Source organism: Gorillibacterium massiliense (genome assembly GCF_000455485.1).
Lineage (GTDB): Bacteria > Bacillota > Bacilli > Paenibacillales > NBRC-103111 > Gorillibacterium > Gorillibacterium massiliense.
The window spans coordinates 230685-288355 of sequence record NZ_CBQR020000102.1; the positions used below are offsets into that span (position 1 = coordinate 230685).

Annotated in this window: 57 protein-coding genes (2 of these 57 cut by a window edge); 20 read left to right on the top strand and 37 right to left on the bottom strand. The window is 46.9% G+C overall.

All coding sequences use genetic code 11. From position 1 onward, the window contains the following. The 4 genes from TJ79_RS14130 to TJ79_RS14145 all read right to left on the bottom strand — a co-directional run. Positions 1-240, bottom strand: the 5' portion of a protein-coding gene (locus tag TJ79_RS14130) for a helix-turn-helix transcriptional regulator (RefSeq protein ID WP_040950946.1). It extends 708 nt beyond the left edge of the window; 240 of the gene's 948 nt are visible here — the first part of the coding sequence; it begins with the start codon at positions 238-240; the stop codon falls past the left edge of the window. 140 nt (positions 241-380) lie between these two features. Continuing rightward, positions 381-1121 (bottom strand): WYL domain-containing protein, encoded by a 741-nt coding sequence (locus TJ79_RS14135; RefSeq protein ID WP_081756907.1) that lies wholly within the window; start codon positions 1119-1121, stop codon positions 381-383. A gap of 217 nt (positions 1122-1338) precedes the next feature. After that, complete coding sequence (locus tag TJ79_RS14140; protein WP_040950947.1) at positions 1339-1743, bottom strand: VOC family protein; 405 nt, start codon at positions 1741-1743, stop codon at positions 1339-1341. Positions 1744-1874: 131 nt separating this feature from the next. Beyond that, complete coding sequence (locus TJ79_RS14145; RefSeq protein WP_040950948.1) at positions 1875-2822, bottom strand: helix-turn-helix transcriptional regulator; 948 nt, start codon at positions 2820-2822, stop codon at positions 1875-1877. A 534-nt stretch (positions 2823-3356) separates the two neighbouring features. Between TJ79_RS14145 and TJ79_RS27755 the strand changes: the two genes are divergently transcribed. Then, positions 3357-4421, top strand: a complete 1065-nt coding sequence (locus TJ79_RS27755) for an S-layer homology domain-containing protein (RefSeq protein ID WP_202903328.1) — start codon at positions 3357-3359, stop codon at positions 4419-4421. Positions 4422-4695: 274 nt separating this feature from the next. Here the strand turns inward: TJ79_RS27755 and TJ79_RS26020 are convergent, their stop codons facing one another. Continuing rightward, on the bottom strand, positions 4696-6504 hold the full coding sequence (locus TJ79_RS26020) for a serine hydrolase domain-containing protein (RefSeq protein WP_052339594.1): 1809 nt from the start codon (positions 6502-6504) through the stop codon (positions 4696-4698). Positions 6505-6672: 168 nt separating this feature from the next. Between TJ79_RS26020 and TJ79_RS14160 the strand changes: the two genes are divergently transcribed. Beyond that, positions 6673-7392 carry a response regulator transcription factor gene (locus tag TJ79_RS14160; RefSeq protein ID WP_040950949.1) on the top strand — a complete coding sequence of 240 codons (720 nt, stop codon included), beginning with the start codon at positions 6673-6675 and terminating at the stop codon, positions 7390-7392. Then, on the top strand, positions 7382-8731 hold the full coding sequence (locus TJ79_RS14165; RefSeq protein ID WP_040950950.1) for a HAMP domain-containing sensor histidine kinase: 1350 nt from the start codon (positions 7382-7384) through the stop codon (positions 8729-8731). Before TJ79_RS14160 ends, TJ79_RS14165 begins: the two co-directional genes overlap by 11 nt. A 129-nt stretch (positions 8732-8860) precedes the next feature. Here TJ79_RS14165 and TJ79_RS14170 read toward each other — a convergent pair whose 3' ends face one another. After that, positions 8861-10420: an ADP-ribosylglycohydrolase family protein gene (locus TJ79_RS14170; RefSeq protein WP_040950951.1), complete on the bottom strand. Its 1560-nt coding sequence runs from the start codon at positions 10418-10420 to the stop codon at positions 8861-8863. Positions 10421-10545: 125 nt separating this feature from the next. On the opposite strand from TJ79_RS14170, the gene TJ79_RS14175 reads away from it, so the two are divergent. Further along, positions 10546-11430 carry a helix-turn-helix transcriptional regulator gene (locus TJ79_RS14175; RefSeq protein WP_040950952.1) on the top strand — a complete coding sequence of 295 codons (885 nt, stop codon included), beginning with the start codon at positions 10546-10548 and terminating at the stop codon, positions 11428-11430. A gap of 26 nt (positions 11431-11456) precedes the next feature. Here TJ79_RS14175 and TJ79_RS14180 read toward each other — a convergent pair whose 3' ends face one another. Together TJ79_RS14180 and TJ79_RS14185 are read right to left on the bottom strand one after the other, a co-directional pair. Beyond that, positions 11457-12797, bottom strand: coding sequence for an MFS transporter (locus TJ79_RS14180; protein ID WP_040950953.1), 1341 nt, complete (start codon positions 12795-12797; stop codon positions 11457-11459). A 49-nt stretch (positions 12798-12846) separates the two neighbouring features. Further along, positions 12847-13281, bottom strand: a complete 435-nt coding sequence (locus TJ79_RS14185) for a MarR family winged helix-turn-helix transcriptional regulator (RefSeq protein WP_052339595.1) — start codon at positions 13279-13281, stop codon at positions 12847-12849. Between the two features lie 437 nt (positions 13282-13718). Here TJ79_RS14185 and TJ79_RS14190 point away from each other — a divergent pair, with 437 nt between their 5' ends. Then, complete coding sequence (locus TJ79_RS14190; protein ID WP_040950954.1) at positions 13719-13958, top strand: hypothetical protein; 240 nt, start codon at positions 13719-13721, stop codon at positions 13956-13958. Between the two features lie 159 nt (positions 13959-14117). Here TJ79_RS14190 and TJ79_RS26740 read toward each other — a convergent pair whose 3' ends face one another. Both TJ79_RS26740 and TJ79_RS14200 read right to left on the bottom strand, forming a co-directional pair. Then, positions 14118-14420: a hypothetical protein gene (locus TJ79_RS26740; protein WP_155987885.1), complete on the bottom strand. Its 303-nt coding sequence runs from the start codon at positions 14418-14420 to the stop codon at positions 14118-14120. 117 nt (positions 14421-14537) lie between these two features. Further along, positions 14538-15545, bottom strand: coding sequence for a phosphotransferase (locus TJ79_RS14200; protein WP_040950956.1), 1008 nt, complete (start codon positions 15543-15545; stop codon positions 14538-14540). A 239-nt stretch (positions 15546-15784) separates the two neighbouring features. Between TJ79_RS14200 and TJ79_RS14205 the strand changes: the two genes are divergently transcribed. Continuing rightward, positions 15785-16207, top strand: a complete 423-nt coding sequence (locus tag TJ79_RS14205; protein ID WP_040950957.1) for a nucleoside 2-deoxyribosyltransferase — start codon at positions 15785-15787, stop codon at positions 16205-16207. Positions 16208-16354: 147 nt separating this feature from the next. Here the strand turns inward: TJ79_RS14205 and TJ79_RS27240 are convergent, their stop codons facing one another. Both TJ79_RS27240 and TJ79_RS14210 read right to left on the bottom strand, forming a co-directional pair. Next, positions 16355-16492 carry a MerR family transcriptional regulator gene (locus TJ79_RS27240; protein WP_155987886.1) on the bottom strand — a complete coding sequence of 46 codons (138 nt, stop codon included), beginning with the start codon at positions 16490-16492 and terminating at the stop codon, positions 16355-16357. 139 nt (positions 16493-16631) lie between these two features. Continuing rightward, the gene (locus tag TJ79_RS14210) at positions 16632-17801 is read right to left on the bottom strand and encodes an epoxide hydrolase family protein (protein WP_238323015.1); all 1170 of its coding nucleotides are present in this window, start codon (positions 17799-17801) and stop codon (positions 16632-16634) included. Between the two features lie 269 nt (positions 17802-18070). Here TJ79_RS14210 and TJ79_RS14215 point away from each other — a divergent pair, with 269 nt between their 5' ends. Beyond that, positions 18071-18958: a LysR family transcriptional regulator gene (locus tag TJ79_RS14215; protein ID WP_040950958.1), complete on the top strand. Its 888-nt coding sequence runs from the start codon at positions 18071-18073 to the stop codon at positions 18956-18958. A gap of 163 nt (positions 18959-19121) precedes the next feature. On the opposite strand, the gene TJ79_RS14220 is transcribed toward TJ79_RS14215, so the two are convergent. From TJ79_RS14220 to TJ79_RS14255, 8 genes are all read right to left on the bottom strand, one after another. Then, positions 19122-19946 (bottom strand): TIGR02452 family protein, encoded by an 825-nt coding sequence (locus TJ79_RS14220; protein WP_040950959.1) that lies wholly within the window; start codon positions 19944-19946, stop codon positions 19122-19124. Between the two features lie 40 nt (positions 19947-19986). Next, entirely contained in the window at positions 19987-20538 is a 552-nt protein-coding gene (locus TJ79_RS14225) for an NADAR family protein (protein ID WP_040950960.1), read from the bottom strand. Beyond that, a complete protein-coding gene (locus tag TJ79_RS14230) occupies positions 20538-21428 on the bottom strand; it encodes an NUDIX hydrolase (protein ID WP_040950961.1) in 891 nt (296 codons plus the stop codon). Before TJ79_RS14230 ends, TJ79_RS14225 begins: the two co-directional genes overlap by 1 nt. A gap of 26 nt (positions 21429-21454) precedes the next feature. Next, a complete protein-coding gene (locus tag TJ79_RS14235; RefSeq protein WP_040950962.1) occupies positions 21455-22465 on the bottom strand; it encodes an AAA family ATPase in 1011 nt (336 codons plus the stop codon). Continuing rightward, positions 22462-23139, bottom strand: coding sequence for a nicotinamide riboside transporter PnuC (gene pnuC, locus TJ79_RS14240; RefSeq protein WP_040950963.1), 678 nt, complete (start codon positions 23137-23139; stop codon positions 22462-22464). The genes TJ79_RS14235 and pnuC overlap by 4 nt, the downstream gene beginning before the upstream one ends. Positions 23140-23381: 242 nt before the next feature. Next, the gene (locus TJ79_RS14245) at positions 23382-24398 is read right to left on the bottom strand and encodes an aminoglycoside phosphotransferase family protein (RefSeq protein WP_040950964.1); all 1017 of its coding nucleotides are present in this window, start codon (positions 24396-24398) and stop codon (positions 23382-23384) included. Beyond that, the gene (rsgA, locus tag TJ79_RS14250) at positions 24395-25468 is read right to left on the bottom strand and encodes a ribosome small subunit-dependent GTPase A (protein WP_081756909.1); all 1074 of its coding nucleotides are present in this window, start codon (positions 25466-25468) and stop codon (positions 24395-24397) included. The genes TJ79_RS14245 and rsgA overlap by 4 nt, the downstream gene beginning before the upstream one ends. A gap of 561 nt (positions 25469-26029) precedes the next feature. Continuing rightward, the gene (locus tag TJ79_RS14255) at positions 26030-28582 is read right to left on the bottom strand and encodes a DUF2339 domain-containing protein (protein WP_040950965.1); all 2553 of its coding nucleotides are present in this window, start codon (positions 28580-28582) and stop codon (positions 26030-26032) included. A gap of 247 nt (positions 28583-28829) precedes the next feature. On the opposite strand from TJ79_RS14255, the gene TJ79_RS14260 reads away from it, so the two are divergent. The 5 genes from TJ79_RS14260 (at position 28830) to TJ79_RS28165 (ending at position 35356) form a co-directional block, all read left to right on the top strand. Further along, positions 28830-29492 (top strand): amino acid ABC transporter permease, encoded by a 663-nt coding sequence (locus TJ79_RS14260; RefSeq protein WP_040950966.1) that lies wholly within the window; start codon positions 28830-28832, stop codon positions 29490-29492. Beyond that, positions 29473-30165 (top strand): amino acid ABC transporter permease, encoded by a 693-nt coding sequence (locus TJ79_RS14265; RefSeq protein ID WP_040950967.1) that lies wholly within the window; start codon positions 29473-29475, stop codon positions 30163-30165. Before TJ79_RS14260 ends, TJ79_RS14265 begins: the two co-directional genes overlap by 20 nt. 12 nt (positions 30166-30177) lie before the next feature. Continuing rightward, positions 30178-30951 carry an amino acid ABC transporter ATP-binding protein gene (locus tag TJ79_RS14270; RefSeq protein WP_040950968.1) on the top strand — a complete coding sequence of 258 codons (774 nt, stop codon included), beginning with the start codon at positions 30178-30180 and terminating at the stop codon, positions 30949-30951. Between the two features lie 54 nt (positions 30952-31005). Further along, on the top strand, positions 31006-31860 hold the full coding sequence (locus TJ79_RS14275; protein WP_040950969.1) for a transporter substrate-binding domain-containing protein: 855 nt from the start codon (positions 31006-31008) through the stop codon (positions 31858-31860). Positions 31861-32074: 214 nt separating this feature from the next. Continuing rightward, positions 32075-35356, top strand: a complete 3282-nt coding sequence (locus tag TJ79_RS28165) for a DUF6359 domain-containing protein (protein ID WP_052339597.1) — start codon at positions 32075-32077, stop codon at positions 35354-35356. Positions 35357-35431: 75 nt separating this feature from the next. Here TJ79_RS28165 and TJ79_RS14285 read toward each other — a convergent pair whose 3' ends face one another. The 5 genes from TJ79_RS14285 to TJ79_RS14305 form a co-directional block, all read right to left on the bottom strand. After that, a complete protein-coding gene (locus TJ79_RS14285; protein WP_155987887.1) occupies positions 35432-35764 on the bottom strand; it encodes a DUF5658 family protein in 333 nt (110 codons plus the stop codon). An 83-nt stretch (positions 35765-35847) separates the two neighbouring features. Further along, positions 35848-36522 carry a G1 family glutamic endopeptidase gene (locus tag TJ79_RS14290; RefSeq protein ID WP_081756910.1) on the bottom strand — a complete coding sequence of 225 codons (675 nt, stop codon included), beginning with the start codon at positions 36520-36522 and terminating at the stop codon, positions 35848-35850. 190 nt (positions 36523-36712) lie between these two features. Continuing rightward, positions 36713-37315: a class I SAM-dependent methyltransferase gene (locus tag TJ79_RS14295; protein WP_040950971.1), complete on the bottom strand. Its 603-nt coding sequence runs from the start codon at positions 37313-37315 to the stop codon at positions 36713-36715. 59 nt (positions 37316-37374) lie between these two features. After that, positions 37375-37833, bottom strand: a complete 459-nt coding sequence (locus TJ79_RS14300) for a VOC family protein (RefSeq protein WP_040950972.1) — start codon at positions 37831-37833, stop codon at positions 37375-37377. 75 nt (positions 37834-37908) lie between these two features. Continuing rightward, positions 37909-38898 carry an ROK family protein gene (locus tag TJ79_RS14305; protein WP_040950973.1) on the bottom strand — a complete coding sequence of 330 codons (990 nt, stop codon included), beginning with the start codon at positions 38896-38898 and terminating at the stop codon, positions 37909-37911. Between the two features lie 251 nt (positions 38899-39149). On the opposite strand from TJ79_RS14305, the gene TJ79_RS14310 reads away from it, so the two are divergent. Next, positions 39150-40274 (top strand): hypothetical protein, encoded by a 1125-nt coding sequence (locus tag TJ79_RS14310; protein ID WP_040950974.1) that lies wholly within the window; start codon positions 39150-39152, stop codon positions 40272-40274. Positions 40275-40413: 139 nt separating this feature from the next. Here the strand turns inward: TJ79_RS14310 and TJ79_RS14315 are convergent, their stop codons facing one another. After that, positions 40414-40878 carry a hypothetical protein gene (locus TJ79_RS14315; protein WP_040950975.1) on the bottom strand — a complete coding sequence of 155 codons (465 nt, stop codon included), beginning with the start codon at positions 40876-40878 and terminating at the stop codon, positions 40414-40416. Between the two features lie 22 nt (positions 40879-40900). Beyond that, positions 40901-41392 carry a GyrI-like domain-containing protein gene (locus tag TJ79_RS14320; protein WP_081756911.1) on the bottom strand — a complete coding sequence of 164 codons (492 nt, stop codon included), beginning with the start codon at positions 41390-41392 and terminating at the stop codon, positions 40901-40903. Between the two features lie 93 nt (positions 41393-41485). On the opposite strand from TJ79_RS14320, the gene TJ79_RS14325 reads away from it, so the two are divergent. After that, positions 41486-42469, top strand: coding sequence for a helix-turn-helix transcriptional regulator (locus TJ79_RS14325; RefSeq protein WP_052339598.1), 984 nt, complete (start codon positions 41486-41488; stop codon positions 42467-42469). 362 nt (positions 42470-42831) lie between these two features. Next, the gene (locus TJ79_RS14330; RefSeq protein ID WP_272944750.1) at positions 42832-43284 is read left to right on the top strand and encodes an Hcp family type VI secretion system effector; all 453 of its coding nucleotides are present in this window, start codon (positions 42832-42834) and stop codon (positions 43282-43284) included. A gap of 197 nt (positions 43285-43481) precedes the next feature. Here TJ79_RS14330 and TJ79_RS14335 read toward each other — a convergent pair whose 3' ends face one another. From TJ79_RS14335 to TJ79_RS14360, 6 genes are all read right to left on the bottom strand, one after another. Then, positions 43482-44195, bottom strand: coding sequence for an S-layer homology domain-containing protein (locus TJ79_RS14335; protein WP_155987888.1), 714 nt, complete (start codon positions 44193-44195; stop codon positions 43482-43484). 319 nt (positions 44196-44514) lie between these two features. After that, on the bottom strand, positions 44515-45807 hold the full coding sequence (locus TJ79_RS14340) for a UDP-glucose dehydrogenase family protein (RefSeq protein WP_081756913.1): 1293 nt from the start codon (positions 45805-45807) through the stop codon (positions 44515-44517). Then, a complete protein-coding gene (locus TJ79_RS14345) occupies positions 45804-46796 on the bottom strand; it encodes a sugar phosphate nucleotidyltransferase (protein WP_040950979.1) in 993 nt (330 codons plus the stop codon). Before TJ79_RS14345 ends, TJ79_RS14340 begins: the two co-directional genes overlap by 4 nt. A 121-nt stretch (positions 46797-46917) precedes the next feature. Beyond that, complete coding sequence (locus TJ79_RS14350; protein ID WP_040950980.1) at positions 46918-47613, bottom strand: glycosyltransferase; 696 nt, start codon at positions 47611-47613, stop codon at positions 46918-46920. 219 nt (positions 47614-47832) lie between these two features. Further along, on the bottom strand, positions 47833-48783 hold the full coding sequence (locus tag TJ79_RS14355; RefSeq protein WP_040950981.1) for an SDR family NAD(P)-dependent oxidoreductase: 951 nt from the start codon (positions 48781-48783) through the stop codon (positions 47833-47835). Positions 48784-49181: 398 nt separating this feature from the next. After that, positions 49182-49877: a glycosyltransferase family 2 protein gene (locus TJ79_RS14360; RefSeq protein WP_052339600.1), complete on the bottom strand. Its 696-nt coding sequence runs from the start codon at positions 49875-49877 to the stop codon at positions 49182-49184. 228 nt (positions 49878-50105) lie between these two features. Here TJ79_RS14360 and TJ79_RS14365 point away from each other — a divergent pair, with 228 nt between their 5' ends. Next, entirely contained in the window at positions 50106-50975 is an 870-nt protein-coding gene (locus tag TJ79_RS14365) for a hypothetical protein (protein WP_040950982.1), read from the top strand. Between the two features lie 107 nt (positions 50976-51082). On the opposite strand, the gene TJ79_RS14370 is transcribed toward TJ79_RS14365, so the two are convergent. After that, positions 51083-51460 (bottom strand): MerR family transcriptional regulator, encoded by a 378-nt coding sequence (locus TJ79_RS14370; RefSeq protein ID WP_040950983.1) that lies wholly within the window; start codon positions 51458-51460, stop codon positions 51083-51085. Between the two features lie 137 nt (positions 51461-51597). Here TJ79_RS14370 and TJ79_RS14375 point away from each other — a divergent pair, with 137 nt between their 5' ends. Next, complete coding sequence (locus TJ79_RS14375) at positions 51598-52356, top strand: SDR family NAD(P)-dependent oxidoreductase (RefSeq protein ID WP_040950984.1); 759 nt, start codon at positions 51598-51600, stop codon at positions 52354-52356. A gap of 92 nt (positions 52357-52448) precedes the next feature. Here the strand turns inward: TJ79_RS14375 and TJ79_RS14380 are convergent, their stop codons facing one another. Continuing rightward, complete coding sequence (locus TJ79_RS14380; RefSeq protein ID WP_040950985.1) at positions 52449-53129, bottom strand: TetR/AcrR family transcriptional regulator; 681 nt, start codon at positions 53127-53129, stop codon at positions 52449-52451. Between the two features lie 131 nt (positions 53130-53260). Between TJ79_RS14380 and TJ79_RS14385 the strand changes: the two genes are divergently transcribed. Then, positions 53261-54613 (top strand): MATE family efflux transporter, encoded by a 1353-nt coding sequence (locus TJ79_RS14385; protein WP_040950986.1) that lies wholly within the window; start codon positions 53261-53263, stop codon positions 54611-54613. 309 nt (positions 54614-54922) lie between these two features. After that, entirely contained in the window at positions 54923-55936 is a 1014-nt protein-coding gene (locus TJ79_RS14390; protein WP_081756915.1) for a permease, read from the top strand. 56 nt (positions 55937-55992) lie between these two features. Here TJ79_RS14390 and TJ79_RS14395 read toward each other — a convergent pair whose 3' ends face one another. Further along, positions 55993-56310, bottom strand: a complete 318-nt coding sequence (locus tag TJ79_RS14395) for a hypothetical protein (RefSeq protein WP_040950988.1) — start codon at positions 56308-56310, stop codon at positions 55993-55995. Positions 56311-56456: 146 nt separating this feature from the next. Between TJ79_RS14395 and TJ79_RS14400 the strand changes: the two genes are divergently transcribed. Continuing rightward, on the top strand, positions 56457-56990 hold the full coding sequence (locus TJ79_RS14400; protein WP_040950989.1) for a cupin domain-containing protein: 534 nt from the start codon (positions 56457-56459) through the stop codon (positions 56988-56990). 471 nt (positions 56991-57461) lie between these two features. On the opposite strand, the gene TJ79_RS14405 is transcribed toward TJ79_RS14400, so the two are convergent. Further along, a protein-coding gene (locus tag TJ79_RS14405) for a glycosyltransferase family 2 protein (RefSeq protein ID WP_040950990.1) crosses the window boundary here: on the bottom strand, positions 57462-57671 show its end. 561 nt of this gene lie beyond the right edge of the window; 210 of the gene's 771 nt are visible here — the last part of the coding sequence; the start codon falls outside the window, past its right edge; its stop codon occupies positions 57462-57464.

Consider the following 57671-nt stretch of genomic DNA (forward strand, 5'->3'; position numbering starts at 1 on the left):
GAGCAGAGCTACCGCTTCCTCCGCCGTGAAGCTGACAGGAGGGAGAAAGTAGCCCTCCATTAAGGAGTAACCTACCCCCGGCGCACCCGCCACCGGAACGCCCGCTTCGCTTAGTGCTTGAACGTCACGGTAAATCGTGCGGACACTCGTCTCGAACTTGGCAGCCAAATCCTCGGCGCGCAGCACACCTTTACGCTGCAGCTCAATGACGATGGCCAACATCCGATCGGTTTTGTTCACCTCATCTGCTCCTTTTCTGAAACTTCAAAATGACTTCAAATACACGTTAGATAAACTTGCCCTTATTTATGATAAGGTTCACCGTAACGGGTCTAACGGCGGCATGTAATAGAGCTATATATAAAATCGAAATCAGGAGGCTAGTTTGGGACATTATACTCTTCGAGAGTACGGACCAACTTCCTTCTGACAGCTTCTCTTAATTCTTCCGGTTGGAGCACGACCGCTTCAGCGCCGAACGAAAATAAATAGTCAGCAAAGAATAGTATTTCTGAGGGGAAGATGCCCATCTCTAGTATGCCTGTGCCATTTTCGGAACGATGTACTTCTCCCCAAGGGAAAATCCAGCTCTTATCTCGGAATAACTCAATCCCTTTTGCCGTTAATTTCACTTTGACATCTACGCTTTCTTGTTTGCTGTAGAAATGGAGTCCCCAGTTCGTTAAATCCACCTCTGAAACATCCACTGTAGTCGATAACGTTACGGCATCCGCCAAAACGGCTGACCGTATCCGATCTGCCCGAAACAATCGGTAGGCTTTTCGCAGATAGCAGTAGGCTGGGCAAAACCAATATCCCTCATGGGCATATATACCGATGGGTTGAATCGTTCTTAGATTGGTCTCATTCTCCCCAATTCCATAATTAATTGTCACGGGCAACCTTCTAATGGATGCTTGGAGCAATATCTCAAGGTAGTCGGCTCGTTCTTGGCGGGTATGCGTAAAGAAGTCAACTCGGTGTCGCATCTCATCTATCTGACGTTTCACATCTTCCGATAAATACCTGTAAAATTTTCGAAGTGCGGATTCTGTAGATGCCTCGAAGGGCAGCGAACTGAAGTGTCGAAGAGCATGGGAAGCAAAAAATATTGAAAGCATTTGATCCTAACGAATACAAGTGTTGAAAACGTATAATAGGAGAGCCCTCCTATTCAGATGGCTCTCCTTATTAACTTGCGGGTTCCTTTTCGTTATCTTATCAGGTCGAAGTTCATTGGTTTGCTCCACGCATGAACTTGGAACATTTGCGTCACTTATGATAAGGTTCTCCGTGCTGTCTGTAACGGCAAGTATGAAGGCCATCCTTTGTAGACCGTCAATGTCTACCTCTAAAACGTTTAATCGCATCCTCAGTCACCGGCTCGAAGAGATTAAGCAGGTTGCCGTCGGGATCGCGGAACAGCATAGAACGGTTCCCCCAAGGCATCGTGGTCGGTTCCTTTACCCAATTATCGACAAATGGCTTCAAACGCACATATTCGGCCTCGACATCGTCGACGCGGAACTCAATAATGAGAGTGTGATTATTGGCCCCCACTACGGAACCGGCGCCGAATAGCTGCGCCGTCTGGGAGTGGCCGATTGCAAGGGAACATGATGGTACAACGAGTTCGGCAAATACGGGCGCGGGTCGCTCCGCCGAAACCCCCATGACTTTCTCATAGAACTCGACGAGACGATCCACGTCATCCGTAATGATGCGTACAGAAGCGAAATTCACAAGATATCATCCTTCCTAGTAATAATAGATTTGACTGTGTCCCCCAGCCGTTGCAAAACATACTTTTTACTTATCTCTCTCCATTACGTTTACATGTCCGATTATAAAAGAACGCTACTGACAACGTTATGTCAGTAGCGTTCTAGAATTTTTCGGGCTTCCTCACGAATCCGATTTTGGAATGATTCGGGTTCCAACACTATCACATCCGCTCCCCAGCCAAGCACCCATTGCAGTAATTCATCCAACTGACGAACGCGTAAAACCACATCCAATCCTTCTTGATGCTCTTTCATATCCTCTATGTAATGATAGTTCGATTCCTTCACCTTATCCGCGATGTCGTGGTTAAACCGAAGGCAGACTCGCAAGTGGCGATCATCCAAGGGGCTATACTCCCTTAAGTCAAAATGCGCCGGGAGTTCGAATCGTTCTTCCAGTTCGATAAGTTCAGCCATTCTGGACAAACGGAAATGGCGGATGTCCAGGCGTAGATCACACCGGGCCACAAGCATCCAAGATCCTTCAACGAGTACAAGGCCATAGGGAGCGACGGTACGTTCGCTATGGCGGCTCCCCGTGGAATCCTTCATTTTTTTCAAATAAAGAAATCTGATCTTTCGCCCATCTGATATCGCTCGTCGGATCTTATTGAGATTTTCCCTTTCGTTTGACAGAGCTACCGGTTTGCCTGGAGCGAGCAAACGCAGTGACTTGCGTATACGGGAGGTCTCACTGCGGACACTGTCTGAAAGAGTGACCTCGATTTTCCTCCTAGCAACATCAGCTCTATCACGATAATCATCATCAAATCGTTGCTCGATAAATTCTGTTCCTATAAGCAAGATCACGGCTTCCTCTATTGTAAAACTGATCGGAGGTAGAAAATATCCCTCCATCAAGGAATACCCTGTGCCCGTAGTGCCTGTAATCGGCACGCCTGCTTCGCTGAGCGCCTGAATGTCGCGATAGATGGTCCTCACGCTGGTTTCAAATAGTGCCGCCAAATCTTCGGCACGTACCACTTGCCTGCCTTGCAGCTCCAGCACGATGGCCAACAAACGATCTGTTTTGTTCATTGACTGCCCCCTTGAAACGTAATACTGCACAACAGAAACTTGCCGTTACTTGTGATAAGGTTCAGCGTAACACTCTAACAGCGAAAAAGGAGTCTGCACATTAATTCAGACTCCTCATCTTTATTCTGTAAAAGGGTGCCGTTTCTCTGGAGAAAACACAATCCTCATCTCAAACTGCTATTAAGCCACATCTTTCAAATACATTTTCTTTTAAGCAGTTAGGATTTTCAGCAAATGTAGATAAGTCAGAAAGAATATTTGTTTTTGTAACGTTGAGTTTAGCATTTTGGAAATGTGGTGAACGGCGTATATGTGCGAAAATATTTCTGCTGCGTGGCGGATGTTGGGTGCGTACATTTACAAATTACAGAATAGTCGCATCATTCGATAGAATTACTAAAATATAAGAATCATTCTACCGATAATTATTTAGTATGGGTCTGAAGGAGCATTACGATTAACCCAAGCGGTAGAGCCGAAGGAGGAGGAAGATTATTGGGAAAGAAATGGTTTGTATTCTTTTTGGTTTTATTAATGTCCATGTCTGGCAGTGCGGTTTATGTGAATGCGAAGACTTCGGCAGACTTTACTGATCTAAAGGGTTTGGACGCGGTAACGAAGGCGAAGTTCGATGCCATGATCTCCGCAGGAATATTCGATGGAGTCCAAGAAGGCACATTCGGATTGAAGGAGGAGATGAACCGCGCGCAATTTGCGAAAGTCGCCGCGTTGATCTTCGGTCTGAAAGTAGACTCATCTTTGAAGGAATCCAGTTTCACGGACGTGTCTGCCGACGACCCTGCAAATGGATATGCGTTGCCGTACATCGAGGCGCTGAAAACAGCAGGGATCGCGGATGGCTATGGTGAGGGGAATTTCGCTCCTGCCGATAAGGTGACGAAGGAACAGCTCGCGACGTTCCTTATTAAAGCACTCGGCAAGAACGAGGAAGCCAAGGCGACACCAGGCGTCCACGACGACACGGTCTCTGATTGGGCCAAGGGTTATGTCGCATTGGCCTTGCAGACTATGTTACTGTCCAATGGCGCCGATGGCAAGTTCGGCGGGACCGCGTCAGCGACCCGCGATTTGCTCTTAACGGGAGCTTACGAAGCCAAGCAGCAATATGTCCCGCCGAGACCGACGCCAACACCAACACAGACACCACCACCGACACAGACACCGACGCCGACACCAACACAGACACAGACACCGACACAGACACCGACGCCGACACCAACACCAACACAGACACAGACACCGACACCAACACAGACACCGACACCAACACAGACACCGACGCCAACACCAACACAGACACCACCACCGACGCAGACGCAGACACCGACGCCAACACCTACGACTCAACAAGCCGCGTTGGATACGATCAGGGATTACTTTTTGCAGCATGGCTTTGCGCCTGCACCTGACGAAACAACCTTTGCCGATGCAGAAATAAACGGAGTATCTGGGAACTTAGTCGATGTCTTGGCCGCCCTTGAATCGAAATATTTAGATTCCACAGGTCCACTTGGAACGCCTTTTAATTTTAGCAAAGGAGAAATCCAAGACGTCGTTGACTCTTTGGTTAACCCATAATTTCAGGGGTTAATTATATTAGCGAAATGATTTAACCTGGAAAAATAGCGGCGGAAGAGAGGTTATCCCTTCCCCGCTATTTTTTGTTTTTGATTCAAATGCCAGCATTGCCCCAAGCGAACGTGCAATTATGGATCGACGATCTCCTTGGCCAAGCTTAAATACTCCTCTTTAGTAAACGAACTGTTTCTAATGCTCGTCAGCGTGATAGCAGATCGTATTATTCACTGCGCCTGCCACGGATTTCGCCCTATTTGTGATACGGTTTCCCGCATCATAAGCTAAAGAAATCCCAGGTATACATATAAAAAACGAAGATAGCAGTAACCACTGCAAAAGCATATTGCCAACTGGTCACTTTCTTTTTCAACACAAGGCTACCCGTCAATCTCACGAGCAAGGTGAAGAGTAGCAGGAGCGGCAAATCAAGCAGCAGATAAGACCACCAAGTAATTTCATTCATCAAGAGCTCTGCAGAGGACACTGCGAATAGAAAGTACACGATGAAAAGTCCAGACACGGCGGTACCGAGCCAATTGAACGGGTACCTCTTACGCCGAATCAAACTAATCAACCATCGAACCAACGAAAAGATGAAGTGTAAAGGATAGATTAACGACATTCCGAGAAAAGCGAACATATGTGCATTCGGGTTATACCACTTTGATTTGTGCTCATACATCATAGTAGGAATGGAACTGAGCGACAAGGTATTATTTTTGATGTCCAAATAAAGGAGCTCCTGGGCATTTTCCTTTTGGAAGAGATAAGGCTCCAATTCCTTATAACGTGCGTTATGGAAAGAGAGGACTCCGTCTTCCACTGCTTTCACATGAACCGCGGACAAATTCTGCGTAAAATTAAACGGTCCTTTCAATTGAGCACGGTTGGGAATATAATAGCCATCCATTTTGCGCAATTCCGTAAGCGGAGTGGGGTTCCCGTTAGGTACGGCCGCCTGTTTTACGGGGTAAAACCGGTCCAGATAGGCCCCGATAAACTCTTCTATCAAATCACCGCCACCGGAAGAATTGGTTGAGATGAAAATGCCCGTTTTCTCCACCGGAATCAAAAAGAGGTACGACAAATAGCCGTCAATGCCGCCATCATGCTCAATAAGCCGCAGACCGTTCTGATAACGTTCATAAAAACCATACGCCATGCCAGGCATTTTCTCCTGAGCGGTGAATTGTGTGCGGTGCATGTCGTCCGCCGTTTTTTCGGAAAGAATCCGGCCCCCCTCATATTGTCCTTGCTGCAGATGGGCGATCATGAAATGAGTCATGTCGTCAACGGTCGAGGTTAAAGCACCAGCAGGAGGATGATGGATATAAGAATAGGGTGCGGGTTTATAAGCCCCATTCGCGTACGTGTAGCTTTTGGCCAGATTAGACTCGGACTCCTGCTGCTGAAAATTGGAATGGTTCATCTTTAGCGGCTTAAAGATCCGGTCCTTGATCACGTCCTCGTAGGGCTGTCTTGATACCTTCTCAACCAAATAACCAGCTAGCGACATCCCCTGATTGCTGTATTGAACCTGTTCGCCGGGTTTTCTTACGAGGCCTGGTAAATCGTTCATGATCGCATCCGAGAGCGGCACCATCTTATCCCGGTCCCGGCCAACCGCGTATATCGATTCGTAAAAACCCGCCGTATGCGTGAGCAAGTGATGCGCAGTTATCGGTTTGCCGTCGATGTAGTCAATCTTGAGATCCGGTATATATCGTTTAATATCCTCCTGAAGATTAATCCGCCCCTCCTCGCTAAGCTGCATAACCGCCGTAGCAGTAACCAATTTCGAAATCGATCCGAGACGAAAAAGGGTTGTATAGGGATCGACTGGGATTTTCCGTTCGAGGTCCGCATAGCCATACCCCTGGATCAACGATACCTGGCCATCCTTAACGATGGAAACGGCTGCGCCGGGCACATGATGCTCCTGCATTTTACTTTCGAAAAAGGTATTGGTGAAAGACTCCAACTCATGAGCGTCAGGAGCGGAAGCAAAAGCGGAAACAGGAAATAACATCCCAATCAATAGGGTCAACGCGGACCACCGAAACCAATGCTGCCGATTCAACAAGCGAAGCACCTCCCCGTTGTTCGATTTTTTCATTCCCTTTCGAGTATAGCAGCCGTCCCTTTCTTTAACCTTTCGGCAATCTTGAATTTACCTTACATAGCAGGAACTGGACCGTTTCCAAAGAATGTTCTTGAGTAAAATACGCAGAGAAAGAGAGATGTCCTGAGGATGGGTATGACGATTCTGATCGCCGACGACGAGCGAGAGATTGTCGAGCTCTTAAAATTGTTTCTCGAAAAGGAAGGGCATCGCATCGTGGAAGCCTATGACGGAGCCGAGGCCTGGGAGCAAATTGGCCGGCAGCAAATCGATCTGGCGATTATCGATATTATGATGCCGCAGATGGACGGACTCGAATTGCTTAAATTGCTAAGAACGAAATACAAGCTCCCTGTCCTCATCCTTTCAGCCAAAAATAGAGACATCGATAAAATATTGGGCTTAGGACTCGGAGCGGACGATTTTATCGCGAAGCCGTTTAATCCGCTGGAGGTCGTCGCTCGCGTACAGGCGCAGCTTCGACGCGCATTCGAATTTAACGAATCGAAAGAAGAGGAACCAGCGGTGGATAGGAGCGTCATTGGTGTACTGACATTAGACCATACCTCATGCATGCTATTCCGAAGAAAAGAACCGATTCCGCTCACATCGCTGGAGTACAAGCTTTTGAAAACATTCATGCAGTCCCCCGGAAGAATCTTCACAAAACAACAATTGTTCGAGTTGGCTTGGTCGGAGATATACCTGGAAGATGACAATTCCATCATGGTGCAAATCTCGCGCTTAAGGGACAAGATAGAGGATCAGCCCCGCCAGCCTGTCTATATAAAGACAGTAAGAGGATTAGGTTACAAATTTGCAGCAAAGGAAGATTGGATTGAAACGTAACCGCAGATTGGTAACCTCCCTGACGAGATCTTATGTATTCTTTGGCTTGACCATCGGTTTGATCAACGGGCTGCTTGGCTATTTCATGCAAGACTGGTTAACGGTGGGGAGAGCTTCTGAACTGACGGCTGGCGCATTGGTCCGGCCGGATTATGAGCAAATACCCGTCGAGAAGGTCGAAGCAGCCGGAGGAAGAATCGAAATTCTGGATGACCACCTGCGGGTCGTCTACACCAGAGGGATAGCCGGAGGGCAAGAGGCTTATACCTCCGAGCAACTGGTTCGGTTACTGGAGGATCGGAAGACCCGGGAGTACCAGCATTCCCTGGCTTCCTTCCAAACGGAATCCGGTCAATCCTATTCCCTTCTTGTCATGATGCCTATAAAAGGCAACTACGCACAGGTTTACATCAACTTCGTCTTATTACTGTTGTTCGCTCTTAGCGTGTTTATATATAGCCGTTGGATGGCCAGACGCATCACCGGCCCGCTCGAGAAAATTGTTACGGCAATCCGGCGGATGCGAGACGGCCATTACAATGAGAGGCTATCTTACAAGTCCGACTATGAACTTACGCAAATTCAGGAGCACTTCAACGAAATGGGAACGAATCTGGAACGAACGGAGTTGGAAAAAAAGGAGCTCGAGCTTGGAAAGCAACGGATGATTCTCAATCTGTCGCACGATTTGAAGACGCCGCTCACGACCATACAAGGGTATGCCAAGGCACTTCAACTTGGGATGGTGGATAGTCCGGAGAAACAGCGCCGGTATTTGGAGATCATTGATCAGAAGTCGAATGTTGTCGTGGCACTCATCGAGGATATGTTTCAACTGGCGACTTTGGAAAGCCTGGAGTATCCTTTCGTAGCGGAGGTTGGGGATATAGCGGAACTGCTAAGGCATATAGCCATCGAATTTTACGACCAATTCGAACGCAAAGGGATTGTCATAACCGTACAAATACCGGAAGAGAAAATCACCATTCTTATGGACCGCAAGCTTATGCACCGTGCGGTTTCGAACCTTTTATCCAATGCTTTGCAGCATAACGAAGAGGGCACCGAAGTGACGCTAATCCTGGAGGAACCAGACAGCGCCTCCGTTCGGATCCAGGTGTGCGATGACGGCGCGAGCATTCCGGAGGAACTCAAGGACACGCTATTCCAGCCTTTCGTGAAGGCGGACCAAGCCAGAACGAGCGGCGGCGGCACCGGGCTTGGGCTCGCCATCGCCCATCAAGCGATCGAACTTCATGGCGGAACACTCAGACTACTCGAAGAAACGAGGAGAAAGGTATTCGAAATCCGGCTATCAAAACCTATAGCTGCAGGGTAACCTTGTTATTGCCTCGCGGGAATGTCGCAATGTCCGCGTCAAGGGACATGCGAATCAACATGAAAAAGGCCCTGCTCGAATGAGCAGTGCCTTTTTTCGAATGCGATCCCAAAGCTATCCGTCCGCGTCTTAGAACGAAGCTGTCCCCTTCAGCAGCAGCACCGGAACCGTGCCGCGGGAATGGCGGCCACGCGATGTGATGTCGAGTAGCGCTTCGAGCCGGTCTCCTTTGAACTCGTCGGTCAGAAATGTAAATTCCATCTCGGTGTTTCCCATGTTGTACGTAGGGAGAAAGACGCTGCAGGACGAGTTTTCCGCGATTTTGACTCCCTCGGGCAGATGCCATTTCAATTCCAGCCATTGCGGGTGGTTCAGGAAATCGCTTGTCTCAAGCCTGATACGTACCGTTCTAGCCTCCCCCTGGCGGAAGAACGGATCTTCCTTGTAGTCGAGAATGACGGAAAATGCGACGAAGTCGTACAATACGGCATACGGCGCACGCGAAACAACATCTCCGAGCTTGGTCGGATTTTTCGGCAAGCCGTAGTTGTAAACCCCCGTGCAATACAACTCATCTTTGCGGCAAAACAGCTCGTCGCCTTCTTTCAACTGAAGCGTATAGCCGCCAGGGGCGAGTATATCCGCGATGGGATAACCGAGGAACGAAGGTGTCAACCGGAGCACGCGGTCGGTTAACTCGGTAACAGTAGATGGAATGGACAGCGTAGCGCTCAGATTGTGAATGCACTTGGTGTTGATCACATCGCCGAGCGGAGCGGTCCATTCCTCCGGCAACGCTTGCCGGCCCAGAATAATGCCGAGGGTTGCGCCAAGCGTCGCCCCCGTGCAGTCCGTATCCTCCCCGCAATTGACAGCCGTGCAGAGGCTGCGGCCGAAATCGTCCTCTCCGTAAAGCCAGCCGATAATCGTAATGCCGATATTGCTCGGAGCATCCCAACCCGGCTCGCCTATGGCAATATCGGTTTCCATTTCGGAAATCGACTGTCCCATCAACCCGAACGTTCCCGGAACGCCATTCATGACCATTTTCCGAGCTTCCTGCCAATTCGCGCCGGAACGGTAGGCGTCGATGGCAAGCTTAACACCCCGGGCAACCCCGCAGTTGTCCGGAATGTACGAAAGGCCAATTTCGATCAACTTCCACTTGTCCGACTCTGCGAACGCGGCGCTTTGAAGTGCCGCCCAAAACACTTCTCCGTACACGCCTTCCCCGCTATGATCGACGATCGCATCCTCATAAGCGTATCGCGCCGCAATTTCCGGATGACCAGGAGCGAGGCATGCCCAGATTTCCGAACGGATATAGCTGCCGTTGCTGTCCTTGAATGGATTGCCGACATGACCTGCAAGCGGAGGAACGAGTCCCATTCTCATGTTTGCTTTGGCTGCGCCGTATTCCGCCCAATCGGGAATGATGAAGGACATCCAGTACTCGCCTAAAATGCGTGCGTCCACCTGACGACCGTATTTCTCAACCGCATTCAGCCATACCAACTGCAAATCCAGATCGTCGTTCGGAGGGGGATTTTGGTTGACCTCCTCCGCGTATCCGACCAAGTCATAGATTCTGCGCCGACCTTCAAAGGGGGCTCCGAGTGTGCCGCCGATGTTTTTGCCCATCCAGCAGCCCATCACCTTATCTCTGTATATATCCAGGTCCAATAGCATGTTAATCCCGCCTATCATACATTTTAAACTTCACAAATAGACTATACATGTTATTATTCTGATATAAAATCTAGTATTTAAACCTGTTAATTGAACAAATTAAACTAAAAAAGGAGTGAGGGTAAATGGCGTTTATTCACTTTGTAGCTCCCCCTTTGCCTCACTATATCAGCAGCGGGAAGATGCACTACGAAGTTGGGGATTGCCACCCAAACCGCAGTGCAATCGAGGTGTTCGACTTGCTCGCGGTATGTAAAGGTGATCTGTATATCGCGGAAGAGGAGCGGTCTTTCGAGGTTCGCGAGGGGGAGTTTCTCATTCTGCGGCCCGATGCCCATCATTACAGCTTCAAGCCGTGCACGGAAGCCACGGATTTTTATTGGGCGCATTTTCAGACGACGGGGGAATGGCACGCCGGCCAAGAGGCATGGTACGGACCCAGGATGAATCAACCGAAGGAAGGTCCCTTTTTTGGTTCGATCGAACGGTTTATGTTAACGCTCCCCCAATATCACAGGTTGTCGGGATCGCTTCAGATATTCGATTGGCTGGAGGAGATTTCACACCCCACCGGGGAAGATGGTGTCGCTCCTCAGTGGAAACAACAGTTGCTTTTTCAGCAGGTGCTGTACGCCCTCGGCAATGTCGATCGTCCGGATTGGGAGTCGCCGCCTCGCCGGCTGGCAGACAGCGTGGCGCAATTTCTTCGCAGCCGTTATGCGGACAAGATCGACCATCAAGTGATAAAGGATGCGTTCCATTTTCACCCGGTGTATATTACACGCTGCATGAAGCAGTATTACGGCTGCACGCCATTGGAGTATTTGAACCACTACCGGATCGAGCAATCGAAGCTGCTGTTGAAGAACAGCTTTATGCCAATCCACCGGATCGCCGGAGAGACCGGATTCAACAGCTCGTCCTATTTTATCCGGATGTTCACACAGCTAACAGGCGATACGCCGAAAAATTACAGGGAAAGTTTCCGGGGTGGGGGCAGGCCGACATAAAAATGCTGTCCCGCGCCCGGCAATGATCATACAGTTATCCGTGGCAGATTGTCCGATTTGCTTGCTGTTTGTTTGTACCATACTACGATGGCCAGGGAGAGCAGACATACTGCGAGCAAGATGCGGTAAACATTTTCGTAAGCTAAACCAAGGGGAATATTCTTCTGCAAGGCTAGAACCATTCCGAAAACGGCAACGGAGACCGATCCTCCGAAAAACTGAATCAGCTGCATCAATCCCATACCCGAGCCGACCAATTGCTTCGGCAAGATGCGAGACGTTTCATTATTTAACGAAGACAGAGTGGCGGAGAACGAAGGAGAGAAACATAGATACCCGCAAAGAATAACGAGCGGTGATGCCTCAACTGCAAAAGAAAATACTGCCAGTACAATGGCTAATACGCTATGGCCAATAAGCAAAAATCGGATATTCCCGTAGCGGTCAATCCATCTTCCCACAAAACGGGTTAACACTGCCGATAATAACGCTCCCGGCGCAATAGTCAGTCCGATGGCGATCGCCGACTCCCCACTCAAATTGGCCAAGGCAAGCGGCATGAGAAACAGATTGCCCAAGTTCAGCACTAAAACACAAAACCCGACTACCGTAAGTTTTCGGTAATCTTTTTTTGCGAAAAGCTTCGGGTTGATGAACGTTTCCTTTTTACCTCTTCTCAAATGCCAAACATGAACAACGAACGAAAAAAGGCTGCCGGTGAACCAGAATACGGAGCGTTGCATGATAGAAATCAATAATGTGCCTACATTTACAATTGTTAAAATAGCCCCCAAAACATCAAAATTCAACGGCTTTGGTTCTTCCTTCGGAAGCAGCCGCATCAATACGGGAAGTACCAAGAGAATCAAGCATGAAACGGCAAACAGCCCGTTAAAACCGAAATACTCGCTGATCACCCCTCCGATGATCGGGCCGAATCCAAAAGCCATCGCACTGCCTGTCGAGATCATCGCGATTGCTCTTCCCCGCCGGTCATAAGGGATATAGCGGCTTGCCATCACTAATCCCAGACCAGCCATCGTTCCTGCACCCGCTGATTGAACAATTCGAACGGCCAGCAGCATGCTAAAGTTGTGCGCGAAGATCCCGAATACCGAGGATAAGCCCAGAATCGTTAACCCCACCAATAACAACTTCCGCATTGGAACACTATCCGATAAACGGCTGTAGATCATCGTCGATAAGGCATACCCGATGGAGTAGCTGGAAATAATCCACGAACCCAGGTTCGCTGTAATGTGAAAATCGTGAATAATGCTAGGAATCGATACATTAAACATGGTCGTGTTCATAACCACAATAAAAACGCCAACCATCCAGATTGGCATAACGACTCTGTCATTCATCTGCTTCTCCCATCCTATCCTCTATATCTGTTTTCTCATGCAGGCTTAATCAACGTATTAAAAATTTGCACGTATTTTTATCTATTTGGGATAGTACACGCGTAAATAAGGCAAATTCATTTTTAGATAAACCGTCGACCGCTATTTGATGTACTTTTTCGTCGATCGGCATTAAACGCTCCGTAAGTTCCTTCCCAGCATTCGTAAAATAGATCAAAGATGACCGTTTATCATTCGGGTTGGAGCATCTTTTAACGAATCCCCTCTTCTCTAGTAAATCCAGGATTCTTGTAACGTTCCCCTGATCTTTCCCTACTCCCTGGGCTAAATCTTTTATACTGACCCCTTCCTGATCATCCAACCTTTTTAGCAATGACCATTGCTCACTTGTGATTCCATATCGGTTGAATTCCTGGTTAAAGAGCAAGTTCAAATTACGCAACGCCTTCGTCATGATAAACCCGACATGATCTTCAAGTATCATCGACACCCCACCTTGTTTATATGTTATAACATGTATATTGCCTCATGTAAAACAACCGATCTATCATCGCCGCAGCTCAGTACATCTCCCTTTGCTGCCCGCTAGCGGCCCGCCCCAACCTTCTCTTCAATTTACCACCGATCAAATCGTAGTTGAAGGAGACGTTGCGGAGTAATCGGATGGACCGTTTACAAGAAAAAGACCTATCGCTAATAGGCGGCAGGTCTTTTGTCGTTCACAAGCTTCTATGGATCAAATTAGCCGACACCGGACTCAGACCGAGCTCTCGAGCCCAAACGGATAACTGAAACTGCTGGCGGATGCTGAGCGAGGTAACTTCTTCACCGTTAACACGAGGAAAAATCATCAGTTGACACTTTATAGATAATACTGTATATATTCAACGCCAATTCAAAAGACGGAAAAGGAGGACCTGCATGCACAACGTAATCAAAATCAGATTTACGCTCTTATACGGTGAAGCGCCTGAAGCAAAATGTTACGGGTACATGGAGTTGAATCAAAATGGCAATATGATCGCGCTCTACAATAGCTACGGCGACGAAATTGACATGTATGGCGGACATGAATTTGTTAGGGAACGGACACTTGGCAAATTTGATAATGAAGACCGTGATAATTTTTATAACTTGCTAGAAAGTGATGGTGTAGGATAATCTGCACGTGCAACAACGGAGCCGGAGCAATGACTTGTCCAATTGGAAAATTCCAAAAAAACTTGCCATTACTTATGGTATGGTTCAACGCCATCTGTAACAGCAAGTTTTTTTGAAGACCATCCTATGCAAGGATGGTCTGTTTTTTCTAGTATTTCGCTATCTAGTGCGTGCTTTGTTCACATGACGGCGTTTTTTGTTTGTACTTTTTTTATTCAAACTTAAAATACCAACACCTGGTGCACCAAAACCAGCTCCGGGAAAAAAACCTAATCCCGAACCCGGGAAACCAAATCCAAATCCTGGGGAGAAACCAAATCCCGAACCTGGAAAGCCTAAGCCTAGACCAAAGCCTGGTGCACCAAAACCAGCCCCGGGGAAAAAACCTAATCCTGAACCTGGGAAACCAAATCCAAGTCCTGGGGAGAAACCAAATCCCGAACCTGGGAGTCCTATAGCCATATGACACTTCCTCCTTAATGAATTAGTGGAAATATCGTATGGTCTATAACTACTAATTGATTGTATATTTGTCCCAACAATACAGATATCCGACGCAATTAGGCTAGTGGACTTCAGCTAGATGTCCCCAAGATGAACATCGAGCAGCTCCCAACACTCCGCTGTGCGAATCATTTCTTCGGCAAAGCGGGCAGGGACTACGCTGCACGACTCGAGCGACGGCCCGATCCACCAAAACGATTCGACACACCAAACGTACTTGATTGCCCTCAAAAGCGAGCCCGGTGGCAGCGGCCGCACACTTCGGTAGCCTTCGGTGAAAGCGACCACCGTATCCTTGCAGAACCCTCGCTCGTTGAGGGCACCGGAAAGGACAGCTCGCCCGAGATCCAGTGCCGGAAACGAGTAGCGTGATCGATCGAAATCAACGATGGCTGCCAGATTGTCCCCTTCGAAAAGCAAGTTGTCCGCCCATAGATCGAGGTGAGTCCAGCCCGCAGCCAAAGGCGTAAAATCATCATCTCCAAGCGAATCAATGATTGTCTTCTGCAATCGCAACGCATTCCGAATACGCTCGGACGAGTCATTGGCCGCATCCCAACTGACCCCCCAGGTGCGCTCCATCTCTTCGCGAGACAACCGCCAGAGCGGCTCCTCCGGCGGTACCGCTGCTCCGATCCCTAATGCCGCCGCGGAATCCCAAGCGGCATGCATGTCCGCAGCAGCTCGTCCAAGTGAGTGCATCCTACGCTCACCGATGTTACCAGCAGGCACCATGGCGCCTTCACAGCATGACATCGCGGTCATGTACCTTCCGCACGGCAGGATGTGCATACATCGTCCCTCCAACGCCAGCGGCTTAGGACACGGCCCTCCCGATTGATAAAAAAGAAGCTGCAGTTGCAGCGCATTTTCGATCTTGTCTCGAAACTCCGGATCATACATCTTATATCGCCCGGGGTGATAGCTTTTGGCGAACAGCCGTCCCTTATCCGTCTCGATAATCCACTTCTCGTTCATTAGCCCGCGCCTTACACGCTCGGCGGACAACATCTCAACCGAAAAATGCCTTTTCAGCCAGCCCGCGATTTCCCCGATTAATTGGTTCTCGGTCGTCAACTGCATGTAGAGCCAACCTTCCTAATCGACATTTGAGAATATCTAACCAAAGGAGTCATTCTACAGTAGACTCTTAAACCCTCCCATTCTATAATGATAATTCCGTGGCTTAAAATACTCTTCTTGCATTTCTTAGTACGTTCTCTATCTCGCGGAGGCGGCAAGGTGAAATTTTTCATTAATTACAGGCATATTGGAAACAATATGGATAGCAATTTAAGACATTGTAACGGAGGTTAAAAGAAATGAAACGAGTTTATCTTGCCAGTCCTTTTTTTAATGAAAAAGAGATTACAATTCTTGAACAGGTTGAGAAGATTTTAGCCGACAAAGGCTTGAATGTATTTTCACCATTTAGAAATAATGTTAAGAATGTTGAGGTTGGTTCGCGACAATGGTCGATTGAAACGTTTATGAAAGATATCAAATATATCAAATGGTCCGAAATTGTTGTAGGCATTTATCATGGAAACTATTCGGATAGTGGAACAGCTTGGGAGCTCGGTTACGCTTTTGCTACTGATAAACCAGTGATTTTGATTCATGTTGGTGAAATCAGCAACCTTATGGTACACGAAGGCTCCCACGCTAACATCACATTGGAAGAACTTAATGAATATGACTTCGACAAGCTGCCAAGCTCTTTCTATACAGGCGAAATGTTGTAATGATAAGGTAATGCGTGGCTATATCCTGACGTGTTGAATCTCCTTCCACTTCTCCTTCAAAGTCTTCAAATCTTCTATGAAGAACCTTAGCAGATTGGGTCGTCACCCATAGGGTTCCTTGTTGAATCGCTCGTTTATTTCTTCATGTTAGATTTTATCTGAGGCCGCCAGCCTTTTGAATAAATCGATTTTATAATCGATTTTCTCCAGTATCTTTTCAAGCTCCTTCATTTGATCGATTACTTTACTGCGATACGTTTCCAACAATTCTCGTCGCACAGTCATCGTTGAAGCTTCAGTATATTCACGATAACCGTTTTACAATCGAGTTGGGTTCAATAGTTCTTATTCTTCGTAGTATCTCAGGGAACGAAGGCTCACACAGGTTTTTCGAGATAATTCTCGTCAAGTCGTTCAACTCCGACTACCTTCGAAATTGTCTGAAGAAGACCCGCAAGTCTTGAACCATCAGTTTGGGAACCTCCATAGCGGCAAAATGACCCCCATGGTCAAAATCGGTCCAGTGCACGACGGAGTGTTCGCGCTCCGCAAGAGAACGCACAGGCAAAGCCAGTTCATAAGGAAGCACCGCCATGCCCATAGGGACAGGACACGGGTTCAAAACATCTTTCGATTTGAAATTCTCGTAGTACAGTCGGGCTGACGATCCTGCGGTGCCCGTTAACCAATACAGCATAACATTTGTTAGCATTCGATCGTTATCTACCCGACAAGCCGGATCGGTCCATTCCCAAAATTTTTCAACGATCCATGCCAGCTGCCCAACCGGAGAGTCGGTGAGCGCATAGGACAACGTCTGCGGCCGGGTCGCCTGCAGTCTCATATATCCTGCAGGAGTAGACCGGTAGCGCTGAGACCGCTCAAGCCTGTCTCTGTCCTCCTGGGATAGTTCGTTTGGATCGAAATCGTCGGCTGGAATTGTATGCAAATAGTTCAAATGCACGCCACACATATGCTCGTGGTCCACTTCGGCCAATGCCCTGGAAATGAATGCCCCCCAATCGCCACCCTGGGCACCATATCGTTTATACCCCAGCCGTCTCATCAGTTCCGCCCAAGCCCGGGCGACCCTTTTTACATTCCACCCGGACTCCTTGGTAGGACCTGAAAAACCGAAGCCGGGGATCGACGGGATAACCAAATGAAAGGCGTCGGCCGGATCGCCGCCATAAGACCTCGGGTCAACAAGCGGACCAATCACGTCGAGGAACTCGACAATCGAGCCCGGCCAGCCGTGGGTGAGAATAAGCGGCAGCGCATCCCGCTCCGGAGAACGGACGTGCAGGAAGTGAATGTTCGCCCCATCGATCGTTAAAGTATACTGCGGAAAGCCATTTAACCAAGCTTCGTGTTTGCGCCAATCGTACGAGATGCGCCAATAGTCCGCCAGCTTCCTGAGATAGTCGAGAGGCACTCCGTAATTCCATCCTTCTTCTGCCAATTCGTCCGGCCAACGGGTTCGAGCCAGCCTATCCCGAAGGTCGTCGAGCTCACCTTGTGAAATCTCGATAGAAAACGGCTTTACTTCCTCATCGTATAATTCTGGATAATCCATTCCTTTTATAACTCCCATAAGATCAGCCTCCATTTTTGTCCCGATTCTCTAGGATTTCTTCGTAATTTCAGCCTACTTCCGAGTCGTGCTCGATACATAATCCATATTCCCAGCCCGAATGTGATCAGGCCCTTTAACTTGAATTGATCGGCTAATCTGCCGTACACGGCGGAGTCCTGTTGTTACCACTTATTTTACAGTCGAATACAGATAAAGGATAATATAGGATAAATACGCATTTCTCCTTCTATGCATTACATTAAATATATGGAAAAGAGGCGAATTCATTGGAGCTTCTGCAATTGAAATATTTCCGCACGGTTGCCAGATTGGAACATATGACCAGGGCGGCTGAACAGCTTCATATTGCACAGCCTGCTCTCAGCAGGACGATTTCCAGACTGGAGGAGGACCTAGGCGTCCCGCTGTTTGATCGCGCAAACAGACAAATTCGTCTTAACGCGTTTGGCAAAACCTTTCTCTCCAAAGTTGAATCGGCTTTATCCTTACTGGAAGAAGGAAAGAAAGAAGCGATGGATCTGGCGGGGCTAGAACGAGGGATGGTCAGCATCGCTACGAACACATTAAACTGTCTCTCGCCTGCTGTAGCGGCTTTTCGCGAGAAGTTTCCAGATGTCAGCTTCCGCATAAATCAGATTGCACCGGCCGAGACGTACAGCATTGGGGAGCTTTTGGAGCAGGGCATTACAGATCTCGGGTTTGGACCGATGTCTTTCCGCAAGCCGGGCATTCGTGAATTTCCCGTGCTGCATACAGAGGTCTTCCTGGCTGTGCCACGCGGCCACCGGTTGGAGAATCAGAGCAGCATTACATTCGAACAGATAGCAGACGAACCATTCATCGAATACAAGATCGGACATCCGTTTCGCCAAGTCAATGACGAAATCAGTCGCAGAGCGGGAATAAGGCGGACCATCATATGCGAGGTGGATGAGCCCGCCGCCTTGCACGGCCTGGTACAGGCAGGTCTAGGGGTTGCATTCATCCCGGGATGCAAATGGAATGAAGTAACGGAATATACCTTGCTGCCTATCGAAGAACCGGCTAACAAACACACCTTTTTCATATCATGGAATGAAACGCGATATTTATCTGAAGCTGCGCGCCAATTTCAACATTTCCTTATCGAGTATTATGCTGATAAGCAGGAGTGAGCTTCATTACAGTTCACCGGTCTTCACCAAATGGAAATGGGAGGCACTAGTATTCTGATGGTATTAAGAACCAAGAAATTTACCCGGCATAAAAATTGAAAAAACTCAAGCGGCATTGCGCTTGAGTTAAAAAAATCAGGTAAATGTGAGTGTGTGGAGCCTTTTATTTGAACTCCTTCTCAAAAGCATGGATGCACTTGCCGTCTTTGGATGTATCTAATACTGCAAACCTGATTTCCGAAAACAGCGATCCCAGATCTTCATCCTCCAAAAGTTCTCGCCACCACCTGGCCACCTTAACGGGATCGTTCCGGAATACACCGCAGCCATAAGCTCCTAGTATAAGGTCCTTGTCATTCTTATGTGCAAATATCGTCAGAGCTAGACGCATCCGGTCCTTCATCACGCGTTCCGCTTGCAGAGGGTCTTCTCCTTTGAGAAGAACCTGCCCATAGTTCACGGCGGGCAGCGTCAATACCGAAGCGGTCACCGGCTGCTTGATAAGGTCAAACTGTTGGTCGCGAAAAAACACCACATCCGGCGAATAAATGGCGTGATCCGTATACATCATCGATTGGCAAGCCCGATTCGCCATATAATAGCCTTCATTGCGCAGCTGCGTTTTGTATAATCCGCCGGATGCGGCCAGGCTTTCCTCCTGAGCCATCGCCCCGTTCAAAAAACCGCCTCCCGGATTTTTGGCACTGGCGAAGTTGAGTACGCCGACCCGTTCCTTCCCTGCCTCCGCATAATCCAAAATCGCTTTCACCGTGGCCTCGTTGGTGACGGAAGTGATGGCAGCTTGCGGCAGCCGTAGCAGCCCGGTACTTTCCCGCACCAGCGCTTCTCCTTGTTCCGGCGTGATCAGCTCACTGTTTCCCTCCGAGTGCTTTTGCAGCCCGGAGAATTCGACCCGGCGCCCCTCATATTCATAAAAGCCTTGCCGCTGTATCCGCAGGGTCTCCTCGGCAATTTCTTTTCGGTTCATTTCTTTCCCTTCTTTCTCTCGCAACGATTACCAGCAGAGGCTAATCCCGCAGCATTTCGTCCCGCACTTCGGTCAGCGCGAATCCCAGCAAGTTCCTACCCCGCCATTTTACCGGATTCTCCGCATCCGGGTTGGCTCCCCCCATGCCGATCCCCCATATCCGATCCCGCGGGCTGGCCTCGACGAGTATGCGGTTTTTCGTAGACTTGAGATAATCCCCAAGCTTGGAATTCTGCGAAAATTTAGCCAAGCTGCCTCTTTTGACGATGCTGTAGCACTCCCTGTCCCAAATGTCTTTATCGAAATTTCGAACCGCACGCCCATAAGCTTTCATCTCTTTGGGATGCTTCGCCTTGAGAATCGCCTCCAGCATTTCATGATCTCCGAACAGATTTGCCTTCTCGGCCATCATATACTGCTCGGCACAGGAGTATTCCGTCCCCTCTACCACGAACGGACTCATCCACCATTGGCTGAAGCAGCTTTTGCCCACCTCGCCATCCTTAGATGGCGTATGGCCCCAAAAGAATAAAAACTTAAACGTACTTCCCGCTATATATGCTTTTCTTAAGTCTTCAATATTGTAGATCATCAAGCTTCCTCCCAATTTCTTCGATACAAGCGGGAAGGACGGTGTCCCGCATTTTCCGTGTAATGATCGGTCTCCGCCACGAGATCGGCGACTTTGCGCCGGAAAGCAGCCTTCAGCAGCTCTTTGTCCAAAATCACCTCATACACCTGCTGCAGTTCCGTCAAGGTAAAAAACTTTGGCATCAAGTGCAGAGCAATATCGGTATCATTCGTTTTCCCCCGCAGCCGTTCGATGGCGCAGGCAATGATTTTCGCATGATCGAAAGCCAATCCGTCATTGGACTCGATAGAGTAAACGATTGACTTCGAGGTCGGTTTTGCCGTGACGGTCCGATTTACAACCGCCGTAAGCTCTCCCCCTTCGGCACTGAGCTTAAGTTCATATGTCCATGTTTTAACGTATCCTTCATCGAGCAGTTCCTTTTGCTCCCGCAGAAGCCGGTAGCTTACTTTGAACCAGGCGGCATCTTCAGCATCATCCCCCGCCTTCAATAGGAACCTGTCGCTGTCGATCAAAGCCATATAGCTGCAGCTCATCACCCAGGTGCGGGGATCTCGTCCAATATCGCTGTAGGTATACAACTGCTCCAAATAGACGTCATTAACGCCGGTTTCCTCATGCAGCTCTCTCACTGCGGCCTGCTCCGCTGTCTCGTCCGGCCGGACGAAACCACCCGGCAGCGCCCATTTTCCTAGGAAGGGATGACCTCCCCGGCGAATGAGCAGGATTCGCAGCTCTTTTTCCGGAAGCTTGCGGTAGTTGTCCGCCTCCGTGTTCGTGACGGTGAAAATAACCATATCCGCCGCCACCGAAGGTCTCTCATAATCCCCTGCCTGGTATTGCTCCAAAAATTCACGCTCCGTAAGTCCGTCACGATCCAGTAAATCCAACGGCTTCGCCTCCCTAGTTCTTTCTTCTAGTTTTGCAGCTCTCCGAAATAATTACGGTAAGGTTCAAACTTCGCCAACACTTCGTCAACCTTACGCATACGCTCCTCCAGTGTTCCCCTCAACGTGATGAAGGGGATCCGCCGTTCCTTCAAATCCGCGATAATTTGCTTGTGAAAAACATGCCGCTTCTGATCCCCACTGCGATCCCAAGTATCGTCGTAAGGAATATCGTCATCGCACAGGAAAAACAAATCATACCGCTGAGCATTTTCCAAGGCGATCCGGGTCAGGAGTTCCGGAGCACGTCCGTGGTAATCCAAGGCAAACATATAAGTGGTAATCGCATTCGTATCGACAAAAAGGTACCGGTTCGCTTCCAGCAATACCCGCTCTTCCCGTTCAATATGGCCGACGGCGATTTCATCAAAGGCCTCCAAGCCGATTCTGCGGTCCACCTGATGCTCGGTCCAATAATCGCGCCCGTATTCACTTGCAAAAGTTGTCTGATACCGCTGCGCCAGTGCTTCAGTGAGCGTTGATTTTCCGGTCGACATCGCTCCCACAAAGACCACTTTCGTAATTAAATCCCTGTACACGATATCACTAACAAATCCCCGGTATTTGTAAGGATCTGAACGGACCATGGTGGCCGAGACCGGCACATGCTGGCGGGCCTCATCCACCCGCCGGTCCACCGCACCTAAAGCGATGCTCATATGCTCGCCGTAAAACTCGCTCGAATAAAAATGGGTCACTTGCTCGCCGTTCAATAACCCCAGAATATACTGCTCTTCCCGGATCTCATGCTCCCTGTCGTTGGAGTACCCGTCCGGACCATCCCACGCTTCGATTACCCTCACAGATGGATAGAGCCTGCGAATCCAGTTCGCCCGGATCTGAAGCGGAATCGGAGTGACCGTCGTCTCATAAATCACCACGATCAATTCGTCGACTTCTCGCAGCGCCGTCTCGATCATGAACTGATGCCCTTTATGCAGTGGGGCGAATTTCCCTAGCGTCAACCCAAGCTTCTTCATGCCAACGCCTCCTTTGCCCCTTTGTTCCAGTTGTAGTAGCCGTATGCCGCGTTAACCAGATACGCGCTCCACATGACGATCATCATCAAGCCCTCATCGCTGCCATCCAGCGTCCGGATTACCCATAGCAGTACCGTGAACATATTCAGCACAATATAGACGAGCCATTGTTCTTTGAACCTTCTCACCATCAATATGGTGGCCACGATGGATAACACCGTCGTTATGGAATCGATGTAAGGCGAGTTTTGCCCCGGAATGAACGATAGACCAAACCCCAGCAGCAGGGAGCCTGCTATACAGATTACCCCAACAAGGAACATGCCTTTGATCTCCATCTGGCGCATGGACAGCTTGCCGTCCTGAAGGTTTTTCTTCCACATGTAGAAACCAACGACATTCATCGGAACAAAGAAAAGCATATTCAGCATGACTTCTCCAAACAATCCGTTTATATAAGCCAAATAGGCGTAGCCGACGGTATTATACATGCCAAAAACATAACTCGACAGCTTCCCCTTCGCCGTAAGCACCACGCATAGCACTCCAGTGATAAAAACCGTGAAGCCGAAAAAAGAATCCTTGGAAAGAACCGTAAACCCGATAGCAATCAAAGTAAACAAAACTAACCACACGATTTCGAACAAATTCCAACTGCCCATAACCTTTTTCATGATGCATCCCCTCCGCTCACTCTTAACAGAAATCACTTCGTAACTTTTTGATATTTTCATTTTGTTACTATCAAAATAACAGATGAGCCGGCAGGATGCAAGGGAAATTTTCCTACACATATGACATATCGCAAATCAAAAATTACCCATTAACGGGATTTCCTTATCTCAAGATAATATGACCATGGTAACGGCAAGTTTAAGAGCCATCCTTCACCGGATGGCCCTTTTTCTTTTTAGAGTCAACCCTGCGCAAGGGCGGGCTTCATTTCATAGATTTTTTGGAGCGTACGGACATGCTCCTTCTTCTCGTCTTCGTCCTCGGTGTGGAGATACCACTCCACAAGCCTGTACCCGAATGCGAGAAGGATCATCTCGTAGACGCAATGATCGGAATTGGGGGATGCCTCCACATACTCCGAAAAGCCTTTGTAATAAGCGGGGACACATCGATGGTAGTATTCGACCATGTGATCGATATCCGCTTCATCCGCAATCAGGCTTGCGAGATCCTCGCCTAGGTAACCCCATCCGGATGTATCCCAGTCGATAAGTGCTATTGTCCCGTCGGCATAGATCAGGTTGGTCACCCAGAAGTCCCGGTGGCATAGCACGAGGGGCAACTTTTCGATGCGGGCGAATATCTCGTTTGCTTGCTCATCGATGTCGATGAGCATTCGCCGCAGGTGCTGTGGGAATTCGCAATCCTCCGAGCGTATATAATCGTAGACGACCGGCCATGACCGGTAACGCAGATACGTATTCTTCATGAAATCCGGATGGCTCAGGTTGGTCAAGCTTTGCAGGACAGCGGGCTGCTCCGCATAAAGCTTGCCTTGATAGCGCCCTAACTCCAGCGCGGCCTGTTCATACATGTCACCGGTCAAGTGTAAACCGGATACGCCATCGATATATTCCAGCCACAGCTGAAATTCATTTTCTTCAGCATTGATTTCGGCGTGATAACATGCCGGCCAGTGGAAGGCCTCCGAGAACGTCGCTCCGAGGTCAGACGCATAGAGGTCATATTCCCGGCGCCATGAACCCGGATCCCCATAACGCTCCCATTGCTTCTGGATTTTCAGCACGATGTGGTACGGCAATTGTTCGCCACCTGCAATTTCGGCAATGCCCGTTACCAGGTACACATTCGCCACCGTTCCGCCCTGTAACGGCATGGTTTGCCAGTCAGCCGAAATGATATCCCTCTGAAACCTTCTGCTTAAAGAGTAGATTAGCGTTTCATATTTAAAATTCATTTCTTCACTCCTCCGTTTTTCTTCGTTTGCTTGCTCCATCTGGCGATCGATTTGTTTCGAGCCTGCTTATCAATGAGGTAGCCCGTCTTATCCTGGACAAACTTCTTCTCATGCTGCTGGGCTATATAATGCTCCCACCGTTCACGCGGCAGCGACCCGTCGGCAAGTGCGGCGAGAACGGCACAGCCCGGCTCGGCCTGATGGCGGCAATCCGTAAATCTGCATTGCGGGAACCATTTCTCCACATCCGTAAAGCTTGCGTGTATGCCTTCATCGGCATCAAAAAGCCCAAGCTCACGCATACCCGGCGTATCGATCACCATCGCTTCGGAGGGGAGCATAAACAGTTGACGGTGCGTTGTCGTATGCCGCCCCCGGCTGTCGACCTCCCGGATCGCTTGAACTTTCATTACGTCCTGCTCTATCAACGCATTGAGCAAAGACGATTTACCGACGCCGGACATGCCGAGAAAGACGACTGTTTTACCAGGCATCAAGTAGGGATCAAGTTCGTTCAGCCCCTGACCGGTATGACTGCAAATCGCATGGACCGGCACATCAGGGATGCTTTGTTTGACTTCTGCTAGCGTGCGATTATAGTCTTCGACGAGATCCGCCTTGGTCAGAATGACAACCGGCTGGCCGCCGCTCTGCCTGGCTTGTGTCAGGTATCGCATGATGCGGGCAACGTTGAAATCCCAATTCAACGAAGAAAGAATAAATACATAGTCAAAGTTGGTTGCTACGACCTGTTCCAGCACGGTTTTGGTGTAACCTGCAGCATGTCCTGAATAATCCGCACGTGAGAACTTGGAGCGGCGGGGCAGTACCGTAACGAGGAGAGAATCTCCGCTCTCGTTGTAGCGCAACAAGACAAAATCACCGACACACGGAAAGTCAACGCGCGTTTCTGCGCTGTGATAGAAAGCTCCTTTGAGCACCGCCGTTACTTCGCCACGCTCGGTCATAACCGTGAAGCGCTCGCGCCGCAGCTCCGTCACCCTGCCGGGTAATAATCCATCGGGAATTGCTTCTATTTCTGAGTAGCCATAGGTTTTCAAATCCATCATGTTTTTTGTTAGCTCCTTTTAATGTTGTTTTTGGACGCAAAAATGCCACGGACAAGCAGCCTCTAAAGAAGCTGCTGTCGCGCGGCATCAGGACGCAAAAAAGATACGACCTTCATCGTATCCTGCAAACAGCAATATCCACGAAAGGTTACTTTGGATGGCATAGCAAATAATACGGGGCGTTTCCCCGCCTTTTTCGCATATGCCTGCTATTCAGTTTTAAGACCGAACCACCATATAAGTAGCAGCCATTAAAACATCTCCCTTCGTGTCAGGAACTTGCTTATCACTAAGCTGTTTATAAAATATCCTATTTTTACAAAAAGATCAATACCTGGAAGAGCAGATCATGTTAGCCTGCTCATTTTGTTGTGCCTTTTCTATCAAACCTTCGCCCAGGTTACCCATTCACCCTGCTTTTGTCCCCTTTATTTTTCGGATGAGGAGGAGAATCAGCCCGAGGGATACCGCGATAAGCACGGCGATAAACAGCATTTTGGACCTCGCCTGCCAAGACTCTGCCCGCTTTGGATCAGAAAAATCAATACGCTGACGATTTCCCTAATGTTTCAAATCGGTATGAATTTGGACATGTGGCTCCCCCACTCTGACCGATACTTTTTGATACATATAGGAGATGCCGAGCAGCACGAGACCGAAGCAGAAGTAGGCGATAATTTTGCTGCCGGTCGAAAGAAAGGTGAGGTCGTACAGAAACAGCTTGCCCGTTGCAAATAAGGAAAGACCGAGTCCCAACCGCCGAATGTAAACGTACCTGGCGCGAAAGCCGTACGTGATATAAGAAATGGCCAGAAGCAGGTAAAGCAGACTAAAAGCGAAACCGACATCTCCTAACCGAAATTGAACGTTCAGGAAAGCGGTTAAGACTCCCAATAAGTAAACTCCCAAAATGATGGGGTACAGCTCCATGCTCTTGTATTGCCGGCGGATAAACGCGATCAAGATATCTCGGCCGCTGAAAAAGACAAACCCGTTAAACCCGATCAGCAGACCAAGCGCGATGTACTCCTCCGCTGTGTTTTGCGCATATTCCGGCGATAGCACGGGGACATGCATGGTGACATCGAGGCAGATCAAATAACCGACGGCATACAGGAATACGCAGTAGTATTTGACCAGGCGGTCATAAAGAATGGGAACCTTGGTGAGCGTGTAAGCAAGCGCAATCGTCGTACAGGCGAAGAGCATCTCTTCGTAAAAACCACGATGACCAAAAGGGCGCGGCACCCAAGCGTTATACAGACGTCCGACTCCGTACAGCAAATATAACCATAGATTCGCCAATGTAAAGTACTTAAACCACGTAACGACTCTTTCCTCCATAAGCCGGCTGAATAGCGGCGCTCCCTTTTTCTTTTGCTGGATGGCATAAAACAAGGTAATCAACAGCATCCCGGCCACGACCGAGCTGTATTTGACCGGAAAAAGATTTCGCTCGTAGGAGAACAGAATATGCATGGCAAAATCCACAACGAAAAATGCTCCGAGGCACAGCGAAAAGATGCCCCATCCAGCCTTCTCCAGCGGCTTGAGCTTGTGCAATTGGCCATAGACGATCAAGAGAAGTCCCTCGATAAGCCAGCCCATCGACAGCCACTGAATGCCGAATTGGAAGGGAATCATGAGTATGGCGAAGGTGAGCGAAGTGGCAAAAAACAGTACCCGCGTCATCTTGTCGTCCTTCATGACCTGTTCGATAAGGCGTCCCAATCCCATGTACACAAGGGAAAAAGCAAGTGCCAATAAGCCCCTGAAGTCTTTCAAGCCCGCCTGATCAAATAAGGAATAAAGCATTCCAAAGCTCGCCAACGTGTTTAGGGCCAGCAAAGCAATGTCCCATCTGGACAGCTTGGACTGATACTTGAAGGGATACCCCAGGGTGATTCCGAGGTACATCCCGAACGTTACGACCGTATATAGGATACCGACTGTCTCACTATTTGCAAGCATTGCCAACGCGATCATGGAGGGGGCGTTAAACAGAAAGCTGATGTATTGGACGACGGCCCAACGTTTTCGGAAGGAAACCAGCAAGATGATCAGATTCAATAGGAACAGATAGCCCATCGCTGCGTAAACGGCGCTGCCCTCAAGGCCGAAAGCTCCCACATACGAAAATAACGGAAGATAGCCGCCAACCAAGCCCAGAGAGCAAATGGTTCGCGACTGATACCGCAGCGACAGCAGCACGGCGGTCAAGGAAACGAAAACCGATAAAGTGAGTCCTATGTAAATGGATAGAATATGCAACAAAAAATAGCTGTAAAAGATCGACCCGAACAGGACGGAGATCCCACCGCCCAGCAAACCTAGCGCAAAGGTCGTCTTTTGCCTACGGGAAAACCATTCTCCTCCGGCCAGCAGCAGCGCCCCCAGCAGGAAGAAGACGATGCCCTTCATGTATCCGTTGAACCAGGTGGAAAACGAGTACTTGAAAGCAGCCCCTACCCCGAAAATAATGAGCAGCATGCCCAGCTTGTTAATCCAGTTCAACCCGATTTTCATCTCGATTTGATTTTGCTTGATTCTTCTCTGGACCGTTTCTTCACTGACGCCTTCCGACGCAAGCTGATCGAGCCCGTCGGCCACTTCATGAAGCAGCCTTCTCTCCTCTTCCGCCAACCGCTCGCGGTGCAGGATTATCCTTTGATTCAAATCGGCGGCAACCTGATCAAGCTTCGCGCCGATCTCTTCTTTTTCCTCGTTCAGATGCTTGAATGCCTTCTGGAATAGCAGATTCATGTCATTCCGAGCTTCATATTCAAAGGCTTGAAGCAAATTCATGTGAGCGTGCTCTTTTCCAGCAAAGTAAGTCTCTAATTTCTCCCGCGATATCTGGATCAGATTGAGCTTCTCGTTCAACATTTGCTCCATGAGCGCTGTACGCAGCTTGGCGTTTTCTTCCTCCTTCCGTTTGTGCAGCTCCTGCAGTTCAGAAAAGCGCAGCTTGAAATCTTCGCATTGCTTGCGAAGGATTTGATTCTCCCGAATGAAATCATGGGACTCATACTCTTCGATTAAGATTTGGTATTCCTTCATCAACTGGTTCTGGCTGTCTTTAATGAACAATAGTCGATCCTTAAATTCGTTCATCCTGCTCCCCCACTACAAAGGTTGACGAAATCTTCCATATTACTTCAAGAATACAACAAAAAAAGTCAATTTTATATCTCCAAATCATCGAGCCTCGACTAATTCCCACCTATGATCACACAATGATCACATAAAATGTAAACAAATGGTTGACAACTGGAAGGCATAGGATTATTCTTAATTTCAATAAATCTCATAAGAATAGTATGATTTATCAAATCGATAAATAAAATGGTAAGGTGACGCCATGGAAAATTACTCAACATTCGATTTAATTCCTATTTTTGCGAGAGGATCGGGAGTGACCCTTATGGTCGCCTCAATCTCCATCATCTTTGCTTTTATCATAGGACTCCTATGCAGCATCGCATTATTTTACAAAGTGCCAATCTTAAAACCCATCGTTCATGCATACATCGAATTTTTCAGAAATACCCCCTCGATCATACAAGCTTATTTTATTTTTTATGGACTTCCTAAAATCGCGATCCAGTTTAACAGCTACACCAGTTCCATCCTTGTTCTCTCGCTTTTAGGCGGTGCCTATATGTGCGAGGCGATCTATTCGGGCATTAAAGCCATCTCCCCCACTCAACTTGATCTTGCAAAAGCAATGGGGCTGTCCAAGTTTAACACCATTGTCTACCTCATCATCCCTCAGGCGATTTCCACATCCATTGCGGCCATCAACAACAATTCCATTTTTCTATCCAAAGAAGTGTCGGCTATGAAGATTATCCTACTGCCCGAGATTGTCTATCAGGCATTTGCCATCATCAGTTTAAGGGCGGATTTGATCCTCCCGGTTGCGGCCTTGACCGTGATTAGCTATTTAGTCATTTTACTGCCGATGTCTTATTTATTTTCCCTTCTAGAAAGGAAGATCCGGTTTGCAGAATTTGGGAGTTGATTTCATCGTCAAAGCTTTTCCGAGACTCCTGAATGGTTTTGTCATCACGATACAAATCGCGGGAATCTCCTTTCTTCTATCAGTACTCTTCGGGTTCATCATCGGAGCTCTGATGACTCTGAAAAATAAATGGCTCACCTTTATTCTAAGGATTTTGTTGGACGCTTTTCGGTTGATCCATCCGTTGATCTGGCTGTTTATCCTTTTTTACGGCATTGCTTATGTGTTTCATACTCCGACCAATGGCTACAACATCTCCATCATCGTCTTTACCCTGTGGGGTTCCTTTGAGATCGGGGACTTAGTAAGAAGCTTTATCACCAGCCTGCCCCGGCACCAATTCGAAACAAGCATGGCCATTGGGCTCACCAGAAGGCAAATGTACATCCATGTGCTGATGCCGCAAATCATCATTAGAACGACCCCATCCATCGTCAATCTGGCGACCCGTCTTATTAAAACAACCGCCTTGGTCTCGATGATCGGCGTTCAAGAGATGCTGAAGGTATCCCAAAGCATTATTCAAGTGGCATATTACAATAACCCGACCAGCATGATCTCTTTTACCATGTACCTGTCATTGCTGCTCCTATACTTCATCATCTGCTTCCCGCTATCCTTACTTTCGCGATTCATCGAGAAGAAAGTCTCGACCCTGACGACAGGGAGATAAAGAGGAGAACCTATGCATTTATCCATCAACCACCTCAAGAAATCGTTTATCGGAAATGCCGTGCTGAAAGATATAAATCTGGAGATCGAGCAAGGGGAAATCATCGCCATCCTGGGACGCTCTGGTTGCGGCAAATCCACCCTATTGCGATGCATCAACGGATTAGAACAAATCGACTCCGGCGAAATCCATCTCCACGACACGCCCATCACCAAGCCGGTTTCGAATTATGGCCACTGGGTGGAGGTCAGGAAGAAAATCGGAATGGTGTTCCAAAGCTATGATCTTTTTCCTCATATGAACGTGTTGAACAACATCATTTTAGGCCCCATGAAGGTGGAGAAACGAAGCAAGAAGGAAGCTACGGAAGAAGCCGTCAAACTGCTGGAAAGAGTGGGACTGTCGGAAAAGAAGCTCGCTTATCCGAGGGAACTGTCTGGCGGGCAAAAACAGCGGGTAGCGATCTGCAGAGCTCTATGCATGAATCCGGAGATCATTTTATTCGATGAGGTAACGGCGGCACTGGATCCGGAAATGGTTCGCGAGGTGTTGGATGTCATTAAAGCATTAAGCGATCAAGGGCTGACGCTCATCATCGTCACGCACGAAATGGAATTCGCGGAAAAGGTCGCCGATCGCATCGTGTTCATGGAAAACGGTGAAATCGTTGAAATGAATACGCCGGACCAATTCTTCCATTCACCGCAGACGGCAAAGGCTAGGCAGTTTTTGAACCTTCCAATCGAACCGGTCGAGCAGGCTGCTTCGGTTGGAAATGCGATCTGAAATAAAATATGCAAATATTTTATCCATACAAATAATAAAAGGGAGAGAAGCGAAATGAAAAAGGCAATTGCAGCTGGCTTGCTAAGCATTGTATTACTGGGGGGAATCATCGGTTGCTCCTCCAGCAATAGTGGGAAGAGCGCCGCATCGGGATCGATTGAAGCCATAAAAAAAGCAGGGACGATCCGAATCGGGATTTTCGCCGACGATGCACCCTTCTGCTATCAAGATGCCGATGGATCTTTTAAAGGCTATGATGTGGAATTAGGGAAACGAATCGCAAAGGAACTGCTTGGGGATGAAAACAAAATTAAATGGGTCGTCGTCAACCCGGCTGACCGAATTCCCTACTTGCAAACGGACAAAGCCGACTTGATGCTCGCCGACTTCACCGTTACGGATGAGCGGGCAAAAAGCGTAGATTTCACGCTGCCTTACGAAAAAGTATCCCTCGGTGTCGTCTCCAAGAACGGCGCGCCGATCAATTCGCCTGACGATTTGAAAGGCAAGACGCTTGCCGTTAACACAGGGACCACGGCCGACTCCTACTTCACCAAAAACTACCCCGATGTGAAATTGCTCAAAATCGATGCCATCACGGACGGATATCAGGCCCTAATTACAGACAGAGCCGTCGCATTCGCGCAGGACAACACCTTGCTGTTATCGTGGGCAAAGAAGAATGAGGGCTATACCGTTGGCATTAAAGAGCTCGGCAACAAAGACTATATCGCCGGTGCAGTCAAACAAGGGAATAAAGAACTGTTGAATTACGTGAACGATCTCATCAAAGGCAAACTGAAAGACGAGAACTTCTTCCATAAAATCTACGATACGACTCTCAAAGATAGCTTCCCCGCAGACTCTACCGCCGATCAAATCGTCGTCGAAGGCGGCGTAACGGAATAATCCGAAGGATTTCTCCGCGTTATCTATAACGACAAGTGTCAAAGCCATCCTTTGCGGGATGGCCTTTTTCTTTGAAAACCTATCCGTCCAATTCTCCCGCTTCTTCTGCTGTTATTTAAATCTTTATATTTTATTTACATCAGCATTACTTCAATTGAATATATCTCTAGTACGATTTGCTAGTCATATCAAATTCTTAGGAGGTATGCAAAGAATGAGATCAAGTATGTTCAAAAGACTCTCATGGATCGTACTCGCTGTATTCATCGTTTTGTCCAACGCGAACGGGCTCCTTCCCGCTCGTGCATTTGCCGCAAACGCAGATGGCTCGATGACCGTCGCTGAAGCGATCGCCAATAATTCGGGTACCGGTACTGTAGAAGGGTACATCGTCGGCCATGCCACTGGATCATTAACAGCAAGCTTTTCGGCTCCATTCAGCAATGACTTAAACTTTTTAATCGCGGATACAGGTGGCGAGCAGAACAAATCCAAAATGCTGGATGTTCAGCTCACAGCCGCTTATCGTACTCAGTTCGGACTCCAGACGAATCCCGGCATTATCGGCAAAAAAGTAAAGGTAACGGGCTCACTCGCCGCTTACAACACATTCCCAGGCTTAAAATCACCTACAGATGTCGTCTTCATCGACGATACGACGACTCCTTCAGATCCTAACACCGTGCCTTCCCTTCCAAACGGAACCGGTAAAAAAGTGCTGTTCGATAACACGCACGCCCAAACAGCTGGAGCAGCCGACTGGGTCATTGATGGCGGCTTCTCTGATTTTGCGGACGGCTTAAGAGCAGATGGCTTTACCGTCGACTCCCTCGACCGCCAAATCCCCTACACCTTCGGCGAGCAAGCCATCACATCCGACGCTCTGAAAAATTACGATGTATTCATCATTGGCGAAGCAGACGTTCCTTTTAAAAAGTCCGAACAGGACGCCATGCTGCAATATGTACAGAACGGCGGAAGCATCTTCTTCATCGCAGACCATTACAATTCGGACCGCAACAAAAACCGTTGGGACTCCTCGGAAATTATGAACGGCTATCGCCGCGGCGCATGGACAAACCCGACCCAAGGTATGACGGTTGAAGAAGCGGCTTCCCCGGCCATGCAGGGCGTTCAAAGCTCGGATTGGCTGGCTCAAAACTTCGGCATCCGCTTCCGCTACAATGCCCTTGGGGACGTAGACAATCTGACCGATGTCGTCACCCCTGCGCAATCCTTCGGCATTACAACCGGCGTAGGCTCCGTCGCCATGCATGCAGGCTCGACACTCGCCATTCTCGATCCGACGAAAGCGAAAGGTCTCGTTTACGTGCCCACCAACGTTCCGGCCTGGGCCAATGCTGTAGACAGCGGCGTTTACGACGGGGGCCGCGCCGAAGGCCCGTTCGCAGCCATAGCCAAGCTTGGTGCCGGCAAAGCAGCCTTTATCGGCGACTCCTCCCCTGTCGAGGACGCCACCCCGAAATATGTGCGTGAAGATAACGGTGCAAAAAAGACCACCTACGACGGCTTCAAAGGGGAAGCAAATGATGCTACTTTCCTCGTTCAAACCGTTGATTGGCTGGCCAATCATGAGAGTTATACAAGCTTGACTCAAGTCTCCGGATTACAATTGGATCAACCGACCCAGTTGCACGCATTTGAGAACCCGGATCAATCAACAGAGCCTAAGCCAGAACCATGGGCAGCCCCGGATGCTGGGTACAAATGGTATGACCCGACAACCTTCAAAGCTGGCTCCTATGGTTCCACCCAGCAAGTGACCCAACCGCAATATAGTTTTCTCCACCAAAGCATACTGCCGAATGCGCAGACATTCCAAATTCGCGTAAAAGCCGATAGCCTGCTTCCTGGCCAAACCATCTCCGGGCTTTCGGTTGGAATCTATTTGACAGGAGGCACACAAGTCGCCAAGATTCAAAACAATGACAGCACTTGGCCGACAAGCTACGGCTACTCTACGGCCTTTTCCGTTACAGCTGACACTACGGGACATGCCTATAAGGATTTGACCGTACAAATGGACCCGACTGCAATCGGTCAAGCCAATCTGCGTCTGAAAGTGAACGGTAGCAACCAAGTCACCGAAGCGGTATCGATCGCCAATGTTCCTGCCGAGCCGTTGCCTCAAGATCATCCTCCGGTTCCAGCAAAAATCTCCATCGCCAATGCCCGTAATACGGCAGACAACACCCTCGTAACAGTGGAAGGCGTCATTACCTCCGAGCCAGGTTTGTTCGGTGGTCAAGGCTTCTACTTGCAGGACGATACCGCTGGCATTTACGTGTATCAAACGGCTGCAGGCTTCCACGCAGGCGATCAAATCTCGGTCAGTGCAAAGAAGACCGTCTACAACACAGAGCTTGAATTGTCAGACCCCATCGTGCTCGAAAAAATCGGCACATCCAACCTTCCGGAAACCATCGTACAACCGGCCCTGAGTGACAGCAATCAAGGGCAGCTTGTTAAGCTTGAAAATGTCACCATACAAAACTATATTACGGCTACGCCTGCGGGCTCCTTTGAATTCGATGCCTTGAGCGGCTCGAACTCCACGCATGTTCGTATCGACAGCCGTACAGGTATCAGCTACACCGATTTCCAGACGAAATTCCCGGCAGGCAGCCTCGTGAATATCGCCGGCGTTTCCTCGATCTTTAAAGGAATCTACCAGCTAAAACCGCTCACCATGGGCAATGTAACGCTTGCTGACGCCACTGCACCGACTACAACTTTACTCGTATCCGGTGTTACAGGTGAGGGCAACTACAATACCAAGGATGTTGCTCTCACTTTGGCGGCTCAAGACAATGCAAACGGATCTGGCGTTGCAACTACGCAATACCGTTTGAATGGCGGGGCTTGGACAGTGGTTCAAGGACCTGTAACCCTCTCGAACGAAGGAAAAAATCTCATCGAGTTCTACTCCACAGATAAAGCAAGCAACGTTGAAGCTCAACAAAGCGTACAGATTTGGATCGACAAAACGGCTCCGACTGTGACCTATGAAGGGTCCACATCCTTCTATCAAACGGATGCCGCCCTCAAGCTTACGATAACGGCTGCGGATGGCTTTAGCGGAGTTAACACGGTCGAATATGCGTTGGACGGCACGACAATCTCATCCGTCGACTCGATCCCTCCCCTTGCATTATTCTCCGGCACCCACACGCTCATTGTTACGGCTAAGGACATTGCCGGAAATCAGGCTGCTGTATCGATCCCGCTGACGGCCATGATGGATATCGATCACTTTGCAGCACTTATCGACCTTGGCGAGAACAACGGCTGGTTCTCGAATCACGGTACTGCCCAAAGCCTGAAATCCAAAGTTGAACAGATTCAAAAAGCTAAGAAAGATACAAACGCGGCGAAAAAGTTTGATGATATCATCAATGAAATCACCAAAGAAAGAGGCAAGCATATCGATGCTTCGTTTGCTGATCTCCTCCTGAGTGATCTTGCTAATATGTAATCCACCTGATTATCACAAGGGAATAAAAAAAGCGGTTGAGAAGAGTGATTCTTCCCAGCCGCTTTTCCTTTTCTTTTATAGAATAACAGTCAGCATCCACATAACGTGATAGATGGCCACCAGACTGTATACCACAGTCACTAGAAAAACCAGCCTCGTAATAATGGTAGAATCGGCCACAAACCGCAGCAACAGGAATAACAGGAACGGTAGCGCGATTTTCACCCCATAAAAGACAAGCGGATGGAACTCGTACAAGGAGGCTACCAACGGGTTGGCCTCGGTTATCGCATGCATGTGTAAGCCGGCGTCAGTGGCGATTGCGTCGAACAGCGACAGCAGAATCAGCCAGATCAGCATCCGCTGCACCAAAGACGAGCTTCCCATCGAATGAGCTAAACGAATCAAAACCACTTCACCTCGCCTTGATACAAATTGTATCATCTTGGAGGTTTGATTACAAATTCGGCCGATCACGAAGCGGGCCCTCGTTATTTACGAATGCTTTTTGCCGACAATGGTATATGAGAACCGTAAGTTACAGTGAAACCGTCTCTGCTTTTGTTTGGTAGGGAAGGCGTTGAAACGACACGTCCGTTTTGGACCATGACCCCCCGATTACTCCGCTGTAGTATGGGATTTTTATTATTCAACCTGCAAGATTTAAAACCCATTTTGCGATAATCGGCTAACAGGGCCGTATTATTGTTTACGGTAGGTGCTTCCATAATCCATTCTGCCGTATTGGCCGGTCCCGTGTATGTTCGGATCGTTCGAAATGTCCATCCTTTCGTTTTATTCTTCAGCACGATTTGCCATTTACTGTTGCCGAGTTTTGAGATATTCGCGTACATCAGATCATTGGGGGAAACGGGGTAAGGAATTCGCGTTTCCGGCGCGGGCAAGATCTCCCACCACGGATAATAAACCGCTTTGCCTTTCACATAATCCTGCTCTGTTCCTGTCTGAATTAAGGAAGAATTGCCGAATCCATCGATTCCGACCCATATCGAGGAATATTTGTTTTGCTTGCTAGCCCTTACCCGCGGAACGACCCAATAGCTCGAAATAGAGCGAAACGAATTTCTTTTCGTTTTATTAATCGCATAGCCCGACCAATTCCCCGATTTCCATCCCGGGAGAACGGTTGGAAGGATACGTGTCATGGAATCAGCAGGCTTGAATGGAGCTGACAGACTTAACCTTCCTCGCCTCAATGTATCCACCCCCGATTTCAACTTGGCTATATATGTATTCAAGCAAGTAAGAAGTGGAAGGGGAACGAATGTGGAAACTGGCTCCTTTCCCTTGGGGAAGATATCAAGATCAGGGAATTCATCGTGCTGTCAAAAAGCTTTATTTTCGAGAATCTAGAACAAACATTGATGCATCCTGTCCCATGAAAATTTTACTTCCAGTATAAAAGGTTTTGGATTGAATATCCCGATACCCTATTTTAGTCATAATGTCAGTCAGTTCATCTTGATTAAATCCGTTATGAACGAAATCCGAAACTACGTTTTCATTTTTATCGAAGTCTACGATCAGCAAATGTCCTCCTTCATTCAGAACATCGAATAATCTTGATAAAACGAATTCGACATCCTGTATATGAAGGAGAACCTGAACCATGAAGATATAGTCAGCCTGTAGACCCGACAGACCTTCCTTTTCAAAATCAAAGCATAATGTATCTGCATTCTGAATATTAAAATCAGAAATTTTTTGCTGTATTTGATGAATCATGTTTTGTGACGTATCCAGAAAAAGCATAGAATCAAACTCGTTTAACAAGCTCAATCCAACAAGACCCGTTCCACAACCAAAATCAATCGCGTTCTTGCTTTTAGCATCTACTAAATAGTCACGGATGGCATCTGAGGATACCTTTGCAATTTGGACTCTTTCAGGGGTGTCATACATGCTGGCTATCATTTCAAACTTATCCGTATTTCCCATTCGTATCTCTCCTATCTGCTTTAATAAAAGAGCCGCTCCCTGGTTAAATGCATTTTTTATTATGATCGACCATGAAGAGCTTCCCATTCAGACCATGTCATAATCTCCAGATCAGGACGCGGTTCATCTTCCAGCATGGCAATATGCTCGACTGAATGCCCATCAGGATCATCGAAGTAAATGGATACCGCTGGCATAAAGGGAAATACAATCAATTCCTCCGAGCTTTGTCCAAAGAAATTCGATGATTCAATATTAAGCCCTTCTAGATATGTTCTTGCTTTAGGAATATCTTCAATATCGACTCGAAATGCAAAATGTTGCCTCTGCACAAGAGGTGATGGATAGTTCTCTCTAATACCGAGCATCGATTCTCCCGGCTTACCTACCCAGTAAAATTTTGATTTTCTATTGCGGTCCTCATACAGGGGGAGTATGTTCATTAGCTTCTCATAAAATTCAGCAGATTTTTCAAAGTCCCTTACATTGATATGGGTTTCAAATATTCCTCTAATCATTTTTAGCTCACCTCCAATTCTATATTCTCACAATAGCCAGAAAAAGAACAAATTTACTCTGAAAAGGACCATCCTTTACGGGATGGCTCTTGGTTCCAACTGATTCTTTGCATAGGCCACTGCTCCTATCATACCAGCCCGACCGCCTAGCTGAGCAGTAACCACACCACAAGCATTGGAAGACAATTTAAGCGCATGTTGACGAATGGTTTCTCGGACGACATGCAAGAGTCGGTCTCCTGCAGCTGATACGCCGCCACCGATAATAATTAATTCTGGATTAAATAAGTTGATTACATTAGCAAGGCCGAACCCTAAAATTCCACCCGTTTCATGCATAACCTCAATAGCCAACGAGTCATTCAAGTCATAGGCGTCCGAGATCATTTTCGCACTGATCCGGCTCCTATCTCCGTCAACCCAGGTCTGGATAATACTATCTCTGCCGCTCTCCAACTTTTCAACCAAAGTACGCACCATACCTATAGCAGATACATATCTACCCAGACAACCCGAACTGCCGCATCTACACGGGCGACCCTCCCGGTACATATTCATGTGCCCAATTTCTCCGATGCTTGATGTAGTGCCATAAAGAACATTTCCATCCACCACAATACCTGATCCTAAGCCAGTTCCAATTGTAACCAAAACTAAATTTTTCAGTCCCTTCCCAGCACCGAAATACCACTCCCCATAAAGATTTACTCGAACATCGTTGTCGATAAAAACGGGGAATGAAAAATCTTTTTTCATCTCCTGGACAACGTGGATATTTTCCCACCCGGGAAAGTTAGGCGAGAAAATAGAGAACCCTTCCTTTGGGTTGAGCAAACCGGGAATCCCTATCCCCATGCAAGATATATTTTCATGGGCTATCTGTTGATGTTGCATCATCTCATGGACAATACCCTTTATTGTTCTAATCACATGGGCAGGACCTTCTAAAGCATTTGTAGGATCGCTTCTTTCGATTACAACTTGAAAATTCTGATCTAGAATGGCTGATTTAATATTTGTTCCACCCAAATCAACGCCAATCGTGTACTTATGGGAATGGTTCATTTTAAATCTCCTTTTACTTTCGAAATCGTTCTTTTCAAGTTCCCTATCCAAAGGAGACATTCTACAGTCGATACTAAAAACCTTTCACTCTGACGGCGATTCCTCATCAAAATGAAAACCGAACAAACACCCCTTTGCCTTAGCCTGCATACACAGAATCATAAGCGTTTATCCCACATATGCCTATTCTGCAGCTTCGTGGATACATATAAATTTGCGAATGAAGAATAGGTTCAAAGGAGTGTTTTAGGTTGAGCAACCCATCATCATCCCACTACTTTGCAAGAGGCAATACGGCGCGCGGAGCCCATTTTTTGTACCGATCCGCCTTTCATGGACTGAACAAGATATTTATCCTCACGGGTCCTCCGGGAACAGGCAAATCGACGGCCATTCGTAACCTGGCAGATAGCCTGCTGGATGCAGGCCAGCACGTGCAACAGTTCCATTCCCCGCTTCGCCCCGACGAGTTAGATGGCATTATCGCAACAGAATTGAAGGTCGGCATTGTGGATGGGCGAGTCTGTGAAGGGATTTCAGGGATTGAGATGGGGGAAATCGCTTATATCAATTTTGAAGAGGCAGTTGATAGAAGATTACTTTTTCCGCAGCATCAAGAGACGATCGAAAGCCTAAATATTAAGCTTGCTGATGCCTATGCAAAAGCATATGAATCGTTCTTAACCGCATTGCGGATTCATGACGAATGGGAAAAATACTACATCGAGAGCATGGATTTCGTGAAGGCGGACCAGGTCACACAGAATCTAATTCAAGATCTTTTCACGGGCCATGAAACCGACACGCCAACTGTCGGTCGACATTTGTTTTTCGGTGCAGCAACGCCTAAAGGCGCATTGGATTTTATTCAACAACTAACGGCTCCGTTAGAAAGACGGATTTTCATCAAAGGAAGACCAGGCTCAGGGAAATCGACATTGCTTAAAAAGCTTGCCGCTTCCGCTGAAACAAACGGTATCGAAGTTCAAGTATTTCATTGCGGTTTTGATCCGAACAGCCTTGATATGTTGATTTTCCCGCAGCTTAGCATAGCCATATTTGATAGTACAGCCCCCCATGAGTACTTTCCCAATCGAAGCGGGGACGAAATCCTGGATATGTACGCGCTTACTATGACCTCAGGTACCGACGAAGCTTACGCCACCGAAATATCAGCTATTAAAGAACGTTATTCGGCAAAAATGAAAGAAGCAACCTCCCACTTATTATTTGCCGCAGATATTGACTCGCAAATCAAAGCCTACTATGTGGCTGCAACGAATTTTTCAGTTATAGAGGAATGTAAGCTGCATTTGCAGTCGGAATTAAATGAGTTGCTCTCTGATCTGATCATTGGAACCAAATCCTACGTGTAGAATGATTTCCCCAACCTTATCTCGACCGATGCCGTAACACCAGCAACCATCGTTTTGCTAGGTGTGCAACCAAACATATAGGCCCCTATTCCATCACTCGGAATAGAGGCCTATATTTCTCTTGCTATACTTACTCCCCTTAATATTCCCCTTTAATCACAAAAAACGAACCTCGAATGGTCCCCGCCAGCTTAGACTTCTGCCGGGCAAACTTAAACTTCCCTTCCAGCTCCTTCGGTACTTCCATCCCCTCCGAAAGCTTAAACCCAACGGCCCGCTTCTTCGGGTCGTCAATCGTATACAAAACGTTGACCCCCAGACCATCCTCATAAAAGACGTAGGTCCAATCGATATTCTCCACTTGAAAACGCGACGTTTCCAAAGGCTTGGCCGCAAACTCAATACCGCGTTCTTCTTTTAAAACCCGGTTCACATAATCCAGGATCTCCTGGCTTTCACTTGCCGCTTCAACCGTAAATTCATGCTTGTACTTGTTCATGAAGTAACGGGCTTCGTTGGCCCGTAAACCTGCAAGCGCTTCTGCTACGGGTGAAGACTCCAAACCAACCGTAGACACGTTTTTAAAATCAACAATGTAGGACATTTTCGCCCCTCCTATGAGTCCATTATTTCTTAACAACGGGGATCCATACTTCACCAAAAACCAACCCGTTCCGCTCCCCCATCGCAACCGTTGTGTTAGGTCCGCCAACATAGGCGAAGTTTTTTACTTCTGGTAAAGCTTGTCCAAAAGCAATGCCGGTAAGCTGGTTATTCAATTCTTCAGCACTCTTCGCTTCTCCTTTAACAACTAAGTATTCCCCCTTAGGGAACTGGATAACCCTTGATCCTTCGGATGCGGGTACCGATTCTTCTGTCATGACACCAGCATAATACATCATCTTATTATTCACCGCTTCGCTCACGGCAAAAATGTGGTCATTCGCGGCCATAGCTTTTAAAGTATCCAATCTTCCATCCTTACCGACTGCCTGCCAAAAGTCTGACTTTTCCTTGTTTATACCCGCATAGTCCGTGTAATGGCTCTTCAACTCCGTTCCAAGACCAAAAACCGTAAAGCTCTCTTTTTGTTCCAGCGTATAATTTGCCATGTACATAACCTTCCTTCTTTTGATGAGTTGTCTTCTGTTCTTGCTAGTTATATGATACCCTTAAATCATGTCAAAAAATGATACCGTTTAGGAGTCCTGATGAAAAAAGTTGAGCGGATTAATACCATCATGCGGTATATCAATAATCGTTCTCATTTTACCATTTCCGAAATCATGAGGGAATTTAACATCTCTCGTTCAACCGCTGTTCGAGATATCCGAGAGATCGAGGCCTTGGGAATGCCGCTTGTCGCTGAAGTTGGAAGGGATGGCGGATATTTTGTCATGCACAACTCTCTCCTGCCTGATGTGCGTTTTACCGACAGTGAGGTCAAGGCGCTATTTATCGCCTTTATGGCTACGCGAAATGCACAACTCCCCTATTTAAAGAGCCGCCAATCCTTAGCCGAAAAATTACTGGGCCTCATTTCCAACACCCAGCAGGATGATCTCGTTCTTTTAAATGAAATCTTACTTTTCGAAGGAACCAACCCGCATAATCCCGACCTGCTTGAGCTTTCAGATCTTCCCCATCCCATGTTGGAAAAGCTCATTCAAACCCTGCTTACCGACAACTATTTATGGATTACCGTCGAAGAAGAGAAGGAAACAAAGTCTTATCCCATCTATCTCCTGCACCTTTATCATGAAAAAAGCCTTTGGCTGTTGGAAGGCTTTGACTTAGAGGAAGAAAAGAAGAGGATTTTCCCCGTCGATCAACTCACCGATGTCAAACCCTATCCGTCAAAAAACAGACTAAGCCAGAAAAAGATTATGGAAAAACTAAGCAAACAGGATGATGAAATCAACCTTATCCTCGAGCTGGGTCCCCAAGCAATTGCACAGTACAAAAAATACCATCCTTTAAAGATTTCCATTTCCTATACAAATCCATACCAAGCCACAGCCATTCTTAAGACTTTTGTCCATGTAAACGAGCCCGAAGAGTTGACCGAAATCACAAATTGGCTTCTTTTCCTGGGGGAAGATATCAAGGTCAAGGAAGCACCAGAAGAAGTCTTGAAAATCTTACAAAAGAGGGGTGGTTGGATTAATTCGTCCCCTTCACCATACACAGACTGAAGATTATCACGACTCTGGTCGCGTATCTCACCGTATCACTACCGCAACTTTATTGTCCAACGACTCTGATTCATCCTATAGCAGTTGTAGTCGATCCAGCTGTAGGGTATCCGATGTGTATCACTTAAATTAAAATTATGATACAATTGGTATCATTACAGATTGCGTGGCGTTTATGTCTTTATCAGCCGAGTAAATAGGTAAAAATCTTAAACCATAATGGAGGGATTCCTATTTCGCATTCTTGGTTCACCCCATTTAAGAAAGTTGTTGCCATCCTGTTCGTCTGCGCCGTTCTACTCTCTACCGCTTCGCTCGGAGGATCATCTGCCGAAGCTGTTTCGCCACCACAAAACATTCAAATTTACCTTAAGCTCGACTCAATTCCGGGAGAGTCAACCGTGAAAGGTTACGAGCAATGGATTCCAGTATCTGATGTCCAATTTGGAGTGGATGTTCCCGTTATAAATTCAACCCCAGGCAAAGCTAAACTCAGTGGTATCCAATTTAAGAAGGTGTACGATGCTGCCTCCGCACCTATTTTACTCGCGTCATTGCAAGGAAAGCCCATTAAGAGTGCAACCTTTGCCTTTGTCAAGCCGGGTGCTACTCCGATCAAGTTTTTAACGATTAACCTAACCACTGCCTTTATCACGTCATATTCGTTCACCGATACTGTCGAATCAGTTTCCCTCTCCTATACCGTTATCTCGACCGGCTATTCTTCGCAGAAACCGGATGGCTCGTTGAATCCAATGGTTAAGTCGGCATGGGATGCCTTAAAAGGAGCAGTAACCACACCGGTTATTCCCTAACAGACAAAAGTTCAAAACAATCACCCCCATTGAAAACAACATGACATAGCCGATATGTTGGGCTGGGATAAATAGTTCATGTAAAAGGGCACCCCTTGTGGATGCCCTATTCTCTGTTAATCGTATATTAATCTCCAGAGACGCCTCTGTCTCTGTTCACTGTCTTCCATTAAGGCTGAAGTAATGTTGCTGTAGCCTTACTTACTCTTTTGAGTGATCATCTTCAGTAGAATCGTTACCGCCTCTGCTCTTGTTGCCTTATCGTTAGGAGCGAATTCATTATTACCTTTACCTGATATAAGGCCAAGATTCTTCAATACCGCTACCTGCCCCTTCGCCCAGCCTGGAATTTCAGCGTCGTCCACGAAGCTGGTTACGGTATTATCCCCCAGCTCCAGTGCTAACGCTTTGATGATCATCACAGCCATCTCTGCCCGTGTAATTTCTGCATCTGGACGAAAACTTCCATCCGGATAGCCTTTAACAATACCTAATTGTACAGCTTGCCCTACTGCTTGCTGAGCCCATGTGCCAATCTTCGCAGAATCGGTGAACGTCGGCCTCACAGCTTCTTCTTGCGGCTTCAACGCCTTCATCAGCATAACTACAAATTCCGCACGAGTTACGATGCTATTTGGCTTGAAGGTACCATTCTCATACCCAATCACGATTCCGCTCTGTGCTGCTTTTTTAATATCAGATTCTGCCCAGTGCCCGGATATGTCGCTAAATATCGGCTGAACCGATCCGGACTGTTCCTCCTCCTTGCTTACAGCCATCACAGCAAACTTCGTAAAGTGATTGACTTCAACAGTGATCTTATTGACGTCTACCTTGCCGCCGTCAATCTGCACCCATTCCTTCTTCACTTCGTCATAGTAAAATACAACGGGTCGCTGATCCTTCTTCAAGCTTGCCGTATCGAAAACAAAGGTCAGTGTTACCGATTTGGTAAAATTGCCTGTGACGTTTTTTAATATTTCGTATACCGGACTGATTACTTATCCTTGTCACTATTCTTCCATCCTTTCGCATAGGGAATCATTCGTTGCCGTTTTTCTTGATTGTCTTCGCGCAAAAAAACTCCTATAATTCGACCCTATCTAGACATCATAGGGGAATTATAGGAGATTGTAGTCATACGAAAGTAGTACGCAGCAAGAAAACTTTCTCGGCAGCCTCACTCATGAGAAACTATCATGAGTTGGCTTTTCTGAAACGGTTTTAAGGCTAATCATAGCCAATTCCTTGATAATAAAAACCGATGTCCCTCATTTGATCGGCATCCAACAAGTTTCTTCCGTCAAACAAGTTAGGTGCATTCATGCTGTCTTTGACTTGTTCCCAGTCAAGTTTAAGAAACATTGGCCACTCCGTGCATATTATGGCCGCATCTGCCCCCTCCATCGTTTCTTCCGGACTACTGCCGAATATAACACTCTCATCCATAAGCTCGGGAGGCAGTGCCGCTATCGGATCGTATACTTGGACGTATGCCTTTTCGTTACGCAATGTTTGGATGATACGAATGGCAGGTGCTTCACGAATATCGTCGGTATCCGGCTTAAAAGCAAGACCTAATAGGGCGATTTTCTTGCCCGCCAAGTTGCCGATCTTCTCCCGAACTTTTTGAAGCATATACAAGTGTTGGGTTTGATTGACACGAACGACTTGCTTCAGCAACTTCAGTTCCACGTCATTGTGTTTGGCCATATTCAGCAATGCAGCTACATCTTTTGGGAAACAGGAGCCGCCATATCCGATGCCCGCTTGGAGAAAGCTTGGTCCGATTCGGTTATCAAGTCCGATACCGTACGCCACTTCTTTTACATTTACGCCTAGTCGGTCCGATAGTCTTGCCAACTCATTGATGAACGAGATTTTTGTTGCCAAAAAGGCGTTCGCCGCATATTTTGTGAACTCGGCAGTTCTTGGCGTAGTGACAATGATGGGACATTGCATCGACTCGTACAGCTCTCTGATTTGTTTTGCTGCGTTTTCACTATTCGTTCCGACAATAATCCGGTCCGGGTGCAAGGCATCCATCAACGCTTTACCTTCCCGTAAAAATTCAGGGTTGGATGCGACCTCAAATGGATAAGAAACCGTCTGTGCATCTTTTGTCCATGTAGTGACCCGTTCTTGCGTGCCAACAGGAACCGTGCTTTTATTGATAATCAATTTTTCACTGTTCATATGTCTGCCTATATCTTCCGCCACCTGTTTTACATATCGTAAATCGGCGCTGCCGTCAGGGAGGGACGGCGTTCCGACACAAATGAAAATAATTGTATTGTCTTTAATCGCCTTCTTCTTGTCCGTTGTAAATCGAATCCGTTTCGTCACAAGATGTTTTTTCAACAGGTCCTCCAAACCAGGTTCATAAAAATGGAGCTTCCCTTGTCGGAGGAGCCTGATTCTTTGAGGATCTACATCCAAGCCCGTCACATTCCAGCCGATTTCCGCAAATACGAGAGCAGTGGTAGTACCGACATATCCCGAACCTATCACTAAAATATTCACTCGTCTCCCACCTTTCTTGGCGATTGAAGACCAGCCATCATGGATCGAAAACCGATCACGTTGTTTTTTATCGGATTTACCACTTGTTTCAAATGTACGCCATTCAAAATAATGCTGTTCTCGACCCTGCAGCCCTCAATGTTACTGCCGTCGCCAATCGAAACATAGGGACCGATTACACAATCCTTGAGTACACAATTTTGACCGATCCGTACGGGAGCGATGATCTTGCAATTGTCCAAAATCACTGTCCCGTCAATTTCTTTGGATTCCTTCCCTAGATCCAGCATCATACGATTAGCTTCCAGCCATCTTTCTAATGTACCTACATCCATATTAGGCTCTGTCGAAAGATAATAAGATACCAAACAGCCTTGGTCCAACATCCATTGAATGGCATCGGTTATTTCGTATTCCCCTCTAGCAGAAGGCTGGATCGCTGCGGAGGCGCTGAATATGGTGTTAGTAAATGCGAATGCGCCGATAATAGCCAGATTTGACTTAGGGACGCTTGGCTTTTCCTCCAGTCGGACAATGCGGTTATTAATTACTTCCACGATCCCATAGTCTTGAGGATTTTTCACAACAGACACCATTAGCGCCGCATGGCAACCATTCGTCTCTACTAATTCTTTCAATTCGTTCAACTCATCCAAAATCAAATTATCTCCTAACAGAAGGATAAAACTATCGTTGCCGATATAATGTTCAGCCTGCCTGATTGCATGTGAAATGCCTTTAGGTTCTGTTTGATAAATATAAGTTATGTTCACCCCCCATCGCTCTCCTGTACCCGCCTGTTCCTTAATTGCAGCCTCTTGCGTTGGATGAATGACGATCCCGATCTCCGTAATCCCCTGCTTCTTTAATTTCTCAATACATAGCTGTAGTAAAGATCTATTGGCCACAGGTATAAGTGTTTTGGGATACGCGAGAGTAAAAGGGTATAGTCTTGTTCCTTTACCAGCGCATAGAATAAGACCTTTCATCGTACTTTTCTCCTATTCACTTAAATATTGTCTTCTAGCAATTTATGAAACAGCTGCAATGTTGGTATAGACAATCTGATAAAAAAATTGGCCCAGATGGACTGGACCGTGGCACATGCCGCTACTTTACTTTTTTAGTTACATATGGAATATAGTCTGTTGTATGCTTGACTAATTTACATCTGTCCATGTATTCTTCCGTGGGTGTTTTTTGAGTATGGGATTTTACATCTTCTCTCCTTACACAAACATAATTATATTTCGACACGGAATAAATCTTATATCCTCTTTTTCTGCATCCGCTCAAAAAAGCAACATCACTTCCATGCCGCTTTTTTTCATTAAACTTGATATTCTTCCACACATATTTCTTAAACATCAACGTACCACCCTTAATGAAGCCCTGATATCGGTCTTGTCTGCCTCCTCTAAATAACATAAGTGCTTTTTTGGGTTCAAAATAGATAAAACAGCCATTTTTCCCAATGACGGGAACGTTATGACTATGCATTTTATTGACCGACTCTTCCAAATAGTAGCGGCCATAATAATCATCGTCATCGAATTTTGCTATAATGCTGTGTTTTGCCCTCTCAATGCCATAATTTAAACATTTGCCCAGCTTATATTTCTGAGGGACTTGATAAACAGACACGTTCTTATATTGACTCGCTTTTTTTCTCCACTTGTTAATGTCCATGTCATCCCGGTTTAAAACAATGATCATTTCTTTATCTTTATACCTTTGCCGTTCATAATTTTCGAAAACATTGTCCATAAATGAAGCTCGCTCCGTACAAGCGATAATGGAAACCAAAGATTACCAGCCCTTTCTCCCATGGATGAAATTGCACCGATTATGTTTTTGAAATTAATATACGTAATCATTTTTTACAGAGTAACGGCGGCTGTACATTGAATGCAGTGCAGGTGGAACCCGACGACAATAAAAGGAGAAACGGAGTAGAGGGCGAGAAAAAACAACAGGGCCCAAAATCGTGCTGCTATAGGCCCATATCTCCATAAATCAGTTAGTTCATTTGCCGTTTATCAGCCAATCTGCAAACCGCTGCAAACCGGTAGCCAAATCAACCTTGGGGGCATAGCCAAGCAAATCACAAGACTTTTCAAGACTCGCCCAAGTTCGCGGCACATCGCCAACTTGCTCCGGCAGCCGGTGGATGATCGCCTTTTTGCCCAGCACGCGCTCAATACCCTCGACCAGCTCCGATAACTTCACTGGATTATCGTTGCCGAGGTTAAACACATCATAGCCAGAGCTGCAGTAATCGATCGCCGAACGAATGCCGCTGACGGTATCGGACACATACGTATAATCCCGCGAAGTCGAGCCATCCCCAAACAGGGTGATCGGCTCGTCGTGCAAAATGCTCCGTGCAAACTTATGAATCGCCAAATCCGGCCGCTGGCGCGGTCCATACACCGTAAAAAAGCGCAGCGCCACAATCGGCAGGCCAAAGCAATTGCTATAGCTCCGGCACACCGCTTCTCCCGCCTCCTTCGTCGCACCGTAAGGAGAAGACTGCTGCAGAATTGGATCGCCTTCGGCAAACGGCACCTTCTCATTCAAGCCGTACACCGAGCTGGACGAAGCAAAAATAAACTTCTTCACCCCGTGCCGAACTGCCGCATCCAGCACATGCACCGTACCGTTTATATTGACTTCAATATATTGCAGCGGATTCTCGAGTGACGGACGTACCCCCGCCTTTGCCGCGAGTTGCACCACAACTTCTGGTTTTTCTTCATCAAAAATATCGAATATCCGCTCCCGATCGCGAATATCAGCTTCAATAAATTTATAGTTCGCGGAACCTTGCTGATGAGCAATATTCCGTTCCTTTATATAGCGATTATAAAAAGGGTCAAAATTATCGATCACCCTTACCTCATGACCATCCGCCAAAAGCGAATCCACCAGATGGCTGCCGATAAATCCCGCCCCGCCAGTGACTAACGTTTTCATGTTGATTCACCTTTCCCTTCCCTCTAAACACATGTGAAATGCCTTTAGGTTCCGTTTGATAAATATGAGTTATATTCGCCCCCCATCGCTCTCCTGTACCCGCCTGTTCCTTGATTGCAGCCTCTTGCGAAGGATAAATGACGATCCGATCTCCGTAATGCCATGCCTCTTTAAATTCTCAATACATAGCTGCAGTAAAGGTCTATTGGCCACAGGTACTCGAGAGTAAAAATGTATAGTCTTGTTCCTTTACCAGCGATAGAATAAGACCTTTCATCGTGCTTTTCTCCTATTCTCTTAAATATTGTCTCCTCCTAATTTATGAAACAGCCGCAATAATGACTTGGACAATCCGACAAAAAAAACGGCCCAGATGGACTGGACCGTGGTACCTGCTGCTACAATACTTTTTTAGTTACATATGGAATATAGTCTGTTGTATGCCTGACTAATTTACACTTACCCATGTATTCTTTTGTGGATAATTTTTGAGTATGGGAATTTACATCTTCTCTCCTTACACAAACATAGTTATATTGCGACGCGGAATAAATTTTATATCCTCTTTTTCTGCATCCGCGCAAAAAGGCAACATCGGTACTATGCAGCATTTTTTCGTTAAACTTTACATTCCTCCACACATATTTCTTAAACGTCAACGTACCACCCTTAATCCTGCTCCGATATCGGTTTTGTCCGCCTCCCCTATATAACATAAGTGCTTTTTTGGATTCAAAATAGATAAAGGAGGCATTTTTCCCAATGACGGGAACGTTATGTCTATGCATTTTATTGACGGCCTCTTCCAAATAGTAGCGGCCATAATAATCATCGTCGTCGAGTTTTGCTATAATGCTATGTTTTGCCCTCTCAATGCCATAATTTAAACATTTGCCCACCTCATATCTCTGAGGGACCCGATAAACAGACACGTTCTTATATTGACTCGCTTTTCTTCTCCACTTGTTAATGTCCATGTCATCCCGGTTTAAAACAATGATCAGTTCTTTATCTTTATAACTTTGCCGTTCATAATTTTCGAAAACATTGTTCATAAACGAAGGCCGCTCCGTACAAACAACAATGGAAACCAAAGATTATCAACCCTTTCTCCCATGGATGAAATTGAACCGTTTATATTTTTTTGAAATTAATATACGTAATTATTTTTTACAGAGTAACGGCGGCTGTACGGTCACCACTCACTTCCGCTGTACCCGACTGTAATCCAATCCATTATGACGGTTTGGACATAAGCTAAAGGAGCAACGGAATGTAAAAGGAACAGCAAAGACGAATGGGTTGATAAAGGAGGGTACTCATTGAGTCACGAACTAAGTGGAGCAAGCTCGGTTTATTCGATCAAAGAACAATTAAAGCGGGTGGATGAAACCTTTTTAAACAAAGACATCAAAAAGAACAAGGCAGAAGTGGCATTTGCAATATCTTTGAAAAGCAAAATCGTTTCACAAAATTGGGATAACGTTCAGTCCAACTTGGCAAAAGCATTGCGTTCGATTCTAAACAATGCGGACCCCCATTTTCGTGTGATTGTTGCAGGTCATGAAAAGCCTAACATTAAGGAACTACGGCATGAACGTGTAACCTGGTTGCCCGTAAACTTTCCTCCTCCATCGAATCCAAAAGGATTCAGCAAAGACAAAATACGTAAACGCAAAGTGATTGGAGCGTATTTAAGAAAAATAGGATTTTCCGGCTATTTTATGCCTTTTGATTCGGATGACTGGGCACATCATCGACTCGTACAATATATTCGATCGCAGCCCTCGGGGAAGGATTTTGTGATAGACACGGGAATGATGGTGAATTTAGTTAATAAAGAAGTATGGTCGAGGAAGAAGTTTTATAAAGGATGTGGCAGCGGTGCGATCTTTTATTTTGCCAATAAAGATTTTCCGCTGACTCCAGAGACGAACAGTGTGAAAAAAAAGCCGTTTAAACTCGTTCTCAGAGCCCATCCAAAAGTAATCCAGAACTTGAGAGCATTGCACAGACCCTATAAAATCGTTAAATTACCTTTGGTCACCTGGGTACTTGGACATGGCGACAACAACAGCATAATTAAAGGCAAAATAAATAAATCGGTATCTGCTGAAAACTATGGATCAAAAGGAGAAAAGTTAGAGGATACTTTTTTTCATTATTATAAAACCATGAAAAATCAATCATGACGCATTCCGTTCCCCAAATACTTAAGCTCATGGTAACGGCAAATTAAAAAGCCATCCCCCACTGGATGGCCTTTTTCCGTTTTTAAGAATACATCAGCAACGGTGTATTACCTTGTCTTAAGCTCTTTGTCTTCAGTAATGAGATTTTTGTAGGCTGCAATTTTGTCTTCCAGCACCTTCTCTGTGGCTGTTAAGTTTTTAATTTGACTCTGTACAGAGTTTCTATGATCTTCGAGAAGGTTCAAACGGGCTTGGGCCGTATGCTCTCCTTCTAAATATAATTGCGCATATTCTCTGATTTGTGAGATCGGCATTTGGGTTTGTTTCAACCTCATCACAAATCGCAACCAGGTAAGATTGGAGTCATCATATGCTCTTTCTCCATTCGCATTACGTATCGGAGCAATGATCTGTTCCTTTTCATAATATCTCAGCGTATGTGCGGTTATCCCCAATAATTTGGCTATTTCGCTGATCGTATACATACAACCCCCCGAATCTATGCTGATTTTAAGAGTCCTCCATCATTATAAAAAACAATTGACTTAGAGTAAACTCTAACCCGTATGATTAAATCGTTGTTGGATCACCATACATTCTGTAGAAAACGGGAGGCAGTCACATGAAATATACTGTAGTTACAGGCGCCAGTTCAGGTATAGGTTATGAAACCGCTCTTGCTTTTGCAGCTCGCGGCAAAAACTTAATTGTTGCTGCCCGCAGAGAAGATCAGCTGGAGGAATTAAAGTCTGAAATCGCTCGTATCTACCCCGATGTAGATGTCGTCATTCGAGCGACTGACTTATCCGTTCCCGAGAATGCTTATAAGCTTTATGAAGGTCTACAAGGATTCCAAATCGAAACTTGGATCAACAATGCGGGATTTGGCAATTTTGCTTCAGTGGGCCAGCAAGATTTAAATAAAATATCTGCAATGCTGCATCTGAATATTGAATCGTTGACGATACTTTCCTCTCTCTTCGTTCGTGACTACTCCAATGTTGAAGGAACACAATTAATCAACGTTTCATCCGGTGGCGGCTATACGATTGTGGGAAATGCCATAACGTACTGCGCAACGAAGTTCTATGTGAGTGCCTTCACTGAAGGACTCTCTCATGAGTTGAACAGCCAAGGTGCACTTATGCAGGCTAAAGTGTTAGCACCTGCCGCAACAGAAACAGAATTCGCGAAGCGTTCTTTCGATGTCTCCGAATTCGAATATCTCGGGACTGTGCCGAAGTTCCATACCGCGAAGGAAATGGCTGGATTCATGCTTGACCTGTATGATAACGATCGCGTTGTGGGGATTGTTAATGGTTTGACGTACGAGTTCGAGTTAAGAGATACCATTTTCAATTATGTGGCTAGCACGCGATAAACTCATCTCGTAATGACAATACAGTTTACGGATCTATCAGCGAAAAATACGAAACCGCCCACCCCGTAACAGGGTGAGCGGTTTTTTACATCCTACTTCTCCTGCTCCTTTATCACCTGCTCAATTCCCGACAGGATCAGCTTCAAGCCGAATTCAAACGCGCCATCGGTCCCCATCAGCTCGAACAAGCCGTTCTTGAACATCCTCCGGAATAATCCCGCTTCCGTCTCGCTCATGGAGTCCAGAAGGCGGATCATCTCCTCACCTGGAATTACTCCCTGTTCCTTAATGATAGTGGACACATTACGCTCATGCTGATAATCGTCCAGAACAAAGTAGAAGACATAGTTCAAAAGTGTAAGAACCGCTTGAAATTTCTGCTCCTGCTCAAGTGGCGTCGATTCCACGCAGAGCAGCGTACGGTTGGTGAACCGGATATAGTCCGGCTCGTGGGGCAGCGTCATCATCATAAGCTGCGTGGAGCAGGGGTACCGGCAGAGCACACTCCGTACCGTAGCCGCAAGCCCTGCCAACTGCTCCTTCCAGTCCCCATCCGAGTGGAACTCCTCCAGAATCATTTTCGATACCTGGTTGGCCAGACACTGGTAAAGATCTTGCTTGCTCTTGAAGTACCAGTACAGAGAGGGAGCCTGAATTCCCAACCGGTCGGCCAATCGTCTCATACTGAATTTCTCGATTCCTTCCTCCCCCAGAAGCTCCCACGAGGTTTCCAAAATCATCTCCTCCGAGATCTGAGGCTGCTGTTTCTTCATCGGTATCCGCCCTTTTATCTAACAGTGTAAGTTTGTTGTTTACAGGTCCATAGATTCATGATATCATCTAACACTGTAAGGTTCAATCTAGCACCGTTAGATAAAACAAAACAAAGAAAGAAGTGGCCCACATGGATGCAGAAAATCTCCATTTCTTTGAAAAGGCACCGGTCGCAAAAGCCGTAGCTCACTTTGCTATACCGATGATGCTAGGCACGTCAATGAGTGTCATCTACTCCATCTTGAATGCCTATTTCCTTGGTACGCTCCACAATACTGCCATGTTAGCCGCACTCGCGCTAACTTTGCCGTTATTCGCGATCATTATGGCACTAGGCAACTTGATTGGCATGGGTAGCGGTACGTTCATCTCCCGTCTACTAGGAGAAAAAAATTATGATGATGTAAAGCATGTGTCTTCATTCGCCTTTTACAGCAGTTTAGCTCTTGGTCTTATCGTGATGACCGTCGGGCTCCCGTTAATCGATCCAATCGTTCATGGCCTGGGGGCAACGCCTGACTCCTTCGAATTCACGAAGGACTATGTCACGATTATGTTTTTGGGTTCGCCATTCGTCGTTTTATTCTTCACTCTGGAGAATATCGTACGCTCGGAGGGTGCAGTAATCACGTCGATGGTTGGCATGATTCTCAGCGTTGTCGTAAATATTATTCTCGATGCGCTTGTCATCTTCGTTTTCCATTGGGGCGTGATCGGCGTTGCGTCCGCTACGGTCGTTTCTAACCTGGTTGCGAGTGTTTTCTACGCCTTCCATATGGGATATAAGAGCCAATTCTTAACCGTCTCCGTAAAATGGTTCAAAGCTACCAAAGACATTCTGGGCAATGTATTCAAAATCGGAGTTCCCGTCTTTGTCATGAGTATCTTCTTGGGTGCCATGTCTCTCGTTTTAAATCATTTTCTTGTCGAATACGGGGATCAGGCCGTAGCGGCTTACGGAATTTCATCACGTTTATTGCAATTTCCCGAGTTTATTCTGATGGGCTTATGCGAGGGAGTCGTGCCGTTGATTGCCTTCTCTTATACAGCGAACAAATTACGCATGAAGATTACCATTGGATTCACAATCAAAACGATCGCGGCGTTAGCAGTCATGTTCGGCGTTATCGTCTATCTGACTTCCGACCACCTAATTAGTCTTTTTACGAATGACCCACATTTAATTGAATTGGGCAGCTACATTCTGCATGTAACGTTCTTATCCCTGTTCATTTCAGGAATGACTACACTCTTTACCGGAGTCTTCCAGGCAACAGCGCAAGGAACTGCCGCGTTTATTATGTCAATTATTCAAGGAATTACTCTGATTCCTGTGTTGTTTATCGCCAATCAATTGAACGGCTTCCACGGGGTGGTCTGGTCGCTCGTCATTGCGGATGCCGTGGCGTTCCTTGTCGGCGCACTCATGCTGTATGTTCTGAGAAACAAATTGCAGCCGGAATTGGATAGTTTAGTGCAGTAGAAAACATATAACAACCAAGAAGGCAGGAGAAGGGCACTCCCCGACCCTGCCATTTTTAACCGGCCGTAGTGGCGGGGGTGAGAACCTTCATCGCGAACGGGTTCAAACTGGAATCCTTCCCAGACGATCGTCTGCTCCGTTGAGAAGCGGGTAGTCTACCCGGTACACATATCTTCACGAATGCGAAATCAAAGGACCTATTTATGATATAATCCTTGATGGCATTGGATTGATGTGAAGGGGTGGCACAAGTTGCAAACAAGTGGTTTAAATTTACGTCAGGAGTCTCATGCAACACGGGCGATCCTCATGGTGTTCGTGTTTCTGTTACTCGCAGCGGCTGGTTTGATGTATGTCAAATGGTGGCCGTACTACCATAAAGCTTTAACCGTGTCGGACACGCATTCAATTGGCAAGTCGATTCTCGGTGAACCGGTCACGCATGCCGGCAGACCGACATGGAACGGCGCGGTCGATTACGCGGTGTTATATTTCAAATCAGTATGGAAGGCGGCCGTACTCGGCCTTTTGCTCGGTTCACTCTTACAGGTGTTGATTCCTGTACGCTGGCTGCATCGCCTGTTCGGTAAATCGAATTTCGCGAGCGTGCTTTGCGGCGGTATTGTTTCGCTTCCGGGTATGATGTGTACCTGCTGTGCAGCCCCGATCGCCGTGGGATTACGACGCAAAAATGTGTCGGCTGGCTCGGCGCTTGCGTTCTGGATCGGTAACCCGCTGCTTAATCCAGCGACTCTCGTGTTTATGGCGTTCGTGCTGTCCTGGAAGTTCACCGTACTGCGCATCGTATTAGGAATTTTACTGACGTTCGGCGTCGGATATATCGCCAACCGGATGATGAGGGGCCAAGAAACGGAAATGATGCCCGACATGTTGGTATCCGACGCAGCAGCGATGGAATCGACGTCGGCCTCCTTCTGGAGCCGTTGGATGAAAAGCCTCGGCAAGATGCTGCTGCAGGTCGTACCGGCATATTTTATCGCCGTGCTCGTGCTAGGTGCGATGAAAGTTTGGCTGTTCCCATTGTCCGCTGGATCCGGAATAATTATGGTCCTGTTATTTGCGGTGGCCGGAACGCTGTTCGTGATTCCGACGGCGGCGGAAATCCCGATTATCCAGTCGTTCATGGCGATCGGCATCGCTGCCGGTCCCGTATCCGCGCTATTACTGACGCTGCCCGCGATCAGCCTGCCGTCGCTTCTGATGGTGTCGCGTTCATTTCCACGCAAAATTCTGTTGCTCGTGCTCGCGTCCGTTATCGCAACGGGCGTCGTCAGTGCGATCATCGGCTCCCTCTGGATATAAAGAAAATAAGGCCGTCCCTGTTGGGACGGCCCTTTTTGCTCAGAAGACCCTGTCGGTTAGGAAGCGGCCTGCTGGGCGATTGTGCTCATGACTTCCGCCGTCACGTCTTTGCCGCCCTTGAAATTCGTGATCAACGAGCCGATCGTATGAATCGGCCCCCATGGAATACCCCACCATCCTAGCAAGATGCTCATGAGCGTGAACTTCGCCCCTTGCCCACTTTCCGTGGCTCGAATGAAGTAAATGGAGGATGGTCGCTTGAAGGTCATGATCGCAATCGAGATACAATAGTAATAGATGACGAATTTCCCGCCTTGTCGTACCTCGTCCACAACTTCGTTCACGGTCATTCCATCGATTCCGGTGATTTTCATAAGAACCATCCTTATATACAAATTAGTTAAATTATACCACATGATCGAAAGTTTAATAGTAAAAATATGGATTTATTCACGGGGGGGTTATTTTCTCTCTTAGTCAGTGATATTATGAATAAAATCAACAAGAAGGACATGATGACATGCTAACTAATAATCCCGAATACTGGATTTCTAAACTTGGCTTAATCGCTCATCCCGAGGGTGGGTATTATAGAAGGACTTATCAACACGAGGAAAAGATATCCGATCAGGAATTATCCGTTCAATTCGATGGTCAACGTTTGCTTTACACCAGTATCTATTTTCTATTGCGATCACAGGATATATCGCACTTTCATCGATTAAAATCGGATGAACTATGGTACTTTCATGCAGGGAGTCCTTTAACGATCCATGTCATACACGAAGACGGTACGTATGAGGAAGCAAAACTAGGAAGTAATTTAGAAAACAACGAAACTCTGCAATTTTTAGTTCCGAAGAATTCCATTTTCGGCTCTTCGGTCATGGAACAAGGTACATTCTCACTTGTTGGATGCATGGTATCACCCGGATTTGATTTTCAAGATTTTGAACTCTTTACACAAAAAGATTTACTAGCACTATACCCTGAACATTATGAAGTAATACAAAAAATAGCCTATGAACAGATTCCTGTTGAATTAACTGTATAGCAGAACATCCATTACCGGGTGGGTATAATGCCTACCCGGTTCCTTTCCGTTTTACTCCACTTAGTGAAAATCCATTTCGTACTCTAGTTAAGAATGTTGCCGTTATTTATGATACGGTTCTCCGTGTTGTCTGTAAGCTCAATCGGGGTGCGAAGTATCCGCTCATTGTGCGCTCCTGGTGCAATAATTTGAACGAACTGGCGACATTCTTAAGTATCAGGTTTTGTAAATCATGACCGGTTTCGTCGATCGTTTTCTTTCAAGAAAACCTCCAAACCCAAGGGTTTAGAGGTTCAAGTTCAATCTATTCTCATAAGCCCGTACTTACCGCTCGCACCTGATATCAATTCTTTTTTCCAGCCTTCAAAGATTTTCTGGAAAATCCGACTTTTATTTTTATTTGATTTTCTCAACATCCTTTTTTGTTGTTGAAGGTATTCCAAAGTTACTTTTGAGATACCCCCTTTGCACTCAAAAAAATTGACTTAATAAATGCTTAACAATGAGATAAACACCTGAGGCTAGCCCCATTATCACGATAATACTCACTAGCAACAGTGAATACTTCACCATCGGGGACATGTAATAAGGTGCTGCCTTTATCCAGTAATTGAATAGTTTAACTGGATTATAGTTTGATTTTCCATGCTTCCTCTGGTGATGCTCTGTTAAAGTATTTGC

Coding starts and splice junctions, on each gene's coding strand:
- TJ79_RS14135 (WP_081756907.1), bottom strand. CDS start 1,121: ATGCTTTCAATATTTTTTGCTTCCCATGCTCTTCGACACTTCAGTTCG.
- TJ79_RS14145 (WP_040950948.1), bottom strand. CDS start 2,822: ATGAACAAAACAGATCGTTTGTTGGCCATCGTGCTGGAGCTGCAAGGC.
- TJ79_RS27755 (WP_202903328.1), top strand. CDS start 3,357: ATGTCCATGTCTGGCAGTGCGGTTTATGTGAATGCGAAGACTTCGGCA.
- TJ79_RS14160 (WP_040950949.1), top strand. CDS start 6,673: ATGGGTATGACGATTCTGATCGCCGACGACGAGCGAGAGATTGTCGAG.
- TJ79_RS14170 (WP_040950951.1), bottom strand. CDS start 10,420: ATGCTATTGGACCTGGATATATACAGAGATAAGGTGATGGGCTGCTGG.
- TJ79_RS14175 (WP_040950952.1), top strand. CDS start 10,546: ATGGCGTTTATTCACTTTGTAGCTCCCCCTTTGCCTCACTATATCAGC.
- TJ79_RS14180 (WP_040950953.1), bottom strand. CDS start 12,797: ATGAATGACAGAGTCGTTATGCCAATCTGGATGGTTGGCGTTTTTATT.
- TJ79_RS14185 (WP_052339595.1), bottom strand. CDS start 13,281: ATGATACTTGAAGATCATGTCGGGTTTATCATGACGAAGGCGTTGCGT.
- TJ79_RS14190 (WP_040950954.1), top strand. CDS start 13,719: ATGCACAACGTAATCAAAATCAGATTTACGCTCTTATACGGTGAAGCG.
- TJ79_RS26740 (WP_155987885.1), bottom strand. CDS start 14,420: ATGGCTATAGGACTCCCAGGTTCGGGATTTGGTTTCTCCCCAGGACTT.
- TJ79_RS14200 (WP_040950956.1), bottom strand. CDS start 15,545: ATGCAGTTGACGACCGAGAACCAATTAATCGGGGAAATCGCGGGCTGG.
- TJ79_RS14205 (WP_040950957.1), top strand. CDS start 15,785: ATGAAACGAGTTTATCTTGCCAGTCCTTTTTTTAATGAAAAAGAGATT.
- TJ79_RS27240 (WP_155987886.1), bottom strand. CDS start 16,492: ATGACTGTGCGACGAGAATTGTTGGAAACGTATCGCAGTAAAGTAATC.
- TJ79_RS14210 (WP_238323015.1), bottom strand. CDS start 17,801: ATGGGAGTTATAAAAGGAATGGATTATCCAGAATTATACGATGAGGAA.
- TJ79_RS14220 (WP_040950959.1), bottom strand. CDS start 19,946: ATGAACCGAAAAGAAATTGCCGAGGAGACCCTGCGGATACAGCGGCAA.
- TJ79_RS14225 (WP_040950960.1), bottom strand. CDS start 20,538: ATGATCTACAATATTGAAGACTTAAGAAAAGCATATATAGCGGGAAGT.
- TJ79_RS14235 (WP_040950962.1), bottom strand. CDS start 22,465: ATGAAGAAGCTTGGGTTGACGCTAGGGAAATTCGCCCCACTGCATAAA.
- pnuC (WP_040950963.1), bottom strand. CDS start 23,139: ATGAAAAAGGTTATGGGCAGTTGGAATTTGTTCGAAATCGTGTGGTTA.
- TJ79_RS14245 (WP_040950964.1), bottom strand. CDS start 24,398: ATGAATTTTAAATATGAAACGCTAATCTACTCTTTAAGCAGAAGGTTT.
- rsgA (WP_081756909.1), bottom strand. CDS start 25,468: ATGATGGATTTGAAAACCTATGGCTACTCAGAAATAGAAGCAATTCCC.
- TJ79_RS14255 (WP_040950965.1), bottom strand. CDS start 28,582: ATGAACGAATTTAAGGATCGACTATTGTTCATTAAAGACAGCCAGAAC.
- TJ79_RS14260 (WP_040950966.1), top strand. CDS start 28,830: ATGGAAAATTACTCAACATTCGATTTAATTCCTATTTTTGCGAGAGGA.
- TJ79_RS14270 (WP_040950968.1), top strand. CDS start 30,178: ATGCATTTATCCATCAACCACCTCAAGAAATCGTTTATCGGAAATGCC.
- TJ79_RS14275 (WP_040950969.1), top strand. CDS start 31,006: ATGAAAAAGGCAATTGCAGCTGGCTTGCTAAGCATTGTATTACTGGGG.
- TJ79_RS28165 (WP_052339597.1), top strand. CDS start 32,075: ATGAGATCAAGTATGTTCAAAAGACTCTCATGGATCGTACTCGCTGTA.
- TJ79_RS14290 (WP_081756910.1), bottom strand. CDS start 36,522: ATGACACGTATCCTTCCAACCGTTCTCCCGGGATGGAAATCGGGGAAT.
- TJ79_RS14295 (WP_040950971.1), bottom strand. CDS start 37,315: ATGGGAAATACGGATAAGTTTGAAATGATAGCCAGCATGTATGACACC.
- TJ79_RS14300 (WP_040950972.1), bottom strand. CDS start 37,833: ATGATTAGAGGAATATTTGAAACCCATATCAATGTAAGGGACTTTGAA.
- TJ79_RS14305 (WP_040950973.1), bottom strand. CDS start 38,898: ATGAACCATTCCCATAAGTACACGATTGGCGTTGATTTGGGTGGAACA.
- TJ79_RS14315 (WP_040950975.1), bottom strand. CDS start 40,878: ATGTCCTACATTGTTGATTTTAAAAACGTGTCTACGGTTGGTTTGGAG.
- TJ79_RS14320 (WP_081756911.1), bottom strand. CDS start 41,392: ATGTACATGGCAAATTATACGCTGGAACAAAAAGAGAGCTTTACGGTT.
- TJ79_RS14325 (WP_052339598.1), top strand. CDS start 41,486: ATGAAAAAAGTTGAGCGGATTAATACCATCATGCGGTATATCAATAAT.
- TJ79_RS14345 (WP_040950979.1), bottom strand. CDS start 46,796: ATGAAAGGTCTTATTCTATGCGCTGGTAAAGGAACAAGACTATACCCT.
- TJ79_RS14355 (WP_040950981.1), bottom strand. CDS start 48,783: ATGAAAACGTTAGTCACTGGCGGGGCGGGATTTATCGGCAGCCATCTG.
- TJ79_RS14370 (WP_040950983.1), bottom strand. CDS start 51,460: ATGTATACGATCAGCGAAATAGCCAAATTATTGGGGATAACCGCACAT.
- TJ79_RS14375 (WP_040950984.1), top strand. CDS start 51,598: ATGAAATATACTGTAGTTACAGGCGCCAGTTCAGGTATAGGTTATGAA.
- TJ79_RS14380 (WP_040950985.1), bottom strand. CDS start 53,129: ATGAAGAAACAGCAGCCTCAGATCTCGGAGGAGATGATTTTGGAAACC.
- TJ79_RS14385 (WP_040950986.1), top strand. CDS start 53,261: ATGGATGCAGAAAATCTCCATTTCTTTGAAAAGGCACCGGTCGCAAAA.
- TJ79_RS14390 (WP_081756915.1), top strand. CDS start 54,923: ATGGTGTTCGTGTTTCTGTTACTCGCAGCGGCTGGTTTGATGTATGTC.
- TJ79_RS14395 (WP_040950988.1), bottom strand. CDS start 56,310: ATGAAAATCACCGGAATCGATGGAATGACCGTGAACGAAGTTGTGGAC.
- TJ79_RS14400 (WP_040950989.1), top strand. CDS start 56,457: ATGCTAACTAATAATCCCGAATACTGGATTTCTAAACTTGGCTTAATC.